We start from the raw sequence: 56174 nt of genomic DNA, 5'->3' as shown, positions 1-56174 counted from the left end.
CCCGCTGTTCGGCTCGCTGGATGATATCGACCGGCTCATCGCAGAGGCGCATGCCCGCGGGATCCGCGTGCTGCTCGATTTCGTCCCCAATCACACCTCCGATCAGCACCCCTGGTTCATTGAATCTCGCAGCTCGCGGGACAACCCGAAACGCGACTGGTACATCTGGCGCGACGAGCCGAACAACTGGCGCGCCGCACTCAACGCCGGCAGCGCCTGGACCTGGGACGAGCACAGCCAGCAGTACTACCTGCACCTGTTCCTGCCCGAGCAGCCGGACTTGAACTGGCGCAACCCCGAAGTGGTCGAGGCGATGCATGGCGTGCTGCGCTTCTGGCTCGATCGCGGCATCGACGGCTTTCGCGTCGACGTTATTCATTGCACGGGTAAGGAGCCGACATTCGCGGACGATCCGCGCTGCCTGGCCGGTCAGCCGCTGGTGGAATTCAACGACCAGCCCTACAGCCACGAGGTATTGCGCGGTTTGCGCCGGCTGGTCGACAGCTATCCCGGCGAGCGCGTGCTGGTCGGCGAGGTCAATATCCGCTCAACAGAACGGGTGCTGCAATACTACGGGGCTGGCGACGAGCTGCACATGTCGTTCAATTTCCAGCCGCTGGACGCGCCCTGGGAGCCGGTGATGTTCCGCACCTGCATCCGCGACGTCGAGGCGCTGCTGAAGCCGGCCGACGCCTGGCCGACCTGGGTGCTGTCCAATCACGACAACCATCGCCAGCGCAGCCGCTATCAGGGTTCGTTGCGCAGCGCCCATGCCGCCGCGGTATTGCTGCTGACCCTGCGCGGCACGCCGTTCATCTTCCAGGGCGAAGAGCTGGGCTTGGAGGACGCGGTGATCGCGCCGGACAAGCAAGTCGACCCCGGCGGACGCGATGGTTGCCGCGCACCGATTCCCTGGCTGGCGACAGCTCCCCACGGCTGGGACGGCGACGAGCCCTGGCTACCCTTTCCGCCGGAAAGCGACGAACTGGCGGTCGAACGCCAGCTGCGCGCACCAGGCTCGACCCTTGAGCTGTACCGCCGCCTGATCGCCGCGCGCAAAGGCAGCCCGGCGCTGCTGCACGGCGACTGGCACGAACTGCCCTCGCACCCGAACGTGCTGGCGTACCGGCGGCAGCTGGGCGATGACCTGCGGGTGATCTGCCTGAACTTCGCCGATGAACCCCATGCCTTTCCGATCAATGGGCACTGGCAGATTGAGATTGCCAGCGACGCCCAGGGCGAAGGCGAACCCTACAGCGGCGAGCTGGCAGCAGGCCAGGCGTTGATTCTCAGCCCGGAGGAACACTGATGCGCCCACTCTGGTACCGAAATGCGGTGATCTATCAAGTCGACCCGTCCTTGTTTCTCGACGTCAACGGCGACGGCTGCGGCGACCTGCGCGGGGTTACCGAGCGCCTCGATTACGTGCGCGGTTTGGGCGCCACGGCGGTCTGGCTGATGCCCTTCTATCAATCGCCGTTCAAGGATGCCGGCTACGACGTCAGCGATCACCTGCAGGTCGACCCCCGTTTCGGCGATCTCGCCGACGTGGTGTACCTGCTGGAAAAGGCCGAGGAGCTGGGCCTGCACGTGATGATCGAACTGGTGGTGCAACACACCTCCACCGAGCATCGCTGGTTTCAGGAGGCGCGGCGCGATCGGCAGTCGCCTTATCGGGACTATTACATCTGGGCGGACGAGCCGGACGACAGCATCGAGCCGATCTTTCCCACCATCGAGGACAGCGTCTGGACCTGGGACGAGGAAGCCGGCCAGTACTACCGTCACCTGTTCTACAGCCATGAGCCGGATCTGAATCTGGCCAACCCGAAAGTCATCAAAGAAATCGAGCGCATCATCGCCTTCTGGCTGCGCCTGGGCGTTTCGGGCTTTCGCGTAGACGCCGCCTCACACTTGATCGAACAGGCCGGCGAAGGCGAAGGAGACGGCTACTGGCTGCTCGAACACATGCGCGATTTCGTCACCCTGCGTCGCCCGGAAGCGGTGCTGCTGGGCGAGGTCGACGTCGAGCCGGAGCAATACCGCGATTATTTTGGCGAAGGCGATCGACTGACCCTGTTGCTAAATTTCTGGGCCAACAACCACTTCTTCCTCTCGCTCGCACGCAGCGAGGCGGAGCCCCTGCATCGGGCACTGGAACACCAGCCGGAACCGCCCGAGCGCGCGCAGTACGCCATCTGGCTGCGCAACCACGACGAGCTGGATCTGGAGCGCCTGAGCGATGATGAGCGCGAAGAGGTGATGCAGGCCTTCGCCCCCGACCCAGACATGCGCGCCTACAACCGTGGCATCCGTCGGCGTCTGGCGCCGATGCTCGACGGCGACGAGCGACGTCTTGCCATGGCCCATGCGCTGATGTTCGCGCTGCCCGGTACGCCGATCATCCGTTACGGCGAGGAAATCGGCATGGGTGAGGACCTGTCACGGCCCGAGCGCCTGGCGGTGCGCACGCCGATGCAATGGTCCAACGAACCCAACGCCGGGTTTTCCTGCGCGGACGCGAAGCAGCTGGCCGCGCCGGTGATCGAAGACGGTGAGTTCGGCCATTCACGGATAAATGTGTACGCCCAAACCCTGCGTGACGACTCCCTGATGGCCAAGACCGGCAATATGATCCGTACTCGTATCGGTCTGCGCGAGATCGGCGGGGGCCAGCATCGACCGGTCGAGACGGGGTGTCCCTCGGTCTTTGCAATCCGCCATGACAACGATTCGACCGTTCTGATGCTGGTGAATCTGGCGGATCGCGATGTCGAGGTCGAAATCGCCGAGCAGGATTTGCAGGATATGGTCGACGTGCTGGCCGATAGCGATTACGAGCAGCCCCAGGGTCATCCGTTACGGCTACGTCTGCGCGGCTACGGCTATCGCTGGCTGCGCCGTAAACAGCAGCTGTTCGGCTAAGGCTCATGGAAATCCAACTCGATGCCGATGACTGGCGCGGCTGGCATACCGACGACTTTCCCACCGGCAGCTGGCGGCGCCACGACGGTGAGCTACAGGCCATCGCTGGCGCGCCGCGGGTCGATCTGGTGTCGAGGCGGCGCTATCGCGATTTCGTCCTGCGTTTTGAATTCGCCCTGCCGATCGCCGGAAATTCGGGCGTGCTCTACCGAGTCGAGGACGCTGCCGAACAGAGTTGGCACAGCGGCCCAGAGATGCAGTTGCTCGATGACGCCGGCCACCCCGACGGCCGCGAACCCACCACGCGCAACGGCGCGCTGTACGGGTTGCTGGCAGCCAAGCCGGAAACGCCCATCGAGCAGGGGGAGTTCGTCAATGCGGCAGTGAGTGTTCGCGAGGGTCATGTCGAACACTGGCTGCGCGGCCGTTGCGTGCTCGGCTATCGGCTCGACGATCCAGGTCTGCACGCCCGCATCGCGCAGAGCAAGTTCGCCGCCTTTCCACGCTTCGCCCAGGCCACGGAGGGCTTCATCGTGCTGCAGCACCATGGGGAGGCCGCACGCTTTCGCCGCTTGTCGATCGAAACGCCGGGCTGAAAGCTCCGCTTGGACCCGCACAAGGAATTGAGCGACAATGCGCGGCTTTCCAGGCAGCGGGAACGCTGGCGAAATGGATGCAGGATCGAAACGGGCTGGGCGCTCGCCATCGTGGCGTAGCGCCCAGTCGCCTTTCGGGACGGCGAATCGTCAGAAGTACCGGGCCGCCCACGCATGAGGTAGCGCGTTTGTGGAACAGCTGAAACAGAAGATCCGCGATGAAGGCATCGTACTGTCCGACCGAGTACTCAAGGTCGATGCCTTCCTGAACCATCAGATCGACCCCGTGCTGATGCAGCAGATCGGCCAGGAATTCGCCCGGCTGTTCCGCGACGAAGGCATCACCAAGATCGTCACCATCGAGGCCTCCGGCATCGCGCCCGCGATCATGGCCGGCCTGGAACTCGGCGTACCGGTGATCTTCGCTCGCAAGCATCAGTCGCTGACCATGACTGACCATCTGCTGACCGCCTCGGTGTATTCGTTCACCAAGCAGGTGGAAAGCACCATCGCGATCTCCACCAACCATCTGTCGGCTGCCGACCGCGTGCTGATCATCGACGACTTCCTGGCCAACGGCAAAGCGGCCAAGGGCCTGGTGTCGATCATTCAGCAGGCCGGGGCGAGCATTGCCGGGCTCGGCATCGTCATCGAGAAATCCTTCCAAGTCGGTCGTCAGGAACTGGAAGAAGCGGGCTTCCGCGTCGAATCGCTGGCCCGCGTCGCCGCGCTGGCGGATGGCCAGGTGGTTTTCGTCGAGTAACGACCCTCCGCGTTACTCTCTGCGCCACAGCGTCACCAGCGCGCCCTGGGTCCCGGCGATCGGGTCACTGACCGGTACGCCGACCCGCTCGGCGCGCGCACGCGCCTCATCATGGCTGCGCTCGTCCGGGCGCAGCAGATCGTACTGCTGCCCCACCGGGTAGCCGCCGACCACCTCGAAGTCCTCGCTGGCGCTCAGCCGACAGTGGCCGGTACCGGCCGGCAGCACCAACGCGTCACCCGCACGCACCTCGACTTCCTGCCCATGCTCGCCGCCAACCATCAGCCGCGCCGAGCCACGCGAAACGCCGAGCACTTCATGGGCGGTGGAGTGAAAGTGATGATAGTCAAAGACGCTCGCGCGCCATTGCGCCGGCCACAGATGGCTGTTGAACAGGTTCTCGAAGGCGCTGGCGTAGTCATTATCGGCCAGCGGTAACTGCCGGTACACCAGCACCGGATGCGGGCTGTTCGGCGTGCGGCCGTCACTGGAAAAATGCAGCTGCTCGGGTTGCGGGGCGGAACTGGGCATGGGCACCTCATCGTCATGCCAAGGGCCGGTATCACGCCGGCCCTCGGAACGGGTTCGTAGATTCGACCCGATGCTCCGCAGCTTTTCTCCCCGCCAGAAACGACAAAGCCGCCCGAAGGCGGCGATGTCTGTCCAGCAGAAGCTTAGAGGCCGGACATGTGCTGGATGGCGGCTTTCAGCTCGTCGTCCGAACAATCGGCACAGGTGCCTTTAGGCGGCATGGCGTTGATACCGCTGATGGCATGCTTGAGCAAGCCATCCAGGCCGCCCGCTGCGTCGGCACGGGCCGTCCAGGCGGCAGAGTCGCCGGTCTTCGGTGAGTTGAGCAGACCGGAGCCGTGGCAGGCGGTGCAGAACTTGCCATAGACGTCTGCGCCACTGCGAGCGGCGCCGCCAGCGGCAGCAGTTGCCGGACCGGCCGCTGCACACTCTTCACCTTGAATACATACTTCACCTACCGGCTTGAGTCGCTCGGCGATGTCGTCGTTGGTCGCAGCCTGAGCGCTCATTGCCCACAGGGCCACTACGGCAGTCTGTGCTACCAGGATCTTCTTAATCAGGTTCACCTTACACCCTCATGTGGCTAGACACGCCCGCGGCCACGGTTACGCGGGCGGCGGCTAGTATAGCGGCAAGCCATGCTTGCCGAAACAACCCATATCGCGCAGGCCTGCCCAGCGACGCCGTGTCGCACCGCCAGCTCACCTGCGCAAATGCTGCCGGGCAGGTTCAGAAATTCGCGGGCGTGGTCGCGCTGATCAGCTTGGCAGGCGTATCGAACGGATTACGGAAACGATGCGGTTTGCTGCTTTCGAAGTAGTAGCTGTCGCCGGTTTCGAGCAGATAGGTCTGCCCGCTCACCGTCAGTTCCAGACGCCCCTCGACCAACATGCCAGCCTCTTCGCCCTGGTGCGCCAGCATGTCCGTACCGGTATCGGAGCCGGGCGGGTAAGTTTCGGAGAGAAAAGCGATGGCCCGTCCCGGATGCGCCTTGCCGACGAGCTTCATGCTCACCGCGCCGTCGGAAATATCGATCAGCTCGCCCGCTTTATAGACCACCTGGGTGTCACTGTCCTGCTCGAAATCGGGTGAGAAGAACTCAACCAGCGACATAGGAATGCCGCTCAGCACCTTTTTCAGCGAGCTGATGGACGGGCTGACGCTGTTCTTTTCGATCATGGAAATCGTGCTGTTGGTAACGCCTGCACGTTTGGCGAGTTCGCGCTGGGACAGGCCCTTGAGTTTGCGGATGGTTTGCAGTCGAACGCCGACGTCCAATACGGGAGCCCTCAATCAAGCGCGAAAAACAATGCCGCTATGATGGCGAGGGCGTTCAGTATTTTCAACACATCAAATGGAATGAAGGGACTGACGGCGACAGGCGAAATTTACTCCGGCAGCGCCGCCACGACCGACAGCTCGACGAGGATTTCCGGCTCGCAAAGTTTGGCTTCGACGGTGGCGCGTGCCGGCGCGACGCCGTCGGGCAACCACTGATCCCAGACCGCATTCATGCCGGCAAAGTCGGCGTCGATGTCCTTGAGGTAGATGGTCACCGACAGAATGTGCTGCTTGTCCGTGCCGGCCTGACGCAGCAGCCGCTCGACGTTGTCGAGGGTTTCGCGTGTCTGCTGCTCGACGCCGGCACTCATGTCCTCACCCACCTGACCGGCCAGATAGACGGTGTTGCCGTGGATGACGATCTGGCTCATGCGTACATCAGTGTGCAGGCGCTGTATGGGCATGCTTGCGCGTCTCCTTGGTTTTGCCGTAACGGGAAATATCCAGCCCGTTGGTGCTGATCTGGGTGCGCCTGGAGGCCAGCAGATCGGCAAGCAGGCGACCGGACCCGCAGGCCATGGTCCAGCCCAAGGTGCCGTGGCCGGTATTGAGGAACAGGTTGCGATAGGCCGTGGCGCCAATGATCGGAGTGCCGTCCGGCGTCGCCGGTCGCAGCCCGGTCCAGAGTTCCGCATTGCCCGGATCGCCACCCAGCGGAAACAGATCACCGACGACCATTTCCAGGGTTTCGCGCCGGCGCGGATTGAGCGTCAGGTCGTGACCTGCTATCTCGGCCATCCCACCCACACGGATACGCTGATCGAAACGGGTGATGGCGACCTTGTAGGTTTCATCCAGCACCGTGGATACCGGAGCCATGGTCGGGTCGCTGATCGGCACGGTGAGCGAGTAGCCCTTGAGTGGATAAACCGGAGCGCGGATGCCCAGCGGCTTGAGCATTTGCGAGCTGTAGCTGCCCAGCGCCAGCACATAGCGATCGGCGGTTTCCAGCTTGCCGTCGATCCACATGCCGTCGAGGCGGTCGCCGGAATATTCCAGGCGCTGAATGTCCTGATTGAAGCGGAACTCCACACCCAACTCACGTGCCATCTCGGCCAGCTTGGTGGTGAACAGCTGACAATCGCCGGTCTGGTCGTTGGGCAGGCGCAGCGCGCCGCTGAGTTTGTCGGCCACCTTGGCCAGCGCCGGCTCGGCACGGGCGATGCCGGTGCGATCGAGCAGTTCGTAGGGCACGCCGGATGCTTCCAGCACGGCGATATCCTTGGCGGCATTGTCCAGCTGCGCCTGGGTGCGGAACAGCTGAGTCGTGCCGCATTGCCGACCTTCGTAGTCGATGCCGGTTTCGGCCCGCAGCTCGTCGAGGCAATCCCGACTGTATTCGGACAGCCGCACCATGCGCTCCTTGTTCACCGCATAGCGCGCCGCCGTACAGTTGCGCAGCATCTGAGCCATCCACAGGTATTGCTGGATGTCGCCGGTGAGCTTGATCGCCAGCGGTGCGTGCCGTTGCAGCAGCCATTTGATGGCCTTGAGCGGCACGCCGGGCGCAGCCCAGGGCGAGGCGTAACCGGGCGACACCTGCCCGGCGTTGGCAAAGCTGGTTTCCATCGCCACGGCCGGCTGGCGGTCAACGACCACCACTTCGAAGCCGGCGCGAGCCAGATAATAGGCACTGGTCGTGCCGATCACTCCACCACCCATCACCAGAACACGCATCGCTGCCTCCCACCCGTTCGCTGCCGGGCTTTTTCGAGTCACTGTTGATGCGGAGTATAGAAAGTGTCGACTAGTGGCTTTACCCATATAAACGGCTATATTTGCGTTTTATTCACGTCTAAAACGCTTTTCTTGGAGGCGATAAACCTATGCGAACCAAGCATCAGACCCGTCGCGAGCTGGACAAGATCGACCGCCAGATCCTCCGTCTGCTCCAGGCAGAAGGCCGCATGCCCTTTACCGAGCTGGGCGAACGCATCGGCCTGTCCACCACGCCTTGCACCGAGCGGGTCCGCCGGCTGGAGCGCGAGGGCATCATCATGGGCTACACCGCGCGACTGAACCCGCAGCACCTCAAGGGCGGGCTGCTGGTGTTCGTCGAGATCAGCTTGGCCTACAAATCCGGCGATATCTTTGAAGAGTTCCGCCGCGCCGTGCTGAAGCTGCCGCACGTCCTGGAATGCCATCTGGTATCAGGCGACTTCGATTACCTGATCAAGGCGCGCATTTCGGAGATGGCCTCGTACCGCAAGCTGCTGGGTGACATCCTGCTCAAGCTGCCGCACGTGCGCGAATCCAAGAGCTATATCGTCATGGAAGAGGTGAAGGAGTCGCTCGAACTGCCGGTGCCAGAGTAGTGGCCGGAAGCTGGGAGCCTGGACTGTGGCCTTTCTTCTAGCTTCTAGCTGCTTTTTGCTCCCCAGCCCGACTCCGGTCTACCCTTGAAGCACGCCATCAACTCAAGGTTCGTTCATGCACACCCGCCAAGCGGCCATTCACAGCGAAGATCACGCAGCCTCCTATTACGCAGCCAGCGTCAACCAGCGGCTCGCCCTGTCACGCCTGGAAGGTGAGCAGGTTGCGGACGTCTGCGTCGTCGGTGGCGGCTTCAGTGGGCTCAATACAGCGATCGAATTGGCCGAGCGCGGCCTGTCGGTGGTGTTGTTGGAAGCGCACCGGATCGGCTGGGGCGCCAGCGGGCGCAACGGTGGCCAGTTGATTCGCGGCGTTGGTCATGACGTCGAACAGTTCCAGTCGATAATCGGTGCCGAAGGCGTCGACGCGCTCAAGCGCATGGGCTTCGAGGCGGTCGATATCGTCCGCCAGCGTATCGAGCGCCATGCCATCGACTGTGATCTGACCTGGGGCTATTGCGATCTCGCGACCAAGCCGCGACATGTCGAGGGCTTCGACGCCGATTACGCCGACCTCATGCGCCTGGGCTATCCGCATCCGCTGCGCCGCGTGGCGAAGGATGCCATGCGCGAGGTGATTGGCTCCGATCGCTACGTTGGCGGCTTGGTGGATATGGGCTCGGGACACCTGCACCCGCTCAATCTGGCGCTCGGGGAAGCCGCCGCCGCGCAGTCGCTGGGCGTACGCCTGTTCGAACAGTCGGCAGTCACGCGAATCGATTACGGTCACGAGGTGCGCGTGCATACCGCGCACGGCAGCGTCCGCGCCGGACAACTGGTGCTCGCCTGCAACGCTTACCTGCGAGGATTGAATCCGGAACTCGCCGGCAAAGTACTGCCAGCCGGCAGCTATATCATCGCCACCGAGCCGCTGCCCGAGGCGCTGGCCCATGAACTGTTACCGCAGAATATGGCGGTCTGCGATCAGCGGGTAGCGCTGGATTATTTTCGCCTCTCGGCCGATCGGCGCTTGCTGTTCGGCGGCGCCTGCCATTATTCCGGGCGCGACCCGCAGGACATCGCCGCCTATATGCAGCCGAAGATGCTCGAGGTGTTTCCACAGCTGCGCGGCATAGGCATCGATTTCCAGTGGGGCGGGATGATCGGCATCGGCGCCAATCGGCTACCTCAGATCGGCCGACTGCCCGATCAGCCTAACGTGTACTACGCCCAGGCCTACGCCGGCCACGGGCTGAACGCCACCCACCTTGCCGGGCGACTGCTTGCCGAAGCCATCAGCGGCCAGGTTCAAGGACGATTCGATCTGTTCGCCCGCGTACCGCACCCGACTTTCCCTGGCGGCCAGCGGCTGCGCTCTCCGCTGCTGGCATTGGGCATGCTCTGGTACAGGCTCAAGGACCAGTTCTGAATTTCACCGTTGCGCTGACGTCCAATCGTCATGGAACCCTAACAACGAAAAGGTGCTCCTTGCGCAAACATCTGGTGTTCGTGGCGATGCTGTTGCTGGCAGGCTGCGCCGGGCAGCTGGTTACCGCACCCACGAGCCACGCCCTGCCAAGCCAGGATTCGGAACTGGGACGGCGAATCGAAGCGTTGGCCGTCGACCAGCCGTCCGGGCATTCGGGCTTTCGCCTGCTGTCTTCCAGCGCCGAAGCCTTCGCCGCTCGAGTCAGAATGATCCGTGCAGCCCAGACGAGCCTGGACGTGCAGTACTACATCGTCCACGACGGCCTCAGCACCCGTGCATTGATCGACGAAGTGCTCAAGGCTGCCGATCGCGGCGTCAGGGTCCGCTTGCTGCTCGACGACACGACCAGCGACGGCAGCGACTATCAAATCGCAACCCTGGCAGCCCACCCGAACATTCTCATCCGCGTTTTCAATCCCCTGCATGTCGGGCGCAGCAACATCGTTACCCGCACTGTCGGTCGACTGCTGCATCTTTCACTGCAGCATCGGCGCATGCATAACAAGCTGATGTTGGCCGATAACAGCCTGGCCATCGTCGGCGGGCGTAATCTTGGCGACGAATATTTCGATGCCGAAAAAGGCTTGAACTTCACTGACATCGATCTGCTTGGCGCCGGGCCGGTGGCCCGGCAGCTGGCGACCAGCTTCGATCAGTACTGGAACCATGGTCTCAGCGTCCCTATCCAGCATTTCCTGCGCAGTCCCCCTAGCGTCGCGGCGCTGGACGAAGCGCGCCAGCAGATCGTGGAGTACCTGCAAGCGGAGCGCCAGCGCACTCCGCAGCGCTACCAGAGGCTGATGGCAGAACTGGACGGGCCGCCTCTGGCGCAGTGGCTGCAGGGGCTGATCTGGGCGCCCGGCGAAGCCATGTGGGACCACCCGGACAAGATCACCGCCGACGGCATTCCCGACGAGCACCTGCTGCTGACCACCCAGCTGCAGCCAAGCATGGACGCCGTCACCCGCGAGATGACGCTGATTTCCGCCTACTTCGTCCCCACCCAGGACGGAGTGGACTACCTCACGCACCACGCCGAAAACGGCGTGGCCATCCGCATTCTCACCAACTCGCTGGAAGCGACCGATGTCCCTATCGTGCATGGCGGTTACGCACCCTATCGTCGCGAGCTGCTCGAAGCCGGCGTGCGTTTGTTCGAGCTGCGCCGGCAGCCTGACCAAGAGGCGTCCTACAACCTGAGCGGTGAGTCGGAATCGAGCCTGCACAGCAAGGGCGCAGTATTCGACCGGCAGGAAGTTTTTCTCGGCTCGTTTAACTTCGATCCGCGTTCGGTTCTCTGGAACACCGAAGTCGGCATTCTGATCGAGAGCACCGAACTGGCCGGGGAAGTCCAGCGGCTGACACTTGAAGGCACCTCGCCGGCGGTAAGCTACGAGGTCCGACTGGTCGAGCTCGACGGTGAAAAGCAGTTGGTCTGGATCGCTGAAGACGAGGGCCGGCGCAAGGTGCTCCTGGATGAGCCAGGTGGCGCCTGGCGGCGTTTCAACGCCTGGTTCAGTCAGTGGATCGGGCTGGAACGGATGCTCTGAGCGACCTTTGCAACGTATCGAGGTTGCAAGGTATTTCCGCCAATCTACCCAGCGAAACCGCCGCCTCGCTTGCTTTCGCTTCTCGCCATGGTACCAAGGTGCCATCGGGCAGCTAGGCTGCCGCACGATGCCGGATACGGCACTGCTTCTATAAAAATAAAAAGGAGCGCGACATGCATCATCGTAAATGGATATTGATGGTGATTGTGCTGGCGAGCTGGTTCCCAGCGCTGCTCAATTCCGCCCAGGCTCAATCCTTCACCGCTCTGGAAAGCATGCAGATCCATGCCAACCGTGCGGCCAGCAGTCTTCTGCTCTACCGCGGCGAAGGTTTTCAGAAAGCCCATCTGGCAAGGATGGAAGGCGACCTCAAGGCACTAACCGACACGCTGAACAGCTTCCCCGCCGCCAGTAACAAGCTGCGCGAGCTGCATCAGACATTGCAGGCCACACTGCGCGAAGGGGCTGGCTTCGGTTACGAAGAAGACGACATGCCCTGGGGTTGGCCGCTGCAGATGAGTAAGGCGCTACGCGACTTCCTCAGCGAGGTACGCAGCCAGCAAGGCGCTGACTTCCGCGCCGAACTGCCAGCCAAGGTGGAATACCTGACCGTTCAGTACCTGAGCCGCGCCTACGTGGGCTCCTTCGAAACGGCTCGCGAACAACCGGACACCTACCTTGGGCAGGACGAGCGACACCTGGTGCCCTCCATCGATGAGCAACTCGCCGCCCTGGACAGCCAATCAAACCCAGCCATCGCCAAGCTGAAGACCCGCTGGGATTTCCTCAAGGTGGCGCTCGAAGACATGAACAGCGGCAACAACAGCTTCAATACCGCGTCTGGCCGGCCGTTCGCGCCCATCATGGTGGACCGCCATGCCCGCAGTCTCAGCGATCAGTGGATGGCGCTCGTTCCCTGACGGTGCGCCAGGTCAGGCATCGATCGGGCGCTGACGCAGCCGTACCGGCCCGACTCGCGCCTCGATGGCCTGACGCAACGGCTCGCGCAAGCCGAGCATGAACCCCAGTTCGGCCGCGACGAATAGCGGCCCGATGATCAGCCCGGTGAGATCGTCGACGAATGCGGGCTTGCGTCCTTCGTAGTAATGCCCGACGAATTGGATGATCCAGCCCACCACGAACAATCCAACCCCCGCGCTCAGCCAGATGGCGGTCGTCTGCTGCGCCAGCTGGGCACCGACCCAGACGCAGAGCAGCAACACCACCCCCATGAGTGCGCCGAAGCGCAGGTCCAACCGCAGATAGAACAGCACCGAGGCCAATGCGACCAACGCAACCGGGCTCAGCCAAAGTCCAGAAACCTCCACGCCGGGACGCGACAGCAACACCGCGACGGCCAGCACGATCATCGGAATGCCAATGAAATGGCTGAGCAGGTTGCGCGGGTCGCGGTGATAGGCAGCGTACTGCGCCAAGTGGTCGGTCAGGGTTTTCATAGGGCGAGCTCCAGATGCTGTCCGGCAAGCTTAGCCAGCTTGTCGATATGCGGGGCGGCAACCCGTGGTGGACGAGTGCCAAAGGTCAAGGCGCTTGTGCCAACGCGCCATTGCCCGCTAAGGCTCGGGGCGATAGCCCAACCGCAGACCACCCCAATGACGGCCGCCCACCATGATCGGCACCGAAAGGTCATGCATCAACTCGCCGGTGTCGCGGCTATAGGTTTGCAATAGCACCTTGCGCTGGTGGCTGCCACAGCGCCCGCCGGTGCGGTCATTGAACAGCCGCTTGCTGCGACTCTTGACCTTGTCGACCTCCGGATCGCCGACCGGAGGCTGGCTGAAGGCGCGGTTGTGGGTCGGCACGTAGCCGTCCGGCGTAGTGGCGATGGCATAGATCAGCGCATCGTTACGCTCCAGCAACGGCTCCTGAATGGCCGGCAGGACTTCGTCGGCATAACGATCGGAGCGAGTGCTATAGCGGATCGGATTGGTCCCCGGCTGCGCTTGGTAATTGCGATCGAAAAGATCATCGACCGTCAGCCGACCGGCTTGTAGATCCGCCTCGAAGCGCGCACCGATAGCCGCCGCGCCCTCTCGTGCCAGATCGAAGATGCCCTGGTGATAGTCGTCGAGCTGCACTTCGGCGAGCTGCTCGCTGACTGTTTCCGCCTGGCCGACGAGCTTCTCTGCAGACTGCTCCAGCTGACGGGTTTGAGTCTCACTCTCCAGCACGTCGCCACGCAGTTGGTCCAGTGCTACGAAAAGCTGCGCGAGTCGCTCGTGATTATTGGCGGTACCGGAGGCAATTTCCGCCACCTGGGTTTCGACATTGCCAGCCAGATCGGCAATACCGGTGAGCTGGGCGCCGGTGCCTGCAATCTGCTCGGCGGCTTCGTCGAGTTCGCTGGCCTGTTTCTGGATATGGCTGACCACCGCCCCGCTCTGCTCGCGGATATCACTCACCATTCGTCCGACCGCTTTGGTGGCGCTGCTGGTGCGCCCGGCGAGGTTGCGCACCTCATCGGCGACCACCGCGAAACCGCGGCCGGCCTCCCCGGCACGCGCGGCCTCGATCGCCGCGTTGAGCGCAAGCAGGTTGGTCTGGCTGGCGATGGACTGGATCACATCTGTGATCTGACGTATCTCTTCAGTGCGCGCAGAGAGCCCGTCGAGCAGCTCGCGACTGGCTTCGGTCTGTGCGCTGAGCCGCTGCATGCGTTCGATAGCATGCTGCAGTTCGGCTCGACCGCTGTCGCTGCTGCGCCGCACCGCTTCGGCGGCCTCAAGTGCATGGCCCGCGCGACTGGCGCTGTCCTGCTCGGTCGCGGTCATCGCCTCGGCGCCATTGGCTATCTCGCTGATCACCGCCAGCTGCGATTGCAGGCGTGCCGCCAGTTGCTCGGCACTGAATGACACTTGAGCCGCCGACAGGGCGTTGTGGCAAGTGTGTCGCGAAAGGCTTTTGCTCAGCGCAGCAGAGCTCTGAGCATTGGCGTCGCCCGAACTAGGCGGATCCGTTTGGACGCGCCACGGACCTAACCAGGGCCATAGGCTGAGCAGCAATATCGAGAGGGCGATGAGGTAGAACGGCAGTTTCATCCACTCAAGGAAGGACAAAAGCGCCAGCAGCGAGACCGCGTGCAACAGGCAGACATTGGGGTGTAGGCGGAAGGCAGGGCGCATCGATGGCCTCTTGTTTTCATCCGGTAACGAGCGAGTTGTACCCCTCTTGGCCACCAATGAACATAACTCCTTGGTAGCAACTGGCTTTTATCAAGCGGCATGGACTGTACGTCACGCCGCCCGGCATCCGGGTCTACCGGGTTAACGGCAGCACGCTGCCAACCTTAAACAGCTCTCTCGCGGGCCGATCGAACGCTCCGGATGCGTTCAGCGCGGCGCATCCGGCGCGGTCAGCGGCAGCCCAAGCTGTACTCGCCGCCGCAGCCATGGGCTCGGACGATAGCGAGGCTCGTGGCCGTAGCAGGCCTGCATGCCTTCCAGAATCGTGAGGATTCGTGCGGGGTTGTAGTGATCGGCGAATTCCAGCGGCCCCTTCGGATAGCCGAGCGCAACCGTCACGGCGCGATCGAGCGTATCCGGTGATGCGATGCCCTTCTGGGCAATTTCGCAGCCGAGGTTGACGATGCTGGCAATGATGCGCTGGCTGACGAAGCCCGGTGAGTCGTTGATCACCTCCACCGGCACGCCATCCGCACCGAGCGCCTGGCGCGCCTGCGCTTCCAGCGCCGGATCCAGCGCGGGCTGGCGCATCAGCACGCGGCGCTTATCGAGGTCGCTGAACGGGTCAAGGGCAATGGTACGCACGGCCGGTAGCGCCAGCCGCTCGATATAGTTACTGGCGTCCTCGCCCAACGGCGTGATCAGGCAGATCGCCTGGCTCGACGGATCGACGCCGTCTTCGAGCACCGCGCCGGCCTGTTGCAGGACCGCGCCAATATGGCTACGCAGTTCGGGCTCGATACTGTCGAGCCAGAACGGTCGATCGAGGGTCACCGGCTCGAAGCGAGGCTCCGGCGAGCGAATCTGCTGACCATTCTCGTAGCGGTAGAACCCCTGCCCGGTCTTGCGCCCGAGCAGCCCGGCGGCCACCCGCTGCGCAGCGAGATAGGACGGCGTATAGCGCGGGTCGTAATAGAACTGGTCGTGCACCGACTCCATCACCGCATGGGAAATGTCCAGTCCGGTCAAATCGAACAGTTCGAACGGCCCCATGCGGAAACCGGGACCGTCGCGCAGGATGCGGTCGATCTGCTCCGGCGTGGCAATGCCCTCGCTGAGGATGCGTTGTGCCTCGGTGCCGTAGGCCCGGCCGGCGTGATTGACCAGAAAGCCGGGCGTGTCGGGTGTGATTGCTGGAAAGTGACCGGCGTGCTCGGCCAGCTGCACCAGCCGCTCGATAACCGCAGGGTCGGTGCGCTCGCCGCGAACCACTTCGACCAGCTTCATCAAGGTCACCGGATTGAAGAAGTGGTAGCCGGCTACCCGCTCGGGCTGCGCGCAGGCGCTGGCGATGCGGGTCACCGATAGCGACGAGGTATTGGTCGCGAGCACGGCGTCGGCGGCGACCAAGCCCTCCAGTTCGACGAACAGGCTCTGTTTGGCCTCAAGGTTCTCGACGATGGCCTCGATCAGCAAATCGCAGCCGGCCAGTTCGGTCAGCTGATGGGCCGGCTGCATGCGTTCCAGAACCGCCGGCAATTCATCCGCACTCAAGCGGCCCTTGGCTACGCTGCGCTCGAGCAGTTCACGGTTGAATTGCAGCGCCTGCTCGATGGCTTCGGGACGACTGTCATACAGCCAGACCTGCTGACCAGCGCTGGCGAATAACTGTGCGATGCCGCGCCCCATGGCGCCAGCGCCGACGATGCCGATACGGGAAAACATACGAACCTCCTCGATGAAGATAGCGTTGCGACTGTTCGGATCCACCTTTAAAATTCCGCAGTGCGGAATAACATTTCGCCTTGATTGACCCAGAGCCTAAAGACTGCCAGTCTCCTTAGCAAGCCATCCTCGACCGAAACGCCATGTCCACTTCTATATATTCACCTGCGCAATTACAGCAGGTTCAGGCCTCCGTTACCGGCTTCTTCCAGGACATCGGCTGCCAACTGCTGGCTTACGGTCCGGAATACGCCGTCCTCGCGCTGGATCTGCTGCCGCGCCATCTGAACAATGCTAGCAACATGCACGGCGGGGTCATGGCGACGCTGATGGATGTCGCCATGGGGTTGTGCGGCACTTGGGAGCCGGACCCGGCCGAGCGCCGCGTCGCACTGACACTGTCCATGAACATCAATTTCAGCGCGCCCGCTGCTGCGGGCTGTCAGGTCAGGGCAATTGCCCGCTGCCGCTCGGCCGGGCACAAGGTATTCATGGCCAGCTGCGATCTGCTGGATGACCAGGATCGGTTGATCGCGTTCGGCGAAGGAGTCTTCAAGCGTGGCGCCCTGCGTCGTGAGCTGCCGGCCTAATGAGCGTGTTGCTGCCACTGGCGCTACTCTTCGAATTACTGGCGCTGATCACCCGACTGCAGCCGCTGAGTGTCGCCAGCGGCATCTTGCTGGCAGTGTTCTTCGTCTGGCATTGGCGTTCGCTGATGCCCTACCCGCGACGGCTGGCCATGGTCACCCTGGCTCTACTCGGTTACTGGTTGCTGTCCGGCGGGGCGAACTGGCAACAGGCTGCGCGCATGTTGTCATCGGCGGCTTACTACGCAGCCTTCATTGGCGCCCTTGGTCTGATGCACTGCCTGGTCAAGCGGCTTCGGCAGCTCAGCGACCTGCATCGCCTGTTGCTGGCGGGACCACGCGCGTGGCTCTATCCCGGTTACCTGATGAGCACTTTCGCGATCAGCTCGGTGCTCAGCTTCGGCATGCTCAATCTGATTTGCGGCTCGCTGGAAAACCACCTCGAACGTCGTGCCTACAGCGACGCCCAGCGCCACGAGGGCCGGCGCGGAGTAATGGTCACCGCGCTGCGCGGCTTCGCGCTGGTGCCGCTGCTGGCGCCGACCAGCGTCGCCGTCGCCATCCTAACCCGCGAGCTGCCTGGCCTGAGCTGGAGCGCACTGCTGCCGTTCGGGCTCATCGGCGGCATGCTCCTGTTGCTGTTCGGCTGGCCGACCGAAAACCGCCGTCTACAACAGTTGGCCGACCAACCTGTGGTCGATCCCTCGACGCAGTCTGGCGGCAGCTTGCGCGGCCTGTTCATCGGTAGCCTGATCGGCATCGTCTTGATTGCCGTGCTGGCCGCGCTGACCTGGCTTTCCGCCACCCAGGCCGCGATGCTGCTGGTCCCGCTCTCGGTGGTCGTCATCCTGCTCTGGCAACGAACAGCGCCGCGCCAGGTGTTCCGCGAGGTCAACGATACCCTGCTCGGCATGCGCAACGAGACGTTCATTTTCGCCAGTTCTGCACTGCTCGCCGGGCTGGTGGCGGCGATCTTGCCGGTGCATCACCTGGCCGATCACCTCGGCGATACCCCGCTCGCTCTGTTTGCGGTGGGCGCGGTGGGCACCCTGGCGATCATGGCGCTGGCGCTGCTGGGAGTCGCCCCGCTCATTTCGCTGAACCTGTGCGCGGCGCTGCTGGCACAGCTGGCGAGCCAGGGCCTTGCGGTGTTGCAGCCGGCAGTGGCGCTGCTATTCGGCTTCTCCCTGGCGATGCTGCTATCGCCCTACGGCCCCTCGGCATTGTTACTGGCGCGCCACGCCCAGCTATCACCCTGGCGCATCGCCGTCGGCTGGAACGGGCGCTTCGTGCTCAGCGTGCTCGTCCCGCTGCTGCTGGTACCGCTGCTGGCATGAGCAATGGCGCTCACATCCAGCCGTATTCGGCCATGGACAAGGGCTCGCCATCGCCAACGATGAAATGGTCGAGCACTCGCACGTCGATCAGCGCCAGCGCATCGCTGAGTTTGCGGGTCAATTGCCGGTCGGCCTGACTCGGCTCGGCGACGCCGGAGGGATGGTTATGAGTGAGGATCACCGCCGCCGCGTTCTGCGCCAGCGCGCGCTTGACCACCTGCCGCGGGTAGACGCTGGCACCGTCGATGGTTCCGTGAAACAGCACCTCGAATGCCAGCACGCGATGCTTGGCGTCGAGAAACAGGCAGGCGAACAGCTCATGCGGCTCATGTCGCAACCGCGCCTTGAGGTAATCGCGCACCGCCTGCGGGCTTTCCAGCGCCGAATCGCGACGCATGCGCTCGGCCAGGTGCCGGCGCGACATTTCCAGTACGGCCTGCAGCTGGGCGAACTTCGCCGGCCCCAATCCAAGGTGATCACTGAACGACTCAAGCTCGCTTTCCAGCAGCGCGCGCAGGCTGCCGAACTCGCTGAGCAGATGCCGGGCCAGATCCACGGCGCTCTTGCCGGCCACGCCGGTGCGCAAAAAGATTGCCAGCAGCTCCGCGTCGGAAAGAGCCGCCGCGCCGTGTTCCAGCAGTTTTTCTCGCGGGCGTTCCGCCGCAGGCCAGTTACGAATGCTCATGTCACCTCCATGTCGAGCGCGCGCCGCTCTAGGGGCGCTGTGCTATCTTAGCGGCCTTTTATTCACGACGACCGGCTCCCCGCCGGAACCAGTTCTCACCCGTAACAAGGCAGGCCTATGCAGCGGCTTTATCGTAAACGCATCGTCCTGGGCGTCGGCGGCGGCATTGCCGCTTACAAGAGTGCCGAGCTGGTTCGCCGGCTCCGCGACCAGGGCGCCGAAGTCCGTGTAGTCATGACCAGCGGCGGTCGCGAGTTCATCACGCCACTGACCCTTCAGGCCCTATCCGGCCATCCTGTTCATCTGGATCTGCTCGATCCGGCCGCCGAGGCTGGTATGGGTCATATCGAACTGGCGCGCTGGGCGGACTTGATTTTGGTCGCGCCGGCTACCGCTGACCTCATGGCGCGCCTGGCCCAAGGCGTTGCCAACGACCTGCTGACCACCCTTGTACTGGCCACCCACGCGCCGGTCGCGCTGGCGCCAGCGATGAACCAGGCGATGTGGGCCGATCCCGCGACCCAGGCGAATCACGTTCTGCTGCAGCAACGAGGCATTCGCATGTTCGGCCCCGCAGCGGGCAGCCAGGCCTGTGGCGACGTCGGAATGGGTCGGATGATGGAGCCCGACGATCTGGCCCAAGCCGCCGCCGATTGTTTCGAGCGCAGTCTGCTGACCGGGCTACATCTGTTGATCACCGCCGGCCCGACCCAGGAAAACATCGATCCGGTGCGTTACATCACCAATCACAGCTCCGGCAAGATGGGCTTCGCCCTGGCTGAAGCGGCCGCCGAAGCGGGCGCGCGCGTGACGCTGGTCGCCGGCCCAGTCTTCCTGCCGACACCCGACCGCGTGCAGCGCATCGACGTGGTCAGCGCCCGCGACATGCTCGCCGCCTGCGAAGCGGCGATGCCTTGCGATCTGTTCATCGCCGCCGCAGCCGTTGCGGACTACCGTCCAGAAGTAGTCGCGCCGCACAAATTGAAGAAGGATCCCACTAAAGGTGACGGCCTGCTTCTGCAGATGGTGCGCAACCCGGATATCCTCGCCACGCTGGCCGGTCGCCAAGATCGCCCCTTCAGCGTCGGCTTCGCCGCCGAAACAGAGAATCTGCTGGAATACGCCACGCGCAAGCTGCGCGACAAGAATCTCGATCTGATCGTCGCCAACGATGTGGCCAACCCTAGCATCGGCTTCAACAGTGAAGAAAACGCCGTCACGGTCATCGATCGCCAGCAGCACGAAACCCGTTTCAGCCAGGCCAGCAAAGGGCTTATCGCCCGCCAGCTGATCGCCTTCATCGCCGACCGTTTCCACAAGGCCTGACCGACCATGCACAAGCTCCAAGCAAAGATTCTCGACCCCCGCCTCGGCCGGGACTTTCCCCTCCCCGAATACGCCACCAGCGGCTCCGCCGGGCTTGATCTGCGTGCCATGCTGCAAGTGGACACCACACTCGAGCCAGGTCAGACCCTGCTGATTCCTACCGGCTTGTCGATTCATATCGCCGATCCGAATCTGGCGGCGCTGGTGCTGCCGCGCTCGGGGCTTGGCCACAAGCACGGCATCGTGCTCGGCAATTTGGTCGGGCTGATCGATTCCGACTACCAGGGCGAATTGATGGTCTCCTGCTGGAACCGCGGACAGACTTCTTTCAGCATCGCGGTTGGCGAGCGCATCGCGCAATTAATGCTGGTGCCGGTCATCCAGGCGCAGTTCGAACTGGTGAAGGAATTCGGCGACAGTGACCGCGGCACCGGCGGCTTCGGGCACTCTGGCAGCCATTGAGCCAGCCGTTTTCAGGACCATCAGAGGAGCTCCATGAAACGCTTCAAGCGCACAGCCAAGGACACCGGCATACTCAACCCGGCCGACACCGTACCCGCTCAGCCGCGCCGTAACGCTGGACTGAAGATGCTCATGCCCGGTCTGCTGCCGGGTTTGCTGGGGCTTGCGGCGGCCGGCGCGCTGCTCTGGGTCGCCCATCAGTCCAATCAGCGAGAGCACGCATCCGAACTGGCCCAGGCCTGGGGCCAGAGCCAAGCCTCGGCAGTGGAGCAAGCCCTTCGCCAATTGGCCGATGATGCTCGCTCAACCGCCAGCGATCCCCAACTGCTCGACGCCCTGCGCAGCGAACAGCCCGACCAGCTGCGCGCCGTCGAGCGTGAATTGAGCTACCGCGACGGGGTGGTCGATGCGCACCTCAGTCTACGTGGCCAGGCTCGGCAAAATCCCAATCGACCTGGCCCGCTGAATTTCGCCGCCCTGGACTTGTTGCAACGCGCCGAGAATGGCCAGCCGCCGATGCCCGAGGCGTTCAAGGTCGGCAATCGCTGGCTGCTGTACAGCGCCGTGGCGTTGCGCCCGGACCCGCAGCAGCCCGTGGTGGGCACCTTGTTGCTGGTAACCACTCTGGAACGCACCCTGTCGACCCTGCCGAAACTGCCTGGCGAAGCCGGACAGTTCCGCCTAGTCCAGCAATTCAGCAATGCACCAGCGCAGCTGCTCGCACAACGCGGCGGTAACGGCGTGGAAAGCGACGCGATTGCCCTGCCCTCCGCCAATCCCAACTGGAAGCTCAGCTTCCTGCCCGGCGCCGAGTCCAGCACCGCGTCGGCATCTCCTCTCTTGTTGCTCGCCGCCGCGCTGACGTCACTGTGCGGCCTCCTACTGGGCTTGCAGCTGGTACTGAGTACCCAGCAGCGGCGGCTTCGCGAAGATGTCATGCACTTGGGACAGGTGATCCAGGAACTCTCGACTGGCAAGGCCATCAAAACACCGACTTTGAGCCTGCCGGTGCTCGACGCGCTAGCCAAAAGTTTGGCCCGTCTGCCGCTGCGAACCGCCGGTACGGCGCCGACCAAAGCCACGGCGGTACCACAGCCGGCGGCCCGGCAAGCCCCATCCAACGAGCACGTCGATCCGTTGTTCCAAGACACCGATATTCTCGACATAGACATTCTCGACGAGGACCAGGACTGGCTTGGCCTCGACACCAAGGAGCGAGAAACCGCAATGAGCGCCCCGAAAGCCCCGCAACTGCCCACCAGCATCTTCCGCGCCTACGACATCCGTGGCGTAGTCGGCGACACCCTGACCAACGAAACCGCCTATTGGGTCGGTCGCGCGGTTGGCTCCGAGAGCCTGGCTCAGGGCGAACCCAATGTATCGGTCGGCCGCGATGGCCGCCTGTCCGGCCCAGAGCTGGTCCAGCACCTGATTCAGGGCCTGGTGGACAGTGGCTGCAGCGTCAGCGACGTCGGCATGGTGCCGACTCCGGTGCTCTACTACGCAGCCAACGTGCTTGCAGGCAAATCCGGAGTGATGCTGACCGGCAGTCACAACCCGCCGGATTACAACGGTTTCAAGATCGTCATCGCTGGCGACACCCTGGCTAATGAGCAGATCCAGGCGCTGCGCCAGCGCATTGAGACTGGCAATCTCGCAGAAGGCGTCGGCCAGGTTGAGCAGGTCGACGTGCTGGAAAGCTATTTCAAGCGCGTCCGCGACGACATCGCGTTGGCCAAGCCACTCAGAGTGGTGGTCGACTGCGGCAACGGCGTCGCCGGCGTGATCGCGCCGCAGCTGATCGAGGCACTGGGCTGCAAGGTGATCCCGCTGTTCTGTGACGTAGATGGCAACTTCCCCAACCATCATCCGGACCCGGGCAAGCTGGAAAATCTCGAAGACCTGATCGCCAAGGTCAAGTCCGAAAACGCCGACCTGGGCCTGGCCTTCGATGGCGACGGCGACCGCGTCGGCGTGGTGACCAATGCAGGCACCGTGGTGTACCCCGACCGCCTGCTGATGCTGTTCGCCAAGGATGTGGTCTCGCGCAATCCCGGGGCTGACATCATCTTCGACGTCAAATGCACGCGTCGCCTGACGCCACTGATCAGCGGCTACGGCGGTCGCCCGGTGATGTGGAAGACCGGCCACTCGCTGATCAAGAAAAAGATGAAGGAAACCGGTGCGCTACTGGCCGGCGAGATGAGCGGCCATGTGTTCTTCAAGGAGCGCTGGTACGGCTTCGACGACGGCATCTACAGCGCCGTGCGTCTGCTGGAAATTCTCAGCCAGGATAAGCGCACCGCCGAGCAGGTCTTTGCCGCCTTCCCCAATGACATTTCCACCCCAGAGATCAACATCAAGGTCACCGAGGAAAGCAAGTTCACCATCATCGAAGCGCTGCATCGCGATGCCCATTGGGGCGAGGCCAACATCACCACGCTCGATGGCGTGCGCGTCGATTATCCGAAAGGCTGGGGTCTGGTGCGCGCATCCAACACCACTCCGGTGCTGGTGCTGCGTTTCGAGGCCGAAACAGAGGAAGAACTCAAGCGCATACAGGAAGTCTTCCGTGCACAGCTTTATACTGTCGCGCCTGATCTCACCCTGCCGTTCTGATTTGCGGAGCCCTGCATGACCCTCAGCCGTGAAGCTGCCACCCAATTCGCCCAGGTCCTGTCCGAAGCGCTGCCCTACATCCGCCGGTTCGTCGGCAAGACGCTGGTGATCAAGTACGGCGGCAACGCGATGGAAAGCGAGGAGCTGAAAACCGGCTTCGCCCGCGACATCGTGCTGATGAAAGCTGTGGGCATCAACCCGGTGGTGGTCCACGGCGGCGGCCCGCAGATCGGCGATCTGCTCAAGCGTCTGAATATCGAAAGCCAGTTCATCGACGGTATGCGGGTCACCGACAGCCAGACCATGGATGTGGTGGAGATGGTGCTTGGCGGCCTGGTCAACAAAAGCATCGTCACGCTGATCAACCAGCATGGCGGCAGCGCCATCGGCCTGACCGGTAAGGATGCACGCCTGATCAGCGCGGAGAAGCTCAAGGCGACCCGGCAGACTCCCGGCATGAGCCAGCCGGAAATCATCGACATCGGCCAGGTTGGCGAAGTCACCGGGGTCAATGTCGGGGTGCTGGACATGCTGGTGCGAGGCGACTTCATTCCAGTCATCGCACCGATCGGCGTCGGTCCCGACGGTGAGTCGTACAACATCAACGCCGATCTGGTCGCGGGCAAGGTCGCCGAAGCGCTCAAAGCCGAGAAGTTGATGCTACTGACCAATATCGCCGGCCTGATGGACAAGCAGGGCAAGGTCCTCACTGGACTGACCACTACGCAGGTCGACGAACTGATCGCCGACGGCACCATTTATGGCGGCATGCTGCCGAAAATCCGCTGTGCACTGGACGCCGTCCAGGATGGTGTCCAGAGCGCGCACATTATTGACGGTCGCGTACCCAATGCGGTGCTGCTGGAGATCTTCACCGATATCGGTGTCGGCACTCTAATCACCAACCGCAAGTAACACCGGACCGCCAACAAAAAACCCAGCGTTTCATGAAAATGCTGGGTTTTTTATGCATCGCTATTCGGATTGACCGAGCAACTCGGCGACTCGTTGGCGCTCCTGAGCGAAGCGGGCTTCCGCGTGCTTGCGGGCCCGCTGATAACGCTCGATATCACGACGCAAGCTAGCCTGTTCCCTGCTGAGGTTGTCGATCTGCTTCAGCAGCGGCTTAGGCACCTCACGACCGGCACGCTCATGTCCTGCCGCCTGACTTTGCAGGTTGGCCTGCTGGGTGCGCAGCGACTGCAGATTGCTGCGCGTGATGCCGATGACGCTGTCGAGCTCCGAAAATTTTCGCACCTGTGCTCGCTCGACATCCCTGACACTGGCGTACAGGCGCAGCAGTTGAGCATCCGAGCTGGCACGAGCCTGCGCCTCGAGCAGGCGCTGGCGCTCTTCGGGGGTTGGCGCAGGTGGCACCACCCGAGTCACGCGCCCCTGATCGTTGAGGACCTCATATCCCTTGCCGATATGCTGGGGCGGGACGCCATGGCGATCGAGCACCACCACGCCTTTGTCGTCGACATAGCGATACAGGTCGGCCTGAGCAGCGGCAGCGCCCAGCAAGCCCAACAGCAACATCAACCTGCACCCTATCTGCATACATTCGCCTCTTCTTATTGACGCGCTCGGCGCAGCCACTCGAAACGCCCATTTATATTTGGACAACGCAGCTTATACAAACCGGCCAGACTGAACAGCAATAAGCACACCAACAATGATCCAGGCGTACAGAAACAGCACCGCAGCGACCCCGCGGTGCCATATCAACGGCGCTAAGCGAAATTTCTTTTGAAGCGCGACACAAAACGATCGTTATTCGTCAGTTGCTGACATAAAACAGAACATCCAGCTCAGGCCTCACGTCCAACAACGGACTACGCGACGATCAACTGGCTGATTGTCGAACAAGCCGCACTCAAATCCCGTACTGATCCCGGTAAGCCTCTACGGCCGGCAAATGCCGCTTGAGTTGTTCATCCTGAGCCAGGAAGTCCAGCACCTGAGCGAGGGAAACGATGCTCACCACCGGCATATCGTAATCGCGCTCCACTTCCTGAATGGCCGATAACTCACCCTGCCCACGCTCCTGCCGGTTGAGCGCGATCAGCACGCCAGCGGCCTGTGCGCCTTGCGCACGGATGATTTGCATGACTTCGCGAATGGCCGTTCCGGCAGTAATCACATCATCGACGATCAGTACCCGGCCGTTAAGCGGCGATCCCACCAGGGTGCCGCCTTCGCCGTGATCCTTGGCTTCCTTGCGGTTGAAGCACCAGGGCAGGTCGCGTTGGTGATGCTCGGCCAGCGAAATAGCCGTCGCTGCCGCCAGCGGGATGCCCTTGTAGGCCGGGCCGAAGATGACGTCGAAATCGATGCCGCTTTCGACGACCGCAGCCGCGTAGAAACGACCCAATTGAGCCAGCGCCGATCCGGTATTGAACAAGCCGGCGTTGAAGAAATAAGGACTGGTGCGCCCGGATTTCAGAGTGAATTCACCGAAGCGCAGAACGCCGCGTTCGATGGCGAAGCGAATGAAGTCGCGCTGGTACGCCTGCATGAAGAATATTCCCGGAAGACACTGGTTTAGCTAATGCAAAGAGCTTGGGTTATCATACACGCACGTGTTTTTAGGGGCCATTTATGCGGATTATCAGCGTCAACGTGAATGGCATTCAAGCGGCGGCACAGCGGGGACTTCTCAGCTGGCTGCAAGCGCAGAATGCCGATGTCATCTGCCTGCAGGATACCCGCGCCTCCGTAGTAGAACTTGACGATCCGGCTTACCAGCTCGACGGTTACTTTCTCTATACCGTCGACGCGGAAATTCCAGAACAGGGCGGCGTCGCGCTGTATTCCCGACTGCAGCCGAAGGCCGTGATCATGGGACTCGGCTTCGAAACCGCTGACCGCTATGGCCGTTATCTACAGGCCGACTTCGATAAGGTCAGCATTGCAAGTCTATTGCTACCAACTGGCCGCGGCGGTGACGAAGACCTGAACCAGAAATTCAAGTTCATGGACGACTTCGCCCATTATCTGGACAAACAACGTCGCAAGCGTCGCGAATACATCTATTGTGGCTCGCTGTATGTCGCCCATCAGAAGCTGGATGTGAAGAACTGGCGCGATTGTCAGCAGGCCACCGGCTTCCTCGCGCCGGAACGTGCCTGGCTCGACGAGATATTCGGCAACATGGGCTATGTCGATGCGCTGCGTGAAGCCAGCCGAGAAGGCGACCTGTACAGCTGGTGGCCGGATACCGAGCAAGCGCAAATGCTCAACCTGGGCTGGCGCTTCGATTACCAGATACTGACCTCGGGCATGCGCCGCTTCGTGCGCAACGCCCGCCTGCCCCGTCAGCCACGCTTCTCCCAGCACGCCCCGCTGGTAGTGGACTACGACTGGACGCTGAGCCTCTAAGCTGCAAGCGAGTCAGCATGGAAGCTGACGCCGAGACGCCTCTCAACTTCCCGTATCTATTAAGCTCAAGCTTGAAGCCTGCCGCTACCTGACGAACCGCCAGCAAAACGGGTAGCGATAAGGCTTGCCCTCGTTGGCGCGAATGCCGGCAATCACCACCAGCACCAACGCCACCGCGCTGATCAGCGCCATCAGTGGGAAGCCGATCAGAATCCAGGCGAGCACTCCGCAGATCATCAGCAGAATGCTGAACGTGATCTGGAAGTTCAGGGCTTCCTTACCCTGCTCGTCGACGAAGGGGTCCAGGTCTTTTTTCAGTTGCCAAACGATCAGCGGGCCCAGCACGTTGCCGATCATCGGTACCAGAAACCAGAAGAACGCCGAGTAATGACAGAACATTGCCCATTGCCGTGCTTTCGGCGAGGGCTGTGGAATCAGCTCTTGATCAGACATGGCGTTCTCCTTCTACTCAGTCGGCGAGTGCCGCTGACTGCAATGCAAATAGCTCTTTCATACCGTCTTGCGCCAGCGCCAGCATGGCGTTGAGCTCCGCCGGCTGGAATGGTGCACCTTCGGCCGTCCCCTGCACCTCGATGAAGCCACCGGCACTGGTCATCACGACGTTCAGGTCGGTTTCGGCCGCCGAGTCCTCCAGGTAATCGAGGTCTAGCACCGGCTCGCCCTGGTAGATGCCGACCGAAACCGCAGCGACCATTTGCTTGAGCGGATCACCACCTTTCAACCCGCCGCGCTTTTTCAGCAGCTTCAGGGCATCGACCAGCGCAACCATTGCACCGGTGATCGAAGCTGTACGAGTGCCGCCGTCAGCCTGAATCACATCGCAATCGATGTAGATGGTGTTCTCGCCCAGCTTGCTCATGTCCAGCGAGGCCCGCAGCGAGCGGCCAATGAGCCGCTGAATTTCCAAGGTGCGTCCGCCCTGCTTGCCCCGACTCGCCTCGCGCTGATTACGCTCGCCAGTGGCTCGCGGCAACATGCCGTATTCGGCAGTCAGCCAGCCCTGCCCCTGGCCCTTGAGGAAGCGCGGTACGCCGTTCTCGATGCTGGCGGTGCAGATCACCTTGGTATCACCAAACTCCACCAATACCGATCCCTCGGCATGCTTGGTGTAGTTGCGGGTGATGCGGATCGAACGCAGCTGGTCGGCGGCGCGGCCACTGGGACGCTTCATGGGACAATTCCTACTTCATGGATTCGGTTGCCCGGCATTATAGGCGCCTTTGATGCGGAGTTACGCGGCCAGTCGGCTGATCGGCCAAAGCGCTGGAGTTGACTGACCAACAACCAGCGCCACGCGGGGTCGTCGCGCTGGCCCATATCGCGCCTCATGCGTCTTCGCGCCGTTTTGATTTACAATCCTCCGCCTTTCGCATCGTACCGAGGGCTACCGCAATGATTCACAGCATGACCGCCTTCGCACGTGCCGAGGAGGCCGGCGCTCACGGCACCCTCATCTGGGAGATCCGCTCGGTAAACCATCGCTATTTAGAGCCGCACCTGCGCCTGCCCGACACCTTTCGTGATTTGGAGGGCTCTGTCCGTGAGGCACTGCGCAAGGGACTCTCACGCGGCAAAGTCGAATGCACGCTGCGCTTTGCCGAGGACGCTACGAACCGCTCGATGCAGGTGGACAGCCATCGCGCCAGCCAGCTGATCGCCGCAGCGGAAAGCGTTGCAGCACTGATCAAACAGCCGGCACCGATCAATCCTTTGGAAGTGCTGTCCTGGCCGGGCGTGCTGGTCGGTGATTCAGCCGACCCTCAGGTGCTGAACAACGCGGCTCTGAAGCTCTTTAACGCCACCCTGACGGAGCTGAAGAATGGCCGCCAGCGCGAGGGCGAAGAGCTTGCCCGCCTGATCAACGAGCGCCTCGACGCCATCACCGAGGAAACCGCCACGCTGCGCTCCCAGGTCCCGCAGATGCTTGCCGCGCAGCGGCAAAAAATCCTCGACCGCTGCGCCGAAATGCGTACCGAACTAGACCCTCAACGCATCGAGCAGGAAATGGTGCTGCTTGCGCAAAAAAGCGACGTGGCCGAGGAACTGGATCGTCTCGGCACCCATGTCAGCGAAGTGCGGCGAGTGCTGAAAGCCGGCGGCGCCGCTGGTCGGCGCCTGGACTTCCTGATGCAGGAACTCAACCGCGAAGCCAATACGCTCGGCTCCAAGGCGTTCGACACGCGCAGCACCCAGGCAGCGGTCAACCTCAAGGTGCTCATCGAACAGATGCGCGAGCAGGTTCAGAATATCGAATAGCAACCACGCCTGGCGCAGGATGCGACCGTCGCATATCCGTTCCGCCGGGCTTCATCAGGCAACCGTCCCAGAGAAATTCATGTCAGCCTCAACCGGTACGCTCTACATCGTTTCCGCGCCTTCCGGGGCCGGCAAGACCAGCCTGGTCAAAGCGCTGCTCGACGCGCAACCACAGGTTCGAGTCTCGGTTTCGCACACCACTCGCCCCATGCGTCCGGGCGAGGTGGATGGCGTCAACTACCACTTCGTCAGCCGAGAAGAGTTTCTCGAACGGCTGCAGCACGATGAGTTCCTCGAGCACGCGGAAGTCTTCGGCAACCTCTACGGCACCTCCCAGCGTTGGGTCGAACAGACCCTCGACGAGGGTTACGACCTGATTCTAGAGATCGACTGGCAAGGTGCCCAGCAGGTCCGCCGGCTGATGCCACAGGCCAAATCGATCTTCATCCTGCCCCCTACTCAGGAAGCGCTCCGCCAGCGCCTGACCAACCGCGGCCAGGACAGTGACGAGGTGATCGACAAGCGCATGCGCGAGGCCGTCAGCGAGATGGCTCACTACGTTGAATACGATTACCTCGTAATCAATGATGACTTCGCTCATGCATTGATCGATTTACAGGCGATCTTCCGCGCCAACCAGTTGCTGCAAAGCGCGCAACAAAAGCGCTTCGAGGGTTTGCTCAAGCAGTTGCTGGCTTAGGGCTGAAAGCTGCTTTTCGCTTTTACCGCTTCCCTAACAGCTGGTGATTTTTTAGACTATCCCGTCCGCTCGCCCACTCGGGCACGCTTTACGAATTTGATGAGGAACACCATGGCCCGCGTTACCGTTGAAGACTGCCTGGACAACGTAGATAACCGCTTCGAGCTGGTCATGCTCGCTACCAAACGCTCGCGCCAGCTGGCAACCGGCGGCAAGGAGCCTAAAGTGGCCTGGGAAAATGACAAGCCAACCGTGGTTGCGCTGCGTGAAATCGCCTCCGGCCTGGTGGATTACGACGTCATCGCCCAAGACGACATCGTCGACGACGAGCCGTTGTTCGTGCAGTACGAGGAAGAGCCCAACGAGGCCATCTGATTAAATGCCAGGTCGAAGTCGAGCCGCCAATACGGAGCCGCCCTGCCGGCGAGGAGCAATCCCTTGCTAGCCATAGACGCTCTTGCCGATCGCCTGTCGACCTACCTCGGCGCAGACCAGGTCAATCTGGTCCGCCGCGCTTACTTCTACGCCGAGCAGGCCCACGACGGCCAGCGTCGGCGCAGCGGTGAAGCCTACGTCACTCATCCCCTCGCGGTAGCCAACATCCTCGCTGACATGCACATGGACCATCAGAGCCTAATGGCCGCGATGCTGCACGACGTCATCGAGGACACCGGCATCGCCAAGGAAGCGCTCACCGCGCAGTTCGGCGAGACCGTGGCCGAACTGGTCGACGGGGTCAGCAAGCTGACCCAGATGAACTTCGAGACCAAGGCCGAGGCCCAGGCCGAGAACTTCCAGAAGATGGCCATGGCCATGGCCCGCGACATCCGCGTGATCCTGGTCAAGCTCGCCGACCGCCTGCACAACATGCGCACCCTGGAAGTGCTGGCCAGCGAGAAACGCCGCCGCATCGCCAAGGAAACGCTGGAAATCTACGCGCCCATCGCCAACCGCCTGGGCATGCATTCGATGCGCGTGGAGTTCGAAGACCTCGGCTTCAAGGCCATGCACCCGATGCGCTCCGAGCGTATTCGCGCCGCCGTCCGCCGAGCGCGCGGCAACCGCAACGAGATTGTCGAGAAGATAGAACAATCGCTGATCCACTGCCTCGCGCGCGAAGGCCTGGAAGGCGAGGTGGTGGGCCGCGAGAAACACCTGTTCAGCATCTACAAGAAGATGCGCGGCAAGCGCAAAGCGTTCAATGAAATCATGGACGTCTATGCCTTCCGCATCGTGGTCGACAAGGTCGACACCTGCTATCGCGTGCTCGGCGCGGTGCACAGCCTGTACAAGCCGCTGCCCGGCCGTTTCAAGGACTACATCGCGATCCCCAAGGCCAACGGCTATCAGTCGCTGCATACCACGCTGTTCGGCATGCATGGCGTGCCCATCGAGATCCAGATCCGCACCCGGGAAATGGAAGAGATGGCCAACAACGGCATCGCCGCGCACTGGCTGTACAAGTCCAACGAGGACGAAACCCCGAAAGGCACCCATGCCCGCGCGCGGCAGTGGGTCAAGGGCGTGCTGGAGTTGCAGGAACGCGCCGGCAATTCGCTGGAATTCATCGAGAGCGTCAAGATCGACCTGTTCCCCGACGAGGTCTACGTCTTTACCCCCAAGGGCAGCATCATGGAGTTGCCCAAGGGCTCGACCGCAGTGGATTTCGCCTATGCGGTGCATACCGATGTCGGCAACACCTGCATCGCTTGTCGTGTCAATCGACGCCTGGCGCCTCTGTCCCAGGCACTGGAAAGCGGCAGCACGGTCGAGATCGTCACCGCCCCTGGCGCACGCCCCAACCCCGCGTGGCTGAATTTCGTCGTCACCGGCAAGGCGCGCACGCATATCCGCCACGCACTTAAGCTGCAACGCCGCTCGGAGTCGATCAATCTGGGCGAGCGCCTGTTGAACAAGGTGCTCACCGGTTTCGAAACCAGTCTGGAAAGCATTTCGCCTGAGCGCATCAGGGCCGTGCTCAACGAGTATCAGATGGAGGTCATCGAAGACCTGCTCGAAGATATCGGACTAGGCAACCGCATGGCCTACGTCATCGCCCGCCGGCTGCTGTCCAGTGACGGCGAGCAGGCACCGAGCGCCGAAGGGCCGCTGGCCATTCGCGGCACCGAAGGCCTGGTGCTCAACTACGCCAAATGCTGCACGCCGATTCCCGGCGACCCCATCGTCGGTCACCTGTCCGCTGGCAAGGGCATGGTGGTGCACCTGGATACCTGCCGCAACATCGCCGAAGTCCGCCACAACCCGGACAAGTGCATCCAGCTGTCTTGGTCCAAGGACGTCACAGGCGAATTCAATGTCGAGCTGCGCGTCGAGCTGGAACACCAGCGCGGCCTGATCGCCCTGCTCGCAGGCAGCGTCAACGCCGCCGACGGCAATATCGAGAAGATCGGCATGGACGAGCGCGACGGCCGCATCAGCGTGGTCCAGCTGGTAGTCAGCGTGCATGACCGGGTTCATCTGGCCCGGGTCATCCGGAAGCTGCGCACCATCAAGGGTGTAATGCGGATTACGCGGGTTAAAGCGTAACCAGCTGGAAAGGGTGGCCACATCCACTGAGCTTCGTCTAGCATCGCGCCTCTACTTCCCGCTTCAGGCTTCCTGCTTGAAGCTCTCGACGAGGATCCCCCATGCCCCGCACCGTGATCAACACCGACAAAGCCCCCGCCGCCATCGGCACCTACTCCCAGGCGATCAAGGCCGGCAACACCGTGTATCTGTCCGGCCAAATTCCATTGGACCCCAAGACCATGGAGTTGGTGGAAGGCTTCGAAGCGCAGACCGTGCAGGTATTCGAGAACCTCAAGGCGGTAGCCGAAGCGGCCGGCGGCTCGCTGAAGGACATCGTCAAACTGAATATCTTCCTCACCGACCTGGGCAACTTCGCCACGGTCAACGAGATCATGAGCCGCTACTTCCAGCAACCCTACCCGGCTCGTGCTGCCATCGGCATCGCCGCGCTGCCGAAAGCCGCGCAGGTTGAAATGGACGCCATTCTGGTACTCGACTGAACCCCTGACCCGAGCGGACGCAGGGAGCGCGACTGATGGCAGTACCCCGACTTACGCCTCGCTTGCTGCTCGCGTTGGCCGGATTGCTCGCCGCCTGCGTTCTGTACCTGGCGGAACCGCTGATGCTGCAGAGCCTGCGCAACGGTTTGTTCGACCAGTACCAGCGCTGGCATCCGCGGCCAGCGCCGGCGCAAACACCGGTTCGGGTGGTCGACATCGATGAAGCCAGCCTTGCGCGCCACGGCCAATGGCCCTGGCCGCGCGATCTACTGGCGCAGTTGCTGGAGCGCCTGCAGCAGTCAGGCGCCGCCGTGGTGGTCTTTGATGTGCTCTTCGCCGAGGCCGACCGCAGCTCGCCACGCTATCTGCTGAAGCAGCTGGACCTCCCGCCCGCCTTGGCCGGCACGCTGAACGCCCTGCCCGACCACGATCACTTGTTCGCCGAGGTGCTCGAACGACAGCCCAGCGTCCTTGGCTTCGCCACCGCGCACTCACCGTCGCAGACCCGTCCGCTCAGCCGTTTCGGTGTACGACAGCGTGCGGATGCCACCCTACCGCGTTTCACCACCTACGCCGGTACCATCAGCGCATTGCCGCTGCTCGAAACCGCCGCGGCCGGCAGCGGCGCCATGACCTTTCACCCTGACGCGGACGGCGTCGTGCGCCGCGTACCGGTGATGATCCGCGTCGGTGATCAGCTGTTCCCCTCACTCATCGCCGAAGCGCTGCGGATCTATCTCGACCAACAGCTGTACCACATCGAGACCGCGAGCAATGGAGCGGTCGAACAGGTTGCAATAGGCCCGCTAACGCTCCCGACCAACCGCCGTGGCGAGCTCTGGCTGCATTATCACCGCGACATGAGCGCGCAGAGCCTGCCTGCGTGGCGCATTCTGGATGGCACGTCCACCGCCCCGCTCGACGGCAGCATCGTGCTGATCGGCAGCTCGGCTCAGGGTCTGCAGGATCTGCGCTTCAGCCCTCTTGGCGGGATGCTTCCGGGCGTTCAGGTGCATGCCCAAGCGATCGAACAGGCATTGACCGGCTCTCCGCTGCAACGTCCGTTCTGGGCTGGTCCGCTGGAGGCGCTGGTCCTGCTGCTCGCCGGATCGCTGCTCTGCGTCCTGATTCTCACCAGCGGCGCGCTCACCGCCGCCTGGATAGCGGCGCTAGCGATCGCGTTACTGAACATCGCGGCCTGGTGGGCCTACTCGCGCCATGGGCTGCTACTTGACGCCCTGACGCCCTCAATCGGTCTGCTGCTGGTCTATCTCGGCGCCAGCCTTGCGCGGCACCGCGCCAGCGAATATCAGCAGCGCTGGATACGTAATGCCTTCTCGCGCTATATCTCGCCGAATCTCGTCAAGCATCTGGTGCGTCATCCCGATCAGCTCCAGCTCAGCGGCGAACGCCGCTATTGCAGCTTCGTCTTCACCGATATCACCGATTTCACCACGCTGATGGAGCGCCACTCACCGGAGCGAGTGGTCGGCATGCTCAACGAATATCTCGAAGGGCTCATCCAGATTGCCTTCCGCCACCAGGGCACGCTCGAGCGCATCGTCGGCGACGGCATGGCCATTCTGTTCTCGGCGCCCCTGACCCAGGCCGACCACCAGGCCCGTGCCTTGGCCTGCGCACTGGAAATCCGCAACTTCACCCGCGCCCACGCAGCCGTTCAACATGCCGCCGGCATCCCGCTCGGCCGCACGCGCATCAGTGCACACAGCGGCGAAGTCGTCGTCGGCAATTTCGGTGGTGCCACCCTGTTCGACTACCGGGCGTTGGGCGATGCGGTCAACGTCGCGGCTCGCCTGGAAAGCCTCAATCGATATCTGGGCACCGATCTATGTGTTTCGGAGGCCATCCGTCTCGCCAATCCGGACGTGCCGATGCGCGCCATCGGCGATGTACTGCTCAAGGGCAAGACGCAGCCGATCCGCCTTTACGAGCCCTGCGAAACAGCCGTCGATCACGACTACGATGCGGCATACAGGTTATTGGCCGGTAAGCACGAACATGCTGCCGATGCCTTCGAACAGCTGTCTGCCGAGCGACCGGATGACCTGCTGGTGCGTTATCAGCTGCAGCGTTTGCGGGCCGGCCAGCGCGGCGAGTGCATTACGTTGACGGAGAAGTGAGGCGCTTCAGCGAACGCTGATTTCGACCCGGCGATTGCGAGGCTCGGACACCCCATCAGGCGTATCGATCAGCAGGTTGCGCTCGCCATGTGAGGAAACACGTAGATCGATCACTTCAATGGCTCGGCTGCGCAGCATGTCCGCAACCGCCTGAGCCCGAATTAAGCCCAGCTGCTCGTTCCAGTACGGGCCGCTGAGGGTATCGGTGTGGCCAATGACCGAGACGGCTGACGGACCACGCAGGCGGATCGCCTCGAAAACCTGCTCGACGGCTCGCTCCGATTCCTCGATCAGCTCCGCGCTACCGATCTTGAAATAAAGCTGGAAGCGCTGCGGCAGTGCCGGTTGAGCCGCCAACGCCGCCGAGAAATCGTGTGCGATCCGCAGCTGACCGACGTTAAACGGTCTGGCGGCCGAGGCGCCGCCGATGGTGACGCCTTGATGCGCCTGATCCAGCCGTGTCTGGCCTTTGGTATCATCGATCACCACAGCGCCAGTGGTGCCGTCAGGGCTTTCCAGCAGCACCACGTAATTTCCGGTCATGCAGCCCGAGAGCAATGCGAGACACAGCAGCGCGAAGATATATCGCAGCATCTTCACTGAGCGACCTTCACCAGAAAATGCGTACCGCGCACGCCGATGGTACCGGTTGGGGTTTTCAGTTCGACCGCCTCGGGCTTGAGCTTGGCGATGACCCCGGAAATGAAGTTCAAGGTGCCGCGGCTGATATGCCCGCTCAGGCGCAGCTCTTCGCGGCTGGGCTCGAAGGCATACTCATCCAGCGTGAATTCGCTGTTGGGACCGAAGGACATGACCGTGTTGTCGCTGAGCGTCACGCCCATCGCGCCGTCGGCACCGGTGCGCAACACCGCGCCGAGGATCACCGCCTGGCCGACTGCCGCATCGATGGTCTGGTCGCGACTGGTAACGGTCGCCTCGCCCTTCACCTTCATGATGTAGCCGACCGGCTCGACCAGTGCCTGCGCCTGCGCCTGCGCCAGAGGAGACAGCGCCAGCAGGCCTACGATCAGCAAAGGCCGGATGCGGCTTGTCATGGCGCGGCTGCTATCGCACATCATCATTTCAGTCTCCCTAGCGGATCGCCGATTGTCAGGCCTTCGTCCGCGGCCCCTTACGCAGCACCACGATCACGCCGACGTAAGCGTCAGGCCAGCGTCGGAGAATGCCGGATGGCGGTTGGCAATTACAAGCGCAACGGCCAGCAGAAGCCTCACGGTTGAGCGGGGCGAATCGACTAAGCCGAGGCGAAACGTTCGATCGACCGCCCAGGGCCGCCATCCCACAGATTCCGATCGGCGAGCTGATGGGTATCGACATAGCGCGGCGCGCCGTTGATCTCTTCCAGCTCGGTCATGCCGGCGAGCTGGTTGACGATGCGGTAGCGCTTGCCGACGGTCTTGTCTTGCAAGGGATAGAGGGCAGCGATCTGCTGCGCCAGTTCGGTCAGGGTGGACATGGTGCGGGTACTGCTCTGGGTACGAAAAGCCAGCCTATTTACTACGGATCACGCCCAATTGCGCGGCGCAGCCGACGTCTAGCAGGCCGCTCATCGGAACGGCTTGTCTTGAGGGCTGAAAACCCACCCACGCCTGTTTTTCACCATGCGCCCTACCTTCAGGCGGCCGATTGAGTCAGCGCCGTCCGCGACTTGCTCCACTTGTTCTAAGCACTGCCTCACGCGCTGCGCCGCGTTGGGACGGCCGTACCGGATTCGCACCATAGGCGGGCGCGCCGCGCTTGAGCCACAGGCTGATTGATAAGTCAGCAACCGAAAAAATCCGCTCGCAAAACAGGAAGTTAATTCGGACCTGATGCGTTCTGGCACACCCGATGCACCTTCAAACACAGGCGTTATGCCCTGTTAGTACAAGTTGCTCAACCGCCAAGGTGAAGACAAATGGACAACCGGAACAGCCTGCTTGCAACCTCGTTTCTCGGAACACTCATGGTGCTGAGCGGCCCTGCGGCAGCGGAAACCATCCGCGTCGGCATCGGCCACCAGAGCATGGTCACCAACACCGTCTCCGGCGGCGTTGTGCTGGAAAAGCTCGGCCTGCTGGACCAGTACTTGCCCAAAACGGGCAAATACAAGGATGCGGACTACCAGATAGAATTTCGCGACTACGATTCGGGCCCGCCGATTACCAATCAGATGCTGGCCGGCAAGCTCGACTTCGGCGTCATGGGCGATTACCCACTGATCGTCAACGGTGCCAAATTCCAGGAAACCGGCAAACAGCAGACCCGGTTCATCGCCGTGACCGGATACAACCTCAAGGGCACCGGCAACGGCATCGTGGTGCCGGCAGCCTCCTCCGTGCAGAGCCTCCAGGATCTGGCCGGCAAAAGCCTGTCCACGCCGGTCGGCAGTGCAGCATGGGGCATGACGCTCAAAGTCCTTCGCGATGCCGGCCTGTCGGATAAGGTCACCCTGGTCAATCAGTCGCCACCCGTAGGTGCAGCCAACATCGCCGCGGGCAAGATCGACGCGCATGCCGACTTCTGTCCCTGGTCGGAAATCATGGAGTTCCGCGGTACTGGCCGGAAGATCTACGACGGCAGCGAGGCAGGCATTCCGACATTCCACGGCATCGTGGTTCGCGAGGAATTCGCCGAAAAATATCCCGAGGTGGTCGAGGGCGTGCTCAAGGCGACGATCGCCGCACAGAAGTGGATCAGTGAAGACCCGATGCGTGCCGCCACGCAAGTGGCCGAGTGGACCGGCGTCGACAAGGAAGTGCTCTACCTCTACTTCAGCGACGGCGGCATCTCGACCATGGAAGCGAGCATCAAGCCGCAATGGGTCGATGCCATGAAGTACGACCATGGCCTGCTGCAAAAGGAAATGCAGATTCCCGACCTCGATTTCGCCACCTGGATCGATGACTCCTACCTAAAGAAGGCCTATGCCGCGTCAGACCTCGATTACGACGCGATGGTGCAGAACGTGGTCAGCCCCACCCCACGTGCGCCAGGGCGCAAGCCTGCGGAAATCTGGTTCGCTGAAAAAGGCGTCGTTGCCTACGACGACACCGCCGCGATGCTTGCCGCAGAAGAAGCGGCCAAGGGCGACGGCACCGCCATCAACGCCACTTACGTCTACGACAACCTCACAGGGCTGAAGCTGTTCGGCAAGGCGGCCTACCTGATCAAGGACCCGAGCGGCGAAGTGCTCGCCTTCATGAAGAAAAGCGACTCCGAGCGACATATCGCCGAAAGCGGCGGCGTGCCGCTGACCGCCGTGCAACCGGTCGCGATGTTGCCCTGATCCGCTCGTATGCGCCGCAGAGCGCACATCAACCTGAGCCGAGGAGCGTAGCCATGAGTGTCAAGCCGAACCCCGTGTTCGATTCAGCCACGGCGGTGCCCGCAGCGGTAGCGGCGCCTGCGCTGGAAGTTGCAGCAGCGCCCAGCCCGTCCGCTGCGCTGAGCGCATCCGCCAATGGCCTGCCGCGCCGCCGCCTGCCAGCCATGACCGGTCGCTATCTGGTGCGCATCGCCGCGCTGCTTATGGCGTTGGTGATCTGGCATTTCGCCGCCAGCAGCGGCTTCAACTTCTTCATCAACTTCGAGAACGTGCCGACCCCGCTTCTGGTGGGTGAGGCACTGGTCACTCAGCTGTCCAGCTCGGAGTTCTACCTGCACATCGCCCACAGCATGGAGCGGATCGCCATCGCGTATGCCTACGCCGTGGTGCTGGGCGTGCTGACCGGTGTAATGATGGGCCGCTCACGCTGGGCCGAAGACATCATCCTGCCGTACATCGAGCTGTTCCGGCCGATTCCGGCAGTGGCCTGGATCCCGCTGGCGATCCTGATGCTGCCGACGGAACAGTCGAGCATCGTCTTCATCACCTTTCTCGGCGCCTTCTTTCCCATCGTGCTGAATACCGTGCACGGCGTGGAGCAGACGCCCGATGTACTGGTCCGCGCCGCGCGCAGCCTCGGCGCCAGCAAGAAAGCGATCCTCTGGCACGTGGTGATCCCAGGCGCCATGCCGAGCATCGTTGCCGGCCTGGCGATCGGTATGGGCGTGGCCTGGTTCTCTTTGCTGGCTGGCGAAATCATCAGTGGCCAGTACGGCATCGGCTACTTCACCTGGACCTCCTACACCCTGGTCAAGTACCCGGAAATCATCATCGGCATGCTGACCATCGGTGGCCTCGGCACCCTTTGTACCCTGCTCGTTCGTAAGGCCTGCAACCCGCTGCTGCACTGGCAGGCCAAGGGAGGTCGGCCATGAACAGCGCCGTACAAGACAACCGCCTCGCCGTGCTCGATCACAGCCGGCTGCGGGCGAAGGCCAACGCCAAAGGCGACGGTCGCGGCCACATCAGCGTGCGCAACCTGCACATCGAATTCGACTATCAGGGCGGCAAGCGCGCCGCGGTACAGGACGCGCAGCTGGATATCCGCCCCGGCGAGTTCGTCTGCCTGCTTGGGCCGTCCGGCTGTGGCAAATCAACGCTACTCAACGCCATGGCCGGCTTCGTCAATCCGACTCGAGGCGAGCTGAGCATCGATGGCAAGGCGGTCGATTCACCCAGTCCGGATCGCGGCATGGTGTTCCAGCAGCATTCGCTGTTCCCCTGGAAAACCGTGCGCGACAACGTCGCCTTCGGCCCGCTGATGGCAGGCGCTTCACGCAAGGAAGCGTCCAGCGTGGCGCGCACCTTTCTGTCGCTAGTGGGGCTCGCCGCGTTCGAGGACGCCTATCCCTCGACTCTATCCGGTGGCATGCAGCAACGCGTCGGCATCGCCCGCGCGCTGGCCAACTACCCCAGCGTGCTGCTGATGGATGAGCCCTTCGGTGCGCTGGATGCACAGACACGAATCATGATGCAGGAGAACCTGCTGGAGATCTGGCGCGAGTTCAAGAACACCGTGGTGTTCGTCACCCACGACATCGACGAGGCCGTGTTTCTCTCCGATCGCATCGTGGTGATGAGCGCCAGCCCCGGCCGGATCATCGCCGACATCAAAGTCTCGCTGCCTCGGCCGCGCGAGCAGAGCCTGCTCACCAGCACCGAGTTCATGGACTACAAGCGCCAGTGCCTGGACCTGATCCGTCAGGAAACCCTGCGCGCTTTCCAGCAGCAGAACGGAGGCTGAGCCATGCGCGAATCCCGACGTTTTTCGCCAACGCTCGACATGACCTGTCATGACAGGTTGGAGCTAACCCAATGAAAGGAACCCAGCAACTCGCCCCTGGCCAGTCGCCGCTGCCGCTGTATGTGCAGATCCGTGATGACCTGCGCCGCAAGATTCTCGAAGGCAGCTACGTGGTCCATGAGCGCCTGCCCTCGGAAAACGAGCTGATGAACGCCTTCGGTGTCAGCCGCATCACCATCCGCCAAGCGCTGCGCGACCTGCACAACGAGGGCCTGGTGTTCAGCGCTCAGGGCAAGGGCACTTACGTCAGCAAACCGAAAGCGGTGCAGAACGTGCAGCGCCTGCAGGGCTTCGGCGAAGCGATGGCAGCCCAAGGCTACGAAGCGACTGCGCGACTGCTCTCGATTCAAGAACGCAAGCCACCCAAAGCCGTGGTCGCCGCGCTGCATCTGCTGGCAGGCGAGGAGGTTGTCGAGGTCAAGCGCGTGCGCTACTTGAACCGCGAGGCCGTCTGCGTCGAGAACAGCTACTTCCCACTCGACATTGGCCGGCGGATGTTCGGCCTGGATCTCTCTGGCGACATCTTTCCGCTGCTCGAAAACGCCTTCGGCATTGCCCTTGGGCGTGCCGACATCAGCCTCGACGCCACCCTGGCCGACGAAGAACATCAGCACTACCTGGCCCTCAAGCCCGGCGAACCCATCCTGCGCGTCGAGCGGCTGACCCATGACCGCGCTGGCCGTCCCATCGACTTCGAATACCTCTGCTACCGCGGCGACGCATTCAAATACCAGTTCCGAGTGGATCGGAAATAGGAGGCAACATGACCACTATCAACGACATCCCAGTGATCGATACCGACGTGCTGGTCATCGGCGGCGGCACCGCCGGCCCGATGGCTGCTGTAACCGTCAAGGAGCAGGACCCGAACCTCAAGGTCATCCTGCTGGAAAAGGCTAACGTCAAACGCTCCGGCGCCATTTCCATGGGCATGGACGGCCTCAATAACGCGGTGGTCCCCGGTCACGCCACGCCCGAGCAGTACGTCAAGGAAATCACCATCGCCAACGACGGCATCGTCCACCAGCCGGCGCTGATGGCCTACGCGACTCGCTCGTTCTCGATGATCGAGAAACTCGACTCCTGGGGCGTGCACTTCCAGAAAGACGAAACCGGCGACTACGACATGAAGAAGGTGCACCACCTGGGCACCTACGTACTGCCGATGCCCGAGGGGCACAACGTCAAGAAGATCCTCTACCGCCGCCTGCGCCGCGTACGGGTAGAAATCGAGAACCGCTTCCAGGCCACCCGCCTGCTCAAGGATCCGGACGGCAACATCGCCGGCATGATCGGGGTGAACACCCGCACCGCCGAGCCGATCATCATCCGCACCAAGGCGGTAATCATGGCCACCGGTGCCGCCGGCCGCATCGGCCTACCGAACTCCGGCTATCTGTTCGGCACCTACGAAAATCCGGCCAACTGCGGTGACGGCCACGCCATGGCGTACCACGTCGGCGCCGACCTGGTGAACCTGGAGTGCTTTCAGGTCAACCCACTGCTCAAGGACTACAACGGCCCGGCCTGCGCCTACGTCACCGGCCCGCTCGGTGGCTTTACCGCCAACGCCTACGGCGAGCGCTTCATCGAATGCGACTACTGGTCCGGGCAGATGATGCTGGAGTTTTTCAAGGAACTGGAATCGGGCACGGGACCGGTGTTCCTTAAGCTCGATCACCTGGCCGAGGAAACCATCCAGGAAATCGAGACCGTCCTGCACACCAACGAGCGTCCGACCCGCGGCCGCTTCCACGAAGGTCGCCACATCGACTATCGCCAGCGCATGGTGGAGATGCACATCTCCGAGATCGGTTTCTGCTCCGGCCACTCGGCCTCCGGCGTATGGACCGACGAGACCGGCGCCACCACGGTGCCTGGCCTCTACGGTGCCGGAGACATGGCCTCGGTGGCGCACAACTACATGCTCGGCGCGTTCGTCTATGGACAGATTTGCGGTGAGAGCGCCGCGACGTTTGTCAAGGACCGCAGCGAGCCTGTACTCGACGAAGCCTTCATCGCTGCCGAGCTGGCGCGCATCCAGGCGCCGCTTATGGTCAAGGACGGCATCCCGCCCGAGCAGATGGAATACAAGGTGCGCCGCCTGGTGAACGACTACCTGCAGCCACCGAAAGTGACCAAAAAGATGGAGATCGGCCTGGAGCGCATCCTCGCCGTGCGCGAAGACGTGCCGAAGCTCGCCGCCGCCGACCCCCACGAACTGCTCCGGGCGCTGGAGGTGCAATCGATCATCGACTGCGCCGAGATGGCCGCGCGCGCCTCGCTGTATCGCACCGAATCACGCTGGGGCCTGTACCACTACCGCGTCGATTTTCCCGAGCAGGACAACGCCGAGTGGTTCTACCACAGCCGCCTGTTCAAAGACGCCAACGGCCAGATGGCCCACGGCAAACGCCCGGTCGCCGACTACGTCGTTCCGCTGGGCGAAGAGAAAGACGCCTACAGCAAGCTGCGGGTGAAAAAGGCCGCCAATGCCTGACTGTAGGGGCGACGCCCAGTGATCCCTGATGCCAACGGGCGAATGAATTCGCCCCTACAGGACGAACGCCCGATGCCGCTCCGTAGGGGCGAATTTATTCGCCCAGCGAACCCTGATGCCAAGTGGCGAATGAATTCGTCCCACAGCGAAGCGGGTCGACAGTGCCCGCTCGACTGGAACCGAGGAGATAAACCATGCCCGTAGCCACCCACCGCTCTGCCGTCCCGGTCATCGTCGACGAAGAGAAATGCATTGCCGAAAAGGGCTGCCGCGTCTGCATCGACGTCTGCCCGCTGGACGTCCTGTGGATCAATCCGGACACCGGCAAGGCGCACATGAAATACGACGAATGCTGGTACTGCATGCCCTGCGAGACCGACTGCCCGACCGATGCGGTCAAGGTGAACATTCCCTATCTGCTGCGCTGAGGAGCCGCTGATGAAGACTTATGACGATCCCATGTTGCAGCAGATTGCCGACAACCTGGCCTCAGAAGACCCCGGCATTCGCCGCGTCGCTGTGCTGGAGTTGGTCGACTGCGGCGAGCCGGAAGCCGCCGAGCTGCTGATCCTGGCGCTTAACGACGAAGACCCCGCGGTGCGCCAGGAGGCCGCTAAGGTGGTCGACGAATTCGATGCGGTGGACATCGCCGACGCGCTGATCGCTGCCCTGCAAGACAGCAACGAGGTGGTGCGCAACTCCGCCGCCCATGCGCTGGCCGATCTCAAGGACCCGGCCGCGGCGATGCCGCTGCTCGAAGCGCTGGAAGGCACGGATGACCCCTTTGTCGTGGCTGGAATCCTGCGGGCGGTCAAACCGCTGCGCAACCCGGCCGCCCAAGCCCCGGCGCTGCAGCGCATGCAGGCAGCCGATGCCGGCGTGCGCCGCGAGGCGGTGGCGGTGATCGGTTGGCTGAAGCAGACCGAAAACCTTCCCGCGCTGATGGAGCGCGCCGGGCACGACGAGGACGCCGAAGTGCGCCGCGCCGCCACCGGCGCCCTGGTCTACGCCACGCCCGAGCAGGTCGGCCCGACGCTGGTCGGCCTGCTGCATGACGCGCACTGGCAAGTGCGTGTCGAAGCGGCGGTCAGCATCGGCAAGCTCAATTACCAGGCGGCCTTACAGCCCTTGGTCGAGGCCACGCACGACAGCTTCTGGCAGGTCCGCGAAAAGGCCGTGGACGCGCTCGGCAAACTCGGTGCGATCGGCGCCATCCCGGCGCTCGGCGTCTGCGCTCGCGACCCGATGAGCAACCTGCGCAAGGCCGCCATCGGCGCGCTGGGGACGATCGGTCATCACGATGGCCGGGCCTTCGTCGAGGCTGCGATGGACGACCCGGATCCGGACGTCCGCAAGCTGGCGCGCTGGGCCATGTCGAAACTCGACGCGGCAGCGTGATTATTCGGGACTCGTAATGCGTTGTGATCCACCGACCGATGCTGCCACCGAGCGGTTTCGGCGGGCTGAAGCCCGCCCTACGGGTGGCGCATCGAACGATTAACAGACTCGACGCGGCTGTACGGGGCTTACCAAAAGTCGCACTACACCGGCACCGAGATCCGCGCAGCTCCGCCCCCCCTTCCTGGAGAGAGGGCTGGGGTGAGGGGGACGCATCGATTGATGTTGTCACCAAGCGCGTTCGGCGGATTGAAACCCGCCCAACAGGTTTGGCGTGTTGAGCGATTTACATATTTGACGCGTCGATGCAGGGCTTATCAAAGGGCCGCCCTGCACCGCCGCTGAGATCCACGCCGCTCTTGCCCCCTCTCCCTTTTGGGAGAGGGCTGGGGTGAGGGGCCGGGCGCACCAGAGGAGCCTATGAGATGACTTATGTCGTTACCGAAAACTGCATTCGCTGCAAATACACCGACTGCGTCGAGGTCTGCCCCGCAGACTGCTTTCACGAGGGGCCGAACTTCCTTGTGATCAACCCCGAGACCTGCATCGACTGCAGCCTCTGCGCGCCGGAATGCCCGGCCGACGCGATCTTTGCCGACAACGCGCTGCCGGCCGACCAGAGCCACTTCATCGAACTCAACGCCGAGCTTGCCGAAGTCTGGCCCGTGATCACCCAGACCAACAGTCCGCTGGCCGAGGCCGATACCTGGGTCGATCAGGGCGACAAGCTGCAGTTCCTGGAGCGCTGAGCTGTGCCCGAACTTGTCATGACGAGTTGGTTTCGCTGTGTGCTGCTGACGCTGGTAATCGGCAGCGCGGCCCTGACCGGTAGTGCACGGCCAGTCGAAGACCAGAGCCGCTCCGTCAGGGCCCCCGAAACCCCTGCCCTGATGATGCCGGACGGGTATCCGCCGCGCCTGTTACGCACTTTTTCCAAGATCGCTTGAGGAATTGCCCATGACCACCCAGACCCTGATTGCCCCTCCCCAGGAAATCCGCCTACGCAAGGCGCAGAAGATGCTCGAAGTGCTCTGGTCCGACGGCGTGCGCAGCCAGCTCAGCTGCCTGGCGCTGCGCAAGTCCTGCGCCTGCTCGATGTGCGCCCAGGCGCAGCAGCGCGGCACGCTGACACTGATTGATGCCGACGTCGGTGTCGATCGGCTGGAGGTGTCCGGTGTCAGCGGCGTGCAATTCCATTTCAGCGATGGCCACTACCGCGGCCTGTATCCCTGGGCCTACCTGCGCGAACTGGGCGAGCGCCTGCAATGAATACACGCGCCCAGCAACTGCTCGCGCCGCCCTTCGCTGTCGTCTGTCGGCTGTATCCCGGCGCGGCGCTATGCATGGTGCTGGCCCTGGCCGGCAGTTTTCTGGCCGAACACTACGCCGCGCCCGCCCTCATGCTGGTCCTGCTGCTGGGGTTCGGTTTCGCCAGCCAGGCCGCCGATGTACGCATGCAGCCCGGCGTGACTTTCTGCAGTCGACAGATCCTGCGCATCGGCGTGGCCTTGCTCGGCGCGCGGATCGGAGTCGAGCAACTGCTGACCGTTGGCAGTCTGCCGCTGCTGATGGTGGCGACCAGCGTGCCGCTGACCATCGGCGCCGCGTTACTGCTTGGCCGCTGGCTGGGCCTGCCGACCCTGCACAGCCTGGTTGCCGGCACGGCGGTGGCGATCTGCGGTGTATCGGCAGCGATCGCCGTGGCGGCGGTGATTCCCGCTGGCCGGCTGGAGGATCGACGGCTGCTCGGTGTGGTGGTTGGCGTCACCGCGCTGGGCACCCTGTCGATGCTCGTCTACCCGCCTTTGCTCGCCACCCTAGGCTATGACGATGTCGAAAGCGGGCTGCTGCTCGGCGCCAGCATCCACGACGTGGCCCAAGCGGCCGGCGCTGGCTACCTGGTGTCGGAGACAGCAGGCGATGTCGCCACCCTGACCAAGCTGTTGCGCGTCGCCCTGCTGGCACCGCTGGTGCTGCTGCTTGGCTGGCTACTACGCCGCGGCGATTCCGGTCGCGCCGAACTCCCTCTGTTTCTGCTCGGTTTTCTCGCCCTGTTCGGACTTAACAGCCTCGGCTGGCTGCCGACCGGTTTGCGCGAAGGGCTCGTCGCTGCATCCAATGCGTGCCTGCTGGTAACCATGGCGGCGCTCGGCATGCGCACCACTTTGAGCGAGCTTTTCGCCCAAGGCTGGCGACCGATGCTGCTGCTGGTGGTGCTCAGCGTCGGCCTGCTGCTGAGTGCGATGACGATGCTGGCGATGGCCTTGCCCTAACGATTTCTACTGCCTCGTTTCCGTATCCACTGTTGGAGGATTTGTCCATGGCTGCAATCGGTACCGAAAGCGTTCTCAGCGTCCGTCACTGGAACGACACCTTGTTCAGCTTCACCACCACCCGCGATCCGGGCCTGCGCTTCGAGAACGGTCACTTCGTGATGATCGGCCTTGGCGTCGAGGGCAAGCCGCTGATGCGCGCCTACAGCATCGTCAGCGCGAATCACGATGAGCATCTTGAGTTTCTCAGCATCAAGGTGCCGGACGGCCCGCTCACCTCGCGCCTACAGCATCTCAAAGAGGGCGACCCGATCCTGATCAGCCGTAAACCCGTGGGTACGCTGGTGATGCACGATCTACGGCCCGGCAAGTACCTCTACTTGTTCGGCACCGGCACCGGTCTTGCGCCCTTCATGAGCATCGTCCGTGATCCGGAGGCCTACGAGCGCTTCGACAAAATCGTCCTGGTGCATTGCGTGCGTCAGGTCAGTGAGCTGGCCTACCACGACTACTTGACGCATGAACTGCCGGAGCACGAGTTTCTCGGTGAAGAGGTTCGCGAGAAGCTCATCTACTACCCCACCGTCACCCGTGAGCCATTCCGCAACCAGGGCCGCATCACCACCTTGGTGGAAACCGGCAAGCTCGCCGCCGACATTGGCCTGCCGCAACTGAACAAGGACGATGACCGCGTGATGCTCTGCGGCAGCCCCGCGATGCTCGACGAGCTGACCGGAATGCTCGACGAAATGGGTTTCGAAGCCTCGGCGCAGCAGGGTGAGCCCGGCGACTACGTGATCGAACGCGCCTTCGTCGAGAAATAGCCGAGCCGTGACAGCGCGCATGCTCGCGAGGTTGCAAGTCCCATCGCGAACACGCGCGCTCCTATGAAGCCATGTGGATCTAGCCTTGGAGCACGCCATGAACCTTCACCGTTTCGCGACACCTGTCGTCGGGCTGCGTCAGCAGGCTGAGCAATCCCTGTCCCAGTGGATCGAGCCTTGTCTCGGCTGCGACTTATTCACCGCCGGTGCGGTGCGCGAGCTGCGCGTCGACGGCTCGCGGCTGCACCTTAGCCTCGCACTGGGCTTTCCCGCCGATGGATATCGGCATGACCTGAGCCGGGCTCTGAAAGCATTGCTGTTGGCCCACACCCAGGCCACCACAGTGGAGGTGGAGATCAACTGGACCATTACCGCAGCGCCGGCAACGGCTCAGGCAGTGCCTGGCGTGAAGCATCTAATCGCGGTCGCTTCGGGCAAAGGCGGAGTGGGAAAATCCACCACCGCGACGAATCTGGCACTGGCCCTGGCCGCCGATGGCGCGCGGGTCGGCATGCTCGACGCCGATCTCTATGGTCCCAGCCAGCCACGCTTGCTGGGGCTTTCCGGCATCCCGGAAAGCCGCGACGGCAAGCTGGAACCGATGCTCGGCCACGGACTGCAATGTATGTCCATCGGCTTTCTCGTGGATGAAGAAGCCCCGGTAATCTGGCGCGGCCCGATGATCACCCAGGCGCTGACCCGGCTGCTGCAAGAAACCCACTGGCAGGAGCTCGACTACCTGATCGTTGACCTGCCGCCTGGCACGGGCGACATCCATCTGACTCTGGCGCAGAAGATGCCGGTCTCCGCCGCGCTGATCGTCACCACGCCGCAGGACCTCGCCCTGCTAGATGCCCGCAAGGGACTACGCATGTTCGAGAAGGTCAACGTGCCGGTGTTGGGCATCATCGAGAACATGAGCCTGCATCTCTGTAGTCAGTGCGGACACGAAGAGCACATCTTCGGCAGCGGCGGCGCGCGGCGCCTGGCCGATCAGTACGGCAGCGAGCTGCTTGGCGAATTGCCGCTGGACATGCGTATTCGCATTGGCGCAGACGATGGGTTGCCGATCGTCACTGCCGAGCCGCAAGGTGCGCTGGCACAGAGCTACCGGAACATTGCCCGCCGGGCCATGGCACGGCTGTCGCTACGCTCGCACCAGACTGCAGCTAAGTTGCCGCAGGTGGTCGAGGCCTGATCCAGCCTTTCTCCTTCCGTAAATCTGGTTGCGTTTGGGTGGGAACTGATGTGCGGCACCGACCCCACGCCATCATCTAATGCCGCTTAAGGCGCCCCGAAGTCTCGGTCTCGGACAGCTTCATGCTCGGCCATTTCAGCGCTGACCGAAGCGCTGAGCGCCAGGGGCCCCTCGCCGAACGTCAGGGGCAGCATTGAAGCAAACGGTACGCGTACTTCACCTACGGCCAATTTGTTCCGCGACCTAACGGTCATTCGTCGCAAACCCAGGTGCCGCTCGTCGTTAAGCCTCGCGCATGATGGCACTTGCCGTATCCTCGCCGGCTATCGGAGCCGAAGAGCCCGAACCGCAGTCCGGCATATAAATCGCATCCAACGAGCCCGTACTGCTCAGCGCCACCCAATTGGCGCTTGCGGGGCTTTCCCGCGTACAACTGTGGTCCGCCTCGATGGCGGTTGTTTGTCAAACGTCGGCTTCCCGATTGGATGTGAAATGAAAACACCACGTCTGCTACAAGGCCGCCGCGGCCCTGTGCTCTCCGTTCTGCTAGTGCTGGCGCTCGCCGCCGGCCTGGCCTACTGGCAATTCAAGCCCAGCGTTCCGGCCACGCCAGCCACCGGCGCCGCAGCCAGCATGCTCGAAGCCTTGCAGGAATCCACAGAGCCCTGGGAAGCCAATCGCCAGGATCTTTCGGTACTGATAAATGACCTGCGTGGTGCCACCATCGCCAGCGCGGCGCTCGGCCAGGATGCGGTCTATATCAGCCTGAACGACGGGCTGCGCTACTGGATACCGGATCAATCCGGCCGCGTAGCCCAGTTGCTGCTCGATCACTATGTCAGTAGCGAAGGCCAGCTGTTCCCGCTGACGCTGTTCGAAACGGACGGTGAAGCGCCCTGGTACAAGGCGCTGGTGCCCTACGCACCCTTCATCCTTCTGTTGATCGGTGCGCTCAGTTATCTGGCGATCAAGAGCCAAGGCTTCCGCGTGCAGCGCAAGGGCAGCGGCATCGGCTTTGCTGACGTGATCGGCGCCAACGAAGCCAAGCAGGCGCTCTCCGACGTCACCGCTTACCTCCGCGACCCCGCTGCCTACGCCGCGCTGGGCGCCCGTCCGCCCAAGGGCGTGCTGCTGACCGGCGAGCCCGGTACTGGCAAGACTCAGCTGGCCAAGGCGCTGGCAACCGAGTCCAACGCCAGCTTCATCCAGGTCACCGGTAGCGATTTTTCCTCGATGTACTTCGGCGTCGGCATCCAGAAGGTCAAGGCGCTGTTTCGCACCGCGCGCAAGCAGGCGCCCTGCATCATCTTCATCGATGAGATCGACGGCATCGGCAAGCGCGCCGAACAACAGCGCTCCAGCGACGCCGAGAGCAACCGCATCATCAACCAGTTCCTCGCGGAGATGGACGGCTTCGACGGCGCCAGTGGCGTGCTGGTGCTGGGCGCGACCAACTTTCCCAACTCGCTCGATCCGGCGCTGGTGCGCGAAGGCCGCTTCGACCGCTCGATTGCCGTCGGCCTGCCGGGACTCGCCGATCGGGAAGCGCTGTTCCGCCTGTACGCCGGCAAGATCCGGGCTGCGCAGGATCTGGATTTCGCTCAACTGGCGCGCAACACCGTCGGCCTGACGCCCGCCGCCATCGCCTATATCGCCAACCATGCCGCCCTGCTAGCCGCGCGTGGCGCAGCGAAGACAGTAACCATGGAGCACTTCGTCGACGCCGTGGAAACCTGCCGCATCGGCGAACAGCCATCGGGCGTCACGCCCATGTCGCCGAACGACCGCAAGCGCATCGCCGTGCATGAAGCCGGTCACGCGCTGGTCGCCGCCGCGCTGAAAGTGGGTCGCGTGGAAAAGGTCACCATCCTGCCGCGCGGTCAGGCGCTGGGCGTGACGCTGGTGACGCCGGTGGAGGACAAGCGTCTGCACATGGAGTCCGAGTTGCGCAACCGCATCCAGATGCTGCTGGCCGGCCGGGGCGCCGAACAGTTGTATTTTCATGAAGTGTCGTCCGGCGCCGGTCAGGATCTGCAGGAAGCCTCGAAGATCGCTCTGTCGATGGTCGGCGCGCTGGGCATGGGGCCGAACGGTTCGCTGCTAAGCCTGCAGGCGGTGCGCGACGCGCATATCGAATTCGATTCCGGCGAGTCGATTCGCGCCGCGGACAACCTGCTCAAGCAGCTGGACCGCGACTGCATGGCGCTTTTGCAGCGGCTCAAGCCGGCGCTGGACGAGGTCGCCGAACGCCTGCTGGCCGAGGAAACGGTGCCCGGTGAAGAGGTGCTGGCGGCCATCGAGCGCCTGCCCGAGCATCACCACGAGGCCAGCGTCAGTTCTATCATCGGCCACGCCATGAGCAGCATCGACCGCGTCGCGGCCAGTGCAATGGCGGACGCCCAATTCCTCGAATTGGCGCCGGTGGAACAGCCCGAAGACGACGGTCCGGGAATGGTCTGAAGAAGGCTGGGCAGGGTTCACGCACTGTGAGAACTGCCCAGCTTTTTCGTCTCCGAAAAAACGCGGGTTATGCCTGCCCCGCTTCGCGTTCAGCTGTCAGCGCTTTTCAATCGATAACCACCAGACGGTTCGGCAACTCGTTGCGCTCATGAGTGGCCGGCACGTGTTGTTCGAGCAACGAGCCGCACGCCTCGATACAGTTCAGAAACCCCTGAAGCACCTGCCCATTGCGCACGTCGTCAGTAAAATTCTCGACGATCGATTGCCAGGCGCTGTTGTCGATTCGGCTGGAAATTCCACGATCCACCAGAATCTCGACATAACGCTCGGCTTCGCAGACAAAGATCAGCATGCCGGTGCCGCCCTCGGTGTGGTGCAGATTCAGCTCTATGAATTGCCGACGCGCCAGGTTGCAGGCCCGCCAATGCCGGACCGAGCGTGGAATCAGCCGTGTGGTCAGGCTGGGAATCCGGAAGATCACCGCCAGCACGATGAACGTCAGCCACTGCACCAGCAGTAGCTGCCAGGCTGACAACCAGCCTGTGAAGAACAGCAACGCGCCGGGCAACAGCAAAGCGATCAGGCTGGCCCACAACAGCGGGATGTAGCGATAGTCATCGGCTTGCGCCGCCAGCACCGTCACCAGCTCGGCGTCGGTGCCACGCTCCACGCGCTCGATCGCCTCGGTTACTTGTTGCAGCTCGCTTTCGGTCAGTAGGGTCATTGCTCGTTCATCGTCGAGGTAGGTTCTCGTTGTGTTGATCTAGGGCCAGATTTTCAGTCACCAGCCACCCGAGGCGCCGCCGCCACCGAAGCCGCCACCTCCGCCGCCAAAACCACCTCCACCAAAACCGCCACCGCCGAAGCCACCGCCGCGCCCCATACCGCCTAGCAAGGCGCCGAGCAGCAAAGCCTTGCGACCACCGCCCCGGCCGCCCCGGCCGCCGCCGATGACGAAGATGGCCACCAGCATCAGGAAGAAGCCGAGGATGCCGAGCCCGCCAGGTTCCTGCGCGCCCATGGGCATCGCTGGGCGCATGGCCGCGCTCTGCAGCGGGTCGCCACCGAGCACCTGCACCATCGCGGCGGCGCCTTCGCTGATGCCGCGGGCGAAATCGCCCTGCTGGAAGGCCGGCGCGATGATGCCGTTGATGATCATTGAGGATTGCGCATCGGTCAGCCTGCCTTCGAGGCCGTAGCCGACTTCGATGCGAATCCTGCGGTCATCACGCGCGACGATCAGCAGTGCGCCGTTGTCCTCGCCCTGCTGCCCGATGCCCCATGCACGGCCGAGCTGCACGCCGAATTCCTCGATGCTGCGGCCTTGCAACTTCGGTACCGTGACCACCACCACCTGCTCGCTGGTGGCCTGTTCATGGGCGGCGAGCATGCTGGTCAGGCGAGCTTCGGTCTGGGGGTCGAGCAGCTCGGCCTGGTCCACCACCCTGCCGGTCAGCGTCGGCAACTCGGCGTCCTGGGCGAAGACGCTGCCGCAGATCAGCAGCAGCGGGAGTAGCAGTAGCCTGATGCTCATTCAAACTGCACTTGCGGCGCCTGATCAGCGTTCTCGGCGGTGGCCTCGAAGTTCTCGCGAATCGGCATGTCGCTGTACATCAGGGTGTGCCAGATGCGACCGGGGAAGGTACGAATCTCGGTGTTGTAGCGTTCGACCGCCGCGATGAAGTCGCGCCGCGCCACGGCGATGCGGTTTTCCGTGCCTTCGAGCTGCGACTGCAGGGCAAGGAAGTTCTGGTTCGACTTCAGTTCCGGGTAGCGCTCGGACACCATCATCAGCCGGCTCAGAGCGCCGGTCAGCTGGTTCTGCGCCTGCTGGAACTGCTGCAGCTGTTCGGGATTGTTCAGCGTATTGGCGTCGACCTGGATCGACGTCGCCTTGGCTCGCGCCTCGACCACAGCGGTCAGGGTTTCCTGCTCTTGGCGGGCGAAGCCCTTGACCGTCTCGACCAGGTTCGGGATCAGGTCGGCACGGCGTTGGTACTGGTTTTCCACCTGGGCCCAAGCCGATTTCACCTGCTCGTCATACTGGGGAATATTGTTGATGCCGCAGCCGGCCAGCAGCCAGGACATGAACAGGACAACCAACAGTTGCCCGGTGATTCGATAGCGCTGCATCTGCATGATTCGCTCGTCCGCTCAAGATTTGAGTACCTAAATAGGGATAGTCAGACGGCGGCAGAGTTCAGCGAGCGTAAGGTTCGGCTTGTTAGATGGGCTTAGATCACTCCGTCCCGCCGCAGAGACGCAACCTGCTCCGGAGCCAGGCCCAGCAATCGCTGCAGCAGCGCCTCGCTGTGTTCGCCCAACAGCGGTGGTGCCTTGCGATAGTCCACAGGCGACTCGGACAGGCGGATCGGGCTCGCCACCTGCGGCACGCTGCCCGCCAGCGGATGTGGTATCTCCAACCGTAAACCGCGCGCCTGGACGTGCGGATCGGCGAACACCTGCGCGACGTCATTGATCGGTCCACAGGGCACGCCAGCGCGTTCAAGTTCCGCCACCCAATCGGCGGTGGTACGGAACACCGTGACCTGGCGAATCATCGGAATCAGCTCAGCCCGGTTCGCAACCCGTGCCTTGTTGCTGGCGAAACGCGGGTCATCGGCCCACTCGGGACGCCCGGCCACATCTGCGAACTTGCGGAACTGCCCGTCGTTGCCGATGGTGAGGATGATGTCGCCGTCAGCCGTGGGGAAGTCCTGATACGGCACGATGTTCGGATGGGCATTGCCCATGCGCTTGGGCGCGACGCCGGTGGTCAGGTAGTTCATCGCCTGATTGGCCAGGCAGGCGACCTGCACGTCCAGCAGCGCCAACTCGACGTGCTGGCCGACGCCGCTCTGCTCGCGATGGTTGAGCGCGGCCAGCACCCCAACGGTGGCATAGAGGCCGGTGAGAATATCGGTCAGCGCCACGCCGACCTTGACCGGCCCGGCGCCCTCGTCGGCATCGCTGCGGCCGGTCAGGCTCATCAGTCCGCCGAGGCCCTGGATCATGAAGTCGTAGCCGGCGCGCTGGGCATAGGGACCGTCACGGCCGAAACCAGTGATCGAGCAGTAGATCAGTTGCGGGTTGATCGCCTTGAGGCTTTCATAGTCCAGCCCGTAAGCAGCCAGCCCGCCGACCTTGAAGTTCTCCAGCAACACATCGCACCCAGCCACCAACTCACGAATGATCCGCTGGCCTTCTGGCTGGGTGAAATCCAGGGTCAGCGACTCCTTGTTGCGGTTGGCCGACAGGTAATAGGCGGCCTCCGAGGTGTTCTCGCCCTGTTGGTCTTTCAGATACGGCGGCCCCCAGTGACGGGTATCGTCGCCCGTACCGGGCCGCTCGACCTTGATTACCTCCGCGCCCAGATCACCAAGAATCTGTCCGCACCAAGGACCGGCTAGCACGCGGGACAGATCCAGTACGCGGATATGGGAAAGGGCGGCGGGCATAGATATCTCTCGGGTACAAATAAGATAGAGCGGATCGGCGTTTGCGTAGGAGCGAGCTTGCTCGCGAATGGCTGTGCGCGCTCTTCGCGAGCAAGCTCGCTCCTACAGGTCATCGCTTAAAAAAACGCCTGAATCCCCGTTTGCGCCCGACCGAGAATCAGCGCATGCACGTCATGGGTGCCCTCGTAGGTGTTCACCACTTCAAGATTGACCAGATGGCGCGCCACACCGAATTCGTCGCTGATGCCGTTGCCGCCGAGCATATCGCGGGCCAGACGGGCCACGTCCAGCGCCTTGCCGCAACTGTTGCGCTTCATGATCGAGGTGATTTCCACGGCAGCGGTGCCCTCGTCCTTCATCCGGCCCAGGCGCAGGCAACCTTGCAAGGCCAAGGTGATCTCGGTCTGCATGTCGGCAAGCTTCTTCTGGATCAGCTGATTGGCGGCCAATGGACGGCCGAACTGCTGGCGATCCAGGGTGTACTGACGCGCGGTGTGCCAGCAGAACTCGGCGGCGCCCAGTGCACCCCAGCTGATGCCATAGCGGGCGGAGTTGAGGCAGGTGAACGGACCCTTCAGGCCGCGCACATCGGGGAACGCATTTTCTTCGGGGCAAAACACGTTGTCCATCACGACCTCGCCGGTGATCGAGGCGCGCAGGCCGACCTTGCCGTGGATCGCCGGTGCGCTCAGACCTTCCCAGCCTTTTTCCAGCACGAAACCACGAATGGCGCCCTCGTCGTCTTTGGCCCAGACCACGAAGACGTCGGCGATGGGGCTGTTGGTGATCCACATCTTGCTGCCGCTGATGCGATAACCGCCCTCGACTTTCTTCGCCCGGGTCACCATCGAACCCGGATCGGAGCCGTGGTTCGGCTCGGTCAGGCCGAAGCAGCCGATGTATTCGCCGCTTGCCAGCTTGGGCAGGTATTTCTGCTTGGTTTCTTCGTTGCCGAACTCGTTGATCGGCACCATCACCAGCGAAGACTGCACGCTCATCATCGAGCGGTAGCCCGAATCGATGCGTTCCACCTCGCGGGCGATCAGGCCGTAGCAGACGTAATTCAGGCCGCTGCCGCCGTAGGCTTCGGGAATAGTCGCGCCGAGCAAACCAGTTTCGCCCATCTCGCGGAAGATCGCCGCGTCGGTCCGCTCGTGGCGGAAGGCCTCCAACACCCGCGGCGCCAGCTTGTCTGCCGCGAACTGCTGGGCGCTGTCACGCACCATGCGCTCCTCTTCCGTCAATTGCTGGTCGAGCAATAGCGGGTCGATCCAGTTGAAGCTTGCCTTGGCGGTCATGAGCGAATCCTCGGACGTTTTATTGTGTTCCGGTAGAAGCTGCTGTGCCCCTACGGGGAACGAATGTCAGAGAGGCTAGGCCGGTAGTCGCCGTCGGGCAACCGACGATTTCGCACCTACCTGTGCGCGTCCCTCACTTCGGGATATCATTCTTGCCCTCAGATGCACGAATACATGAGATTTCCGCATGCGTCGCAAAATTCCCAGTACTGCAGCCCTGGTCGCTTTCGAAGCGGCCGCGCGTCATCAAAGCTTCACCCGTGCCGCCGAAGAGCTGGCCTTGACCCAGAGCGCCATCTGCCGCCAGATCGGTGGACTGGAGGAATTTCTCGGGCTGGCGCTGTTTCGCCGCTCGCGGCGCGGCGTGCAACTGACCGAGGCAGGGCAATCCTATGCGCGGCGCATCGCCGCGCAACTGGATGCGGTGGAACGCGACACTCTCTCGGTGATGGGTCAGCAGGGCGCGATGAGCCTCGAACTCGCCGTGGTGCCCACCTTCGGCACTCAGTGGCTGGTGCCCCGATTGAAGGATTTCCAGGCGCGGCATCCGCAGATCAGCCTCAACCTGACCAACCGCACCCGGCCGTTCCTTTTCGCCGATACCGATTTCGACGCCGCCATCTATTTCGGCGATGCCGATTGGTCCGGCACCGA

General features: G+C 62.8%; 57 protein-coding genes (2 of these 57 only partly in view). 36 read left to right on the top strand and 21 right to left on the bottom strand.

Annotated features, from left to right (window positions below):
- From E0D86_RS18315 to xpt, 4 genes are all read left to right on the top strand, one after another.
- Window positions 1-1309 carry the 3' portion of an alpha-amylase family glycosyl hydrolase gene (locus E0D86_RS18315; protein WP_131651467.1) on the top strand. It extends 227 nt beyond the left edge of the window, so 1309 of the gene's 1536 nt are visible here — the last part of the coding sequence; its start codon lies off the left edge, out of view; its stop codon occupies window positions 1307-1309.
- Complete coding sequence (locus tag E0D86_RS18310; RefSeq protein WP_131651466.1) at window positions 1309-2925, top strand: alpha-amylase family protein; 1617 nt, start codon at window positions 1309-1311, stop codon at window positions 2923-2925. Before E0D86_RS18315 ends, E0D86_RS18310 begins: the two co-directional genes overlap by 1 nt.
- A gap of 5 nt (window positions 2926-2930) precedes the next feature.
- Window positions 2931-3521 carry a DUF1080 domain-containing protein gene (locus E0D86_RS18305; protein WP_256681265.1) on the top strand — a complete coding sequence of 197 codons (591 nt, stop codon included), beginning with the start codon at window positions 2931-2933 and terminating at the stop codon, window positions 3519-3521.
- 190 nt (window positions 3522-3711) lie between these two features.
- Entirely contained in the window at window positions 3712-4284 is a 573-nt protein-coding gene (xpt, locus tag E0D86_RS18300; RefSeq protein ID WP_131651465.1) for a xanthine phosphoribosyltransferase, read from the top strand.
- Window positions 4285-4296: 12 nt separating this feature from the next.
- Here the strand turns inward: xpt and E0D86_RS18295 are convergent, their stop codons facing one another.
- From E0D86_RS18295 to dadA, 5 genes are all read right to left on the bottom strand, one after another.
- Window positions 4297-4815 carry a cupin domain-containing protein gene (locus tag E0D86_RS18295; RefSeq protein ID WP_131651464.1) on the bottom strand — a complete coding sequence of 173 codons (519 nt, stop codon included), beginning with the start codon at window positions 4813-4815 and terminating at the stop codon, window positions 4297-4299.
- Window positions 4816-4958: 143 nt separating this feature from the next.
- A complete protein-coding gene (locus E0D86_RS18285; RefSeq protein WP_131651463.1) occupies window positions 4959-5381 on the bottom strand; it encodes a cytochrome c5 family protein in 423 nt (140 codons plus the stop codon).
- Between the two features lie 163 nt (window positions 5382-5544).
- Window positions 5545-6093 carry a cupin domain-containing protein gene (locus E0D86_RS18280; protein ID WP_131651462.1) on the bottom strand — a complete coding sequence of 183 codons (549 nt, stop codon included), beginning with the start codon at window positions 6091-6093 and terminating at the stop codon, window positions 5545-5547.
- A gap of 110 nt (window positions 6094-6203) precedes the next feature.
- Window positions 6204-6560, bottom strand: a complete 357-nt coding sequence (locus E0D86_RS18275) for a RidA family protein (RefSeq protein WP_131651461.1) — start codon at window positions 6558-6560, stop codon at window positions 6204-6206.
- Window positions 6535-7833 (bottom strand): D-amino acid dehydrogenase, encoded by a 1299-nt coding sequence (gene dadA, locus E0D86_RS18270; RefSeq protein WP_131651460.1) that lies wholly within the window; start codon window positions 7831-7833, stop codon window positions 6535-6537. Before dadA ends, E0D86_RS18275 begins: the two co-directional genes overlap by 26 nt.
- Before the next feature lie 149 nt (window positions 7834-7982).
- On the opposite strand from dadA, the gene E0D86_RS18265 reads away from it, so the two are divergent.
- The 4 genes from E0D86_RS18265 to E0D86_RS18250 all read left to right on the top strand — a co-directional run bounded on the left by E0D86_RS18265 (window position 7983) and on the right by E0D86_RS18250 (window position 12427).
- Window positions 7983-8471, top strand: a complete 489-nt coding sequence (locus E0D86_RS18265) for an Lrp/AsnC ligand binding domain-containing protein (protein ID WP_045431082.1) — start codon at window positions 7983-7985, stop codon at window positions 8469-8471.
- Window positions 8472-8586: 115 nt separating this feature from the next.
- Entirely contained in the window at window positions 8587-9897 is a 1311-nt protein-coding gene (locus tag E0D86_RS18260) for an FAD-binding oxidoreductase (RefSeq protein ID WP_131651459.1), read from the top strand.
- Between the two features lie 59 nt (window positions 9898-9956).
- A complete protein-coding gene (locus E0D86_RS18255) occupies window positions 9957-11507 on the top strand; it encodes a phospholipase D family protein (RefSeq protein WP_177493067.1) in 1551 nt (516 codons plus the stop codon).
- A gap of 173 nt (window positions 11508-11680) precedes the next feature.
- Window positions 11681-12427, top strand: a complete 747-nt coding sequence (locus E0D86_RS18250) for a hypothetical protein (RefSeq protein WP_131651458.1) — start codon at window positions 11681-11683, stop codon at window positions 12425-12427.
- A 12-nt stretch (window positions 12428-12439) separates the two neighbouring features.
- Here the strand turns inward: E0D86_RS18250 and E0D86_RS18245 are convergent, their stop codons facing one another.
- From E0D86_RS18245 to E0D86_RS18235, 3 genes are all read right to left on the bottom strand, one after another.
- Entirely contained in the window at window positions 12440-12964 is a 525-nt protein-coding gene (locus E0D86_RS18245; RefSeq protein WP_131651457.1) for a DUF962 domain-containing protein, read from the bottom strand.
- 117 nt (window positions 12965-13081) lie between these two features.
- Complete coding sequence (locus E0D86_RS18240; protein WP_371924092.1) at window positions 13082-14299, bottom strand: methyl-accepting chemotaxis protein; 1218 nt, start codon at window positions 14297-14299, stop codon at window positions 13082-13084.
- 558 nt (window positions 14300-14857) lie between these two features.
- The gene (locus tag E0D86_RS18235) at window positions 14858-16375 is read right to left on the bottom strand and encodes a 3-hydroxyacyl-CoA dehydrogenase (RefSeq protein ID WP_131651455.1); all 1518 of its coding nucleotides are present in this window, start codon (window positions 16373-16375) and stop codon (window positions 14858-14860) included.
- Between the two features lie 143 nt (window positions 16376-16518).
- On the opposite strand from E0D86_RS18235, the gene E0D86_RS18230 reads away from it, so the two are divergent.
- Window positions 16519-16965 (top strand): PaaI family thioesterase, encoded by a 447-nt coding sequence (locus E0D86_RS18230; protein ID WP_131651454.1) that lies wholly within the window; start codon window positions 16519-16521, stop codon window positions 16963-16965.
- Window positions 16965-18299 carry a hypothetical protein gene (locus E0D86_RS18225; protein ID WP_131651453.1) on the top strand — a complete coding sequence of 445 codons (1335 nt, stop codon included), beginning with the start codon at window positions 16965-16967 and terminating at the stop codon, window positions 18297-18299. The genes E0D86_RS18230 and E0D86_RS18225 overlap by 1 nt, the downstream gene beginning before the upstream one ends.
- A 10-nt stretch (window positions 18300-18309) precedes the next feature.
- Here E0D86_RS18225 and radC read toward each other — a convergent pair whose 3' ends face one another.
- On the bottom strand, window positions 18310-18984 hold the full coding sequence (gene radC, locus E0D86_RS18220; protein WP_131651452.1) for a DNA repair protein RadC: 675 nt from the start codon (window positions 18982-18984) through the stop codon (window positions 18310-18312).
- Between the two features lie 117 nt (window positions 18985-19101).
- On the opposite strand from radC, the gene coaBC reads away from it, so the two are divergent.
- The 4 genes from coaBC (at window position 19102) to argB (ending at window position 24306) form a co-directional block, all read left to right on the top strand.
- The gene (coaBC, locus tag E0D86_RS18215; RefSeq protein ID WP_131651451.1) at window positions 19102-20310 is read left to right on the top strand and encodes a bifunctional phosphopantothenoylcysteine decarboxylase/phosphopantothenate--cysteine ligase CoaBC; all 1209 of its coding nucleotides are present in this window, start codon (window positions 19102-19104) and stop codon (window positions 20308-20310) included.
- A gap of 6 nt (window positions 20311-20316) precedes the next feature.
- Entirely contained in the window at window positions 20317-20772 is a 456-nt protein-coding gene (dut, locus tag E0D86_RS18210) for a dUTP diphosphatase (RefSeq protein WP_131651450.1), read from the top strand.
- Between the two features lie 1227 nt (window positions 20773-21999).
- On the top strand, window positions 22000-23391 hold the full coding sequence (gene algC, locus E0D86_RS21500; protein ID WP_218568033.1) for a phosphomannomutase/phosphoglucomutase: 1392 nt from the start codon (window positions 22000-22002) through the stop codon (window positions 23389-23391).
- Between the two features lie 15 nt (window positions 23392-23406).
- Window positions 23407-24306 carry an acetylglutamate kinase gene (gene argB, locus E0D86_RS18200; protein WP_131651448.1) on the top strand — a complete coding sequence of 300 codons (900 nt, stop codon included), beginning with the start codon at window positions 23407-23409 and terminating at the stop codon, window positions 24304-24306.
- Between the two features lie 60 nt (window positions 24307-24366).
- On the opposite strand, the gene E0D86_RS18195 is transcribed toward argB, so the two are convergent.
- The gene (locus E0D86_RS18195) at window positions 24367-24930 is read right to left on the bottom strand and encodes a DUF4124 domain-containing protein (protein WP_131651447.1); all 564 of its coding nucleotides are present in this window, start codon (window positions 24928-24930) and stop codon (window positions 24367-24369) included.
- A 337-nt stretch (window positions 24931-25267) separates the two neighbouring features.
- Window positions 25268-25909, bottom strand: coding sequence for an orotate phosphoribosyltransferase (gene pyrE, locus E0D86_RS18190; protein ID WP_131651446.1), 642 nt, complete (start codon window positions 25907-25909; stop codon window positions 25268-25270).
- Between the two features lie 83 nt (window positions 25910-25992).
- Between pyrE and E0D86_RS18185 the strand changes: the two genes are divergently transcribed.
- Window positions 25993-26772 carry an exodeoxyribonuclease III gene (locus E0D86_RS18185; protein WP_045160384.1) on the top strand — a complete coding sequence of 260 codons (780 nt, stop codon included), beginning with the start codon at window positions 25993-25995 and terminating at the stop codon, window positions 26770-26772.
- A gap of 84 nt (window positions 26773-26856) precedes the next feature.
- Here E0D86_RS18185 and E0D86_RS18180 read toward each other — a convergent pair whose 3' ends face one another.
- Window positions 26857-27225, bottom strand: coding sequence for a DUF4870 domain-containing protein (locus tag E0D86_RS18180; RefSeq protein WP_131651445.1), 369 nt, complete (start codon window positions 27223-27225; stop codon window positions 26857-26859).
- Window positions 27226-27241: 16 nt separating this feature from the next.
- Entirely contained in the window at window positions 27242-27964 is a 723-nt protein-coding gene (rph, locus tag E0D86_RS18175) for a ribonuclease PH (RefSeq protein ID WP_131651444.1), read from the bottom strand.
- A 221-nt stretch (window positions 27965-28185) separates the two neighbouring features.
- Between rph and E0D86_RS18170 the strand changes: the two genes are divergently transcribed.
- From E0D86_RS18170 to E0D86_RS18145, 6 genes are all read left to right on the top strand, one after another.
- Window positions 28186-29049: a YicC/YloC family endoribonuclease gene (locus E0D86_RS18170; protein ID WP_131651443.1), complete on the top strand. Its 864-nt coding sequence runs from the start codon at window positions 28186-28188 to the stop codon at window positions 29047-29049.
- Window positions 29050-29128: 79 nt separating this feature from the next.
- Window positions 29129-29749: a guanylate kinase gene (gene gmk / locus E0D86_RS18165; RefSeq protein WP_131651442.1), complete on the top strand. Its 621-nt coding sequence runs from the start codon at window positions 29129-29131 to the stop codon at window positions 29747-29749.
- Window positions 29750-29860: 111 nt separating this feature from the next.
- Window positions 29861-30124 carry a DNA-directed RNA polymerase subunit omega gene (gene rpoZ / locus E0D86_RS18160; RefSeq protein WP_131651441.1) on the top strand — a complete coding sequence of 88 codons (264 nt, stop codon included), beginning with the start codon at window positions 29861-29863 and terminating at the stop codon, window positions 30122-30124.
- A 63-nt stretch (window positions 30125-30187) separates the two neighbouring features.
- Window positions 30188-32296 carry a bifunctional GTP diphosphokinase/guanosine-3',5'-bis pyrophosphate 3'-pyrophosphohydrolase gene (gene spoT, locus E0D86_RS18155; RefSeq protein WP_131651440.1) on the top strand — a complete coding sequence of 703 codons (2109 nt, stop codon included), beginning with the start codon at window positions 30188-30190 and terminating at the stop codon, window positions 32294-32296.
- Window positions 32297-32397: 101 nt separating this feature from the next.
- On the top strand, window positions 32398-32778 hold the full coding sequence (locus E0D86_RS18150) for a RidA family protein (protein ID WP_131651439.1): 381 nt from the start codon (window positions 32398-32400) through the stop codon (window positions 32776-32778).
- A gap of 35 nt (window positions 32779-32813) precedes the next feature.
- Window positions 32814-34919: a CHASE2 domain-containing protein gene (locus E0D86_RS18145; RefSeq protein ID WP_131651438.1), complete on the top strand. Its 2106-nt coding sequence runs from the start codon at window positions 32814-32816 to the stop codon at window positions 34917-34919.
- A 6-nt stretch (window positions 34920-34925) separates the two neighbouring features.
- Here the strand turns inward: E0D86_RS18145 and E0D86_RS18140 are convergent, their stop codons facing one another.
- From E0D86_RS18140 to E0D86_RS18130, 3 genes are all read right to left on the bottom strand, one after another.
- On the bottom strand, window positions 34926-35513 hold the full coding sequence (locus E0D86_RS18140) for an OmpA family protein (protein ID WP_131651502.1): 588 nt from the start codon (window positions 35511-35513) through the stop codon (window positions 34926-34928).
- 2 nt (window positions 35514-35515) lie between these two features.
- Window positions 35516-35974: a FecR domain-containing protein gene (locus E0D86_RS18135; RefSeq protein ID WP_165914259.1), complete on the bottom strand. Its 459-nt coding sequence runs from the start codon at window positions 35972-35974 to the stop codon at window positions 35516-35518.
- Window positions 35975-36174: 200 nt separating this feature from the next.
- Complete coding sequence (locus E0D86_RS18130; protein ID WP_131651437.1) at window positions 36175-36396, bottom strand: hypothetical protein; 222 nt, start codon at window positions 36394-36396, stop codon at window positions 36175-36177.
- Window positions 36397-36837: 441 nt separating this feature from the next.
- Between E0D86_RS18130 and E0D86_RS18125 the strand changes: the two genes are divergently transcribed.
- The 14 genes from E0D86_RS18125 (at window position 36838) to E0D86_RS18060 (ending at window position 50764) form a co-directional block, all read left to right on the top strand.
- Window positions 36838-38208, top strand: coding sequence for an ABC transporter substrate-binding protein (locus tag E0D86_RS18125; RefSeq protein WP_131651436.1), 1371 nt, complete (start codon window positions 36838-36840; stop codon window positions 38206-38208).
- 53 nt (window positions 38209-38261) lie between these two features.
- The gene (locus E0D86_RS18120; RefSeq protein WP_131651435.1) at window positions 38262-39182 is read left to right on the top strand and encodes an ABC transporter permease; all 921 of its coding nucleotides are present in this window, start codon (window positions 38262-38264) and stop codon (window positions 39180-39182) included.
- Complete coding sequence (locus E0D86_RS18115; protein WP_131651434.1) at window positions 39179-40051, top strand: ABC transporter ATP-binding protein; 873 nt, start codon at window positions 39179-39181, stop codon at window positions 40049-40051. The genes E0D86_RS18120 and E0D86_RS18115 overlap by 4 nt, the downstream gene beginning before the upstream one ends.
- A gap of 71 nt (window positions 40052-40122) precedes the next feature.
- On the top strand, window positions 40123-40866 hold the full coding sequence (locus E0D86_RS18110; protein WP_131651433.1) for a GntR family transcriptional regulator: 744 nt from the start codon (window positions 40123-40125) through the stop codon (window positions 40864-40866).
- A gap of 8 nt (window positions 40867-40874) precedes the next feature.
- Window positions 40875-42611 (top strand): fumarate reductase/succinate dehydrogenase flavoprotein subunit, encoded by a 1737-nt coding sequence (locus E0D86_RS18105; protein ID WP_131651432.1) that lies wholly within the window; start codon window positions 40875-40877, stop codon window positions 42609-42611.
- A 194-nt stretch (window positions 42612-42805) separates the two neighbouring features.
- A complete protein-coding gene (locus tag E0D86_RS18100) occupies window positions 42806-43039 on the top strand; it encodes a ferredoxin family protein (protein ID WP_131651431.1) in 234 nt (77 codons plus the stop codon).
- 10 nt (window positions 43040-43049) lie between these two features.
- The gene (locus E0D86_RS18095) at window positions 43050-44009 is read left to right on the top strand and encodes a HEAT repeat domain-containing protein (RefSeq protein WP_131651430.1); all 960 of its coding nucleotides are present in this window, start codon (window positions 43050-43052) and stop codon (window positions 44007-44009) included.
- A 425-nt stretch (window positions 44010-44434) separates the two neighbouring features.
- Window positions 44435-44758: a ferredoxin FdxA gene (gene fdxA, locus E0D86_RS18090; RefSeq protein WP_131651429.1), complete on the top strand. Its 324-nt coding sequence runs from the start codon at window positions 44435-44437 to the stop codon at window positions 44756-44758.
- Window positions 44759-44776: 18 nt separating this feature from the next.
- The gene (locus E0D86_RS18085; RefSeq protein WP_219853168.1) at window positions 44777-44956 is read left to right on the top strand and encodes a hypothetical protein; all 180 of its coding nucleotides are present in this window, start codon (window positions 44777-44779) and stop codon (window positions 44954-44956) included.
- 10 nt (window positions 44957-44966) lie between these two features.
- Window positions 44967-45278: a DUF971 domain-containing protein gene (locus tag E0D86_RS18080; protein WP_131651427.1), complete on the top strand. Its 312-nt coding sequence runs from the start codon at window positions 44967-44969 to the stop codon at window positions 45276-45278.
- Window positions 45275-46282 carry a YeiH family protein gene (locus E0D86_RS18075; protein WP_131651426.1) on the top strand — a complete coding sequence of 336 codons (1008 nt, stop codon included), beginning with the start codon at window positions 45275-45277 and terminating at the stop codon, window positions 46280-46282. The genes E0D86_RS18080 and E0D86_RS18075 overlap by 4 nt, the downstream gene beginning before the upstream one ends.
- A 47-nt stretch (window positions 46283-46329) precedes the next feature.
- On the top strand, window positions 46330-47106 hold the full coding sequence (locus E0D86_RS18070) for a ferredoxin--NADP reductase (protein ID WP_131651425.1): 777 nt from the start codon (window positions 46330-46332) through the stop codon (window positions 47104-47106).
- A gap of 97 nt (window positions 47107-47203) precedes the next feature.
- On the top strand, window positions 47204-48304 hold the full coding sequence (gene apbC, locus E0D86_RS18065; RefSeq protein ID WP_131651424.1) for an iron-sulfur cluster carrier protein ApbC: 1101 nt from the start codon (window positions 47204-47206) through the stop codon (window positions 48302-48304).
- Between the two features lie 492 nt (window positions 48305-48796).
- Window positions 48797-50764: an AAA family ATPase gene (locus E0D86_RS18060; RefSeq protein WP_131651423.1), complete on the top strand. Its 1968-nt coding sequence runs from the start codon at window positions 48797-48799 to the stop codon at window positions 50762-50764.
- A gap of 106 nt (window positions 50765-50870) precedes the next feature.
- On the opposite strand, the gene E0D86_RS18055 is transcribed toward E0D86_RS18060, so the two are convergent.
- From E0D86_RS18055 to E0D86_RS18035, 5 genes are all read right to left on the bottom strand, one after another.
- Entirely contained in the window at window positions 50871-51488 is a 618-nt protein-coding gene (locus E0D86_RS18055) for a TPM domain-containing protein (RefSeq protein WP_131651422.1), read from the bottom strand.
- Window positions 51489-51545: 57 nt separating this feature from the next.
- Window positions 51546-52298, bottom strand: coding sequence for a YgcG family protein (locus E0D86_RS18050; RefSeq protein ID WP_131651421.1), 753 nt, complete (start codon window positions 52296-52298; stop codon window positions 51546-51548).
- The gene (locus tag E0D86_RS18045) at window positions 52295-52903 is read right to left on the bottom strand and encodes a LemA family protein (protein WP_131651420.1); all 609 of its coding nucleotides are present in this window, start codon (window positions 52901-52903) and stop codon (window positions 52295-52297) included. Before E0D86_RS18045 ends, E0D86_RS18050 begins: the two co-directional genes overlap by 4 nt.
- A 95-nt stretch (window positions 52904-52998) precedes the next feature.
- Window positions 52999-54222 (bottom strand): CaiB/BaiF CoA-transferase family protein, encoded by a 1224-nt coding sequence (locus E0D86_RS18040; RefSeq protein ID WP_131651419.1) that lies wholly within the window; start codon window positions 54220-54222, stop codon window positions 52999-53001.
- Window positions 54223-54338: 116 nt separating this feature from the next.
- Window positions 54339-55520: an acyl-CoA dehydrogenase gene (locus E0D86_RS18035; RefSeq protein WP_131651418.1), complete on the bottom strand. Its 1182-nt coding sequence runs from the start codon at window positions 55518-55520 to the stop codon at window positions 54339-54341.
- Window positions 55521-55707: 187 nt separating this feature from the next.
- On the opposite strand from E0D86_RS18035, the gene E0D86_RS18030 reads away from it, so the two are divergent.
- Window positions 55708-56174: the 5' portion of a LysR family transcriptional regulator gene (locus E0D86_RS18030; RefSeq protein WP_131651417.1), read on the top strand. Its footprint extends 442 nt past the window's final position; only the first 467 of its 909 coding nucleotides appear in the window; its start codon is at window positions 55708-55710; its stop codon lies off the right edge, out of view.

This window comes from Pseudomonas sp. IC_126, assembly GCF_004331835.1.
GTDB lineage: Bacteria > Pseudomonadota > Gammaproteobacteria > Pseudomonadales > Pseudomonadaceae > Stutzerimonas.
This window is presented reverse-complemented; position numbering and strand designations above follow the sequence as displayed.

Excerpts from the sequence above, each read along its gene's own strand:
- E0D86_RS18310 (WP_131651466.1), top strand. The coding sequence starts at position 1,309 with ATGCGCCCACTCTGGTACCGAAATGCGGTGATCTATCAAGTCGACCCG.
- E0D86_RS18305 (WP_256681265.1), top strand. The coding sequence starts at position 2,931 with ATGGAAATCCAACTCGATGCCGATGACTGGCGCGGCTGGCATACCGAC.
- E0D86_RS18295 (WP_131651464.1), bottom strand. The coding sequence starts at position 4,815 with ATGCCCAGTTCCGCCCCGCAACCCGAGCAGCTGCATTTTTCCAGTGAC.
- E0D86_RS18275 (WP_131651461.1), bottom strand. The coding sequence starts at position 6,560 with ATGCCCATACAGCGCCTGCACACTGATGTACGCATGAGCCAGATCGTC.
- dadA (WP_131651460.1), bottom strand. The coding sequence starts at position 7,833 with ATGCGTGTTCTGGTGATGGGTGGTGGAGTGATCGGCACGACCAGTGCC.
- E0D86_RS18265 (WP_045431082.1), top strand. The coding sequence starts at position 7,983 with ATGCGAACCAAGCATCAGACCCGTCGCGAGCTGGACAAGATCGACCGC.
- E0D86_RS18260 (WP_131651459.1), top strand. The coding sequence starts at position 8,587 with ATGCACACCCGCCAAGCGGCCATTCACAGCGAAGATCACGCAGCCTCC.
- E0D86_RS18250 (WP_131651458.1), top strand. The coding sequence starts at position 11,681 with ATGCATCATCGTAAATGGATATTGATGGTGATTGTGCTGGCGAGCTGG.
- E0D86_RS18245 (WP_131651457.1), bottom strand. The coding sequence starts at position 12,964 with ATGAAAACCCTGACCGACCACTTGGCGCAGTACGCTGCCTATCACCGC.
- E0D86_RS18240 (WP_371924092.1), bottom strand. The coding sequence starts at position 14,299 with ATGACCGCGACCGAGCAGGACAGCGCCAGTCGCGCGGGCCATGCACTT.
- E0D86_RS18235 (WP_131651455.1), bottom strand. The coding sequence starts at position 16,375 with ATGTTTTCCCGTATCGGCATCGTCGGCGCTGGCGCCATGGGGCGCGGC.
- E0D86_RS18230 (WP_131651454.1), top strand. The coding sequence starts at position 16,519 with ATGTCCACTTCTATATATTCACCTGCGCAATTACAGCAGGTTCAGGCC.
- E0D86_RS18225 (WP_131651453.1), top strand. The coding sequence starts at position 16,965 with ATGAGCGTGTTGCTGCCACTGGCGCTACTCTTCGAATTACTGGCGCTG.
- radC (WP_131651452.1), bottom strand. The coding sequence starts at position 18,984 with ATGAGCATTCGTAACTGGCCTGCGGCGGAACGCCCGCGAGAAAAACTG.
- coaBC (WP_131651451.1), top strand. The coding sequence starts at position 19,102 with ATGCAGCGGCTTTATCGTAAACGCATCGTCCTGGGCGTCGGCGGCGGC.
- dut (WP_131651450.1), top strand. The coding sequence starts at position 20,317 with ATGCACAAGCTCCAAGCAAAGATTCTCGACCCCCGCCTCGGCCGGGAC.
- algC (WP_218568033.1), top strand. The coding sequence starts at position 22,000 with ATGAGCGCCCCGAAAGCCCCGCAACTGCCCACCAGCATCTTCCGCGCC.
- argB (WP_131651448.1), top strand. The coding sequence starts at position 23,407 with ATGACCCTCAGCCGTGAAGCTGCCACCCAATTCGCCCAGGTCCTGTCC.
- E0D86_RS18195 (WP_131651447.1), bottom strand. The coding sequence starts at position 24,930 with ATGTTGCTGTTGGGCTTGCTGGGCGCTGCCGCTGCTCAGGCCGACCTG.
- pyrE (WP_131651446.1), bottom strand. The coding sequence starts at position 25,909 with ATGCAGGCGTACCAGCGCGACTTCATTCGCTTCGCCATCGAACGCGGC.
- E0D86_RS18185 (WP_045160384.1), top strand. The coding sequence starts at position 25,993 with ATGCGGATTATCAGCGTCAACGTGAATGGCATTCAAGCGGCGGCACAG.
- E0D86_RS18180 (WP_131651445.1), bottom strand. The coding sequence starts at position 27,225 with ATGTCTGATCAAGAGCTGATTCCACAGCCCTCGCCGAAAGCACGGCAA.
- rph (WP_131651444.1), bottom strand. The coding sequence starts at position 27,964 with ATGAAGCGTCCCAGTGGCCGCGCCGCCGACCAGCTGCGTTCGATCCGC.
- E0D86_RS18170 (WP_131651443.1), top strand. The coding sequence starts at position 28,186 with ATGATTCACAGCATGACCGCCTTCGCACGTGCCGAGGAGGCCGGCGCT.
- gmk (WP_131651442.1), top strand. The coding sequence starts at position 29,129 with ATGTCAGCCTCAACCGGTACGCTCTACATCGTTTCCGCGCCTTCCGGG.
- rpoZ (WP_131651441.1), top strand. The coding sequence starts at position 29,861 with ATGGCCCGCGTTACCGTTGAAGACTGCCTGGACAACGTAGATAACCGC.
- E0D86_RS18150 (WP_131651439.1), top strand. The coding sequence starts at position 32,398 with ATGCCCCGCACCGTGATCAACACCGACAAAGCCCCCGCCGCCATCGGC.
- E0D86_RS18145 (WP_131651438.1), top strand. The coding sequence starts at position 32,814 with ATGGCAGTACCCCGACTTACGCCTCGCTTGCTGCTCGCGTTGGCCGGA.
- E0D86_RS18140 (WP_131651502.1), bottom strand. The coding sequence starts at position 35,513 with ATGCTGCGATATATCTTCGCGCTGCTGTGTCTCGCATTGCTCTCGGGC.
- E0D86_RS18135 (WP_165914259.1), bottom strand. The coding sequence starts at position 35,974 with ATGACAAGCCGCATCCGGCCTTTGCTGATCGTAGGCCTGCTGGCGCTG.
- E0D86_RS18130 (WP_131651437.1), bottom strand. The coding sequence starts at position 36,396 with ATGTCCACCCTGACCGAACTGGCGCAGCAGATCGCTGCCCTCTATCCC.
- E0D86_RS18125 (WP_131651436.1), top strand. The coding sequence starts at position 36,838 with ATGGACAACCGGAACAGCCTGCTTGCAACCTCGTTTCTCGGAACACTC.
- E0D86_RS18120 (WP_131651435.1), top strand. The coding sequence starts at position 38,262 with ATGAGTGTCAAGCCGAACCCCGTGTTCGATTCAGCCACGGCGGTGCCC.
- E0D86_RS18115 (WP_131651434.1), top strand. The coding sequence starts at position 39,179 with ATGAACAGCGCCGTACAAGACAACCGCCTCGCCGTGCTCGATCACAGC.
- E0D86_RS18110 (WP_131651433.1), top strand. The coding sequence starts at position 40,123 with ATGAAAGGAACCCAGCAACTCGCCCCTGGCCAGTCGCCGCTGCCGCTG.
- E0D86_RS18105 (WP_131651432.1), top strand. The coding sequence starts at position 40,875 with ATGACCACTATCAACGACATCCCAGTGATCGATACCGACGTGCTGGTC.
- E0D86_RS18100 (WP_131651431.1), top strand. The coding sequence starts at position 42,806 with ATGCCCGTAGCCACCCACCGCTCTGCCGTCCCGGTCATCGTCGACGAA.
- E0D86_RS18095 (WP_131651430.1), top strand. The coding sequence starts at position 43,050 with ATGAAGACTTATGACGATCCCATGTTGCAGCAGATTGCCGACAACCTG.
- fdxA (WP_131651429.1), top strand. The coding sequence starts at position 44,435 with ATGACTTATGTCGTTACCGAAAACTGCATTCGCTGCAAATACACCGAC.
- E0D86_RS18085 (WP_219853168.1), top strand. The coding sequence starts at position 44,777 with ATGACGAGTTGGTTTCGCTGTGTGCTGCTGACGCTGGTAATCGGCAGC.
- E0D86_RS18080 (WP_131651427.1), top strand. The coding sequence starts at position 44,967 with ATGACCACCCAGACCCTGATTGCCCCTCCCCAGGAAATCCGCCTACGC.
- E0D86_RS18075 (WP_131651426.1), top strand. The coding sequence starts at position 45,275 with ATGAATACACGCGCCCAGCAACTGCTCGCGCCGCCCTTCGCTGTCGTC.
- E0D86_RS18070 (WP_131651425.1), top strand. The coding sequence starts at position 46,330 with ATGGCTGCAATCGGTACCGAAAGCGTTCTCAGCGTCCGTCACTGGAAC.
- apbC (WP_131651424.1), top strand. The coding sequence starts at position 47,204 with ATGAACCTTCACCGTTTCGCGACACCTGTCGTCGGGCTGCGTCAGCAG.
- E0D86_RS18060 (WP_131651423.1), top strand. The coding sequence starts at position 48,797 with ATGAAAACACCACGTCTGCTACAAGGCCGCCGCGGCCCTGTGCTCTCC.
- E0D86_RS18055 (WP_131651422.1), bottom strand. The coding sequence starts at position 51,488 with ATGACCCTACTGACCGAAAGCGAGCTGCAACAAGTAACCGAGGCGATC.
- E0D86_RS18050 (WP_131651421.1), bottom strand. The coding sequence starts at position 52,298 with ATGAGCATCAGGCTACTGCTACTCCCGCTGCTGCTGATCTGCGGCAGC.
- E0D86_RS18045 (WP_131651420.1), bottom strand. The coding sequence starts at position 52,903 with ATGCAGATGCAGCGCTATCGAATCACCGGGCAACTGTTGGTTGTCCTG.
- E0D86_RS18040 (WP_131651419.1), bottom strand. The coding sequence starts at position 54,222 with ATGCCCGCCGCCCTTTCCCATATCCGCGTACTGGATCTGTCCCGCGTG.
- E0D86_RS18035 (WP_131651418.1), bottom strand. The coding sequence starts at position 55,520 with ATGACCGCCAAGGCAAGCTTCAACTGGATCGACCCGCTATTGCTCGAC.